Source organism: Stenotrophomonas sp. YJH_SMC_131, assembly GCF_059367975.1.
Window position 1 is genome coordinate 1 of sequence record NZ_JCAFRJ010000009.1, and the last position, 54,473, is coordinate 54,473.

The following is a 54,473-nucleotide window of genomic DNA, read 5'->3' on the forward strand; positions in this document are numbered from 1 at the left end:
CAGCATTCCCGACAACCGCCGTTGCGACCGCAATGCCCGCCGGATCGCGACCAGATGAACGTGGCATACCGCCCGCAGCACACCGGGGTCAGATCCCTTTCGCCACGCGAAAGGGATCTGACCCCACCAGCATTCCCGACAGCCGCCGTTGCGACTGCAATGCCCGCCGGATCGCCAGCAGATCCCCCGCCGGAATACCCGCCTCGATGAACTCCACATAGCGCCTGCACCGTTCATCCGCATCAGAACCCATCAGCTCAAATGCCGAATGCGGCTCGAGCAGCGCATTGGGCCTGCCACGCGCATTGGCACGATAGCTCGACCAGCGATAGTCACCGGGATGCGCCACCTTCCCCGCCCGAACCGGGTTGAGCTCGATGTAGCGCTGGCAGGCCAGCAGATAGCGATCCGTATCCACCACCGTGGAGTGGAAGCGCCCTTCCCATAACGTGCCGGTGCGGCCCTGCCGATCATTCACCCGACGTACGTAGGTCCGGTTCACGGCCTGCATCATCCGCGACAGCCCGCCGCAGAGATCAGGCGTTGCCAGAAGATGGACGTGATTGTCCATCAGCACATAGGCGTGGACCCGGCACTGCTGCTGACCTGCGTGATGACACAGCAGGCGCAGGTAGGCGACGCGGTCGCCATCCGCAAAGAACACGGGCTGGCGATTGTTGCCGCGCTGGACGACATGTTGCGGATATCCGGGCGCATCGATGCGCCGTGGCCCTGACCCCCTGCTCCTAATAGCAGGGGGTCAGGGCCCTTCGCTGCGCAAAGGGATCTGACCCCGAGCATCTGCCGATTCCGGGCCCGTGCCAGTCGGTCCATGGCCTGCCGTTGAGTCAGTAGATGCCGGGGTCAGATCCCTTTCGCGTTGCGAAAGGGATCTGACCCCACTCCCCCATTTGCGCCCGCCCACGCCCCACCTAGAATGGGGCCATGAGCACCCTGACCTTCCGCGCCGCCACGCCGGCCGACATCCCCGCCCTGATCGCCCTCGTCACCTCGGCCTACCGTGGCGACGCCAGCCGCGTTGGCTGGACCACCGAAGCCGACCTGCTGGATGGCGCCCGCATCGACGCCGAAGGCATCCAGGCCGACCTCGACCGCCCGCGCTCGACCATCCTGCTGGCCGAGCGCGAAGGCGTTCTTGTGGCCTGCGCCCACGTTGCCGACGTCGACGGCAACGGCTACTTCGGCATGTTCTCGGTCGATCCGGCCCAGCAGGGCGGCGGGGTCGGCAAGCAGCTGATGGACGCCGCCGAAGCGCACGCCGCACGCGAATGGAAGGTGCCGGTGATGCAGATGACGGTGATCGACGTACGCGACGAACTGATCGCCTTCTACGAGCGCCGCGGCTACCAGCGTACCGGCATCAAGAAGCCGTTCCCGTATGGCGACGAACGCTTCGGAATCCCCAAGCGCGACGACCTGCGCTTCGAGGTCCTGGAAAAGCCACTGGCCGGAGCCGCCGCGTGAGCGATACCTGGACCTTCGTGTGTGCCGGCAACGAGCTGCTGCCCGGTGAAATGAAGAGCGTGTTCGACGAAGTGACCGGCACGCCGATCGTGGTGTTCAACCTCGACGGCGAGCTGTACGCGCTGGAAGACCAGTGCACGCATGAGGAGTTCGAGCTGTCCTCGGGCGAGTTCAACACCGACGAAGGCAGCGTGGAATGCGTGCTGCACGGCGCGCGCTTCGACGTGCGCGATGGCCGCGCCCTGTGCGCCCCGGCCTATACGCCGGTACCCAAGTTCCCGGTGAAGCGCGAACACGACGCCGTCTGGACCCGCGACGACCGCGATTGACGCGGCGTTCGGCCGCCGGCGACTCCGCCCAGGGGGTGGAAGCCAGCGGAGCGCGCTGAGAGGCGTTCAGGGGCCTCCCCGGGCCTCCAGACCGCTCGTTCGCCCGCGCATATGCGAATCATTATCGTTGATGTTATCCTACGTAACATCTTCGTAACGACTCCGCCCCCTGCGCCATGGCTTTGCCCGCGCCCGCCGCCACGCTGTGCCAGCTTGCCCGCCATGGGTGGCCGTTGGCTGTGGCCCTGGTGCTGACGCTGCTGCTGGGCTGGTCGGCCCTGCACGAAGGGCGCGATGGACCCGCCACCTACGGCTGGCAGGCACACGCTGAAGATCTTCAGCAGGCCATGCCGATGCCGGCCCCGCCGGCGGACGAGTGCCCGCGCCATGCGGTGCCAGCACCGGAGCCGCCGCTGGATGGCGAGGGCACAACGCCCTGTACCGGACTGGCTCCCCCGCGCGCCGCCCTGGTCGCGCATGTTCCGCTGTGGCGCTCCGATGCCCTGCACTGGCAGCTGCACGATCCCGCACTGCGGTTGAACCCCGGCCACGCACCGCCCGCACCGCACGCCAGCTGAGGCGCCCTGCGGCCATTGCCGTGCGCCTGGAGTCGTCCGCTGCGTAGCCGAGCATCGGCTCGGCTCTGCAGAAAACGCCCTCTACATGCCGTCGCGCTGTCTGCGCTTCGGCCCTCGCCCCTTTCCGATCCCAGCCACTACCACCCAAGCCATGACCCACATCACGTCCCGCAAGCGCGCCCCGCGCGTTTCCCTGCTCGCCACCGCCACCCTGGCCGCCGGCTTCGCGCCGTTGGCCGCACAGGCGGCCGACAGCGCTGACGCAGCCTCCTCCCGCAAGGCCACCGACCTGGACAAGGTGCAGGTGCGCGGCAGCTGGTTCAATCCGTCGTCACCGAAGTTCACCGCCGAGCTGCTGGACACCCCGAAGTCGGTGTCGATCGTCTCGGAAAAGCTGATCGCCGAAACCGGTGCGACCAACCTGCAGGATGCGCTGCGCATGGTGCCGGGCATCACCTTCGGTGCCGGCGAAGGCGGCAATCCGACCGGTGATCGCCCCTTCATCCGTGGCTTCGATTCGCAGAGCAACGTCTTCGTCGATGGCCTGCGCGACGTCGGCTCGCAGACCCGCGAGATCTTCGACCTGGAGCAGGTGGAAGTAGTCAAGGGCCCGAGCTCGGCCTACGGCGGCCGTGATTCCGGCGGTGGCAGCCTGAACCTTGTGAGCAAGACGCCGAAGCTGAAGAACGAGACCAGCGCCAGCATGGGCATCGGCACCGACAGCTACGCGCGCGGCACCGTGGACGCCAACTACGTGCTGGGCGATGGCATCGCAGCGCGCCTGAACCTGATGAAGCACGAATCGGACATCGCTGGCCGTGACGCCGCCAATGTCAGCCGCTGGGGTATCGCGCCGTCGATCGCGTTCGGCCTGAACGGCCCGGCCCAGCTGATCGCCAGCCACTACCACATGCAGAGCGATGACCTGCCGGACGCGGGTGGCTTCCCGTATGGCAACCCGAACGGTGCGCCGGCCTCGAAGTGGGTCGACGGCCGCCCGATGGTGCCGGACCGCAACAACTACTACGGCCTGGTCGACCGTGACTTCCAGCGTACCCGCGCCGACATCAGCACCCTGGATGCCAGCTACGACTTCGGCGGCCACAAGCTGCGCAACATCGCGCGCCTGGGCAACACCAGCAACGACTACCTGTGGACCCAGCCGGACGACAGCCAGGGCAACCCGAACAACTACGGCACCCTGTGGCGCCGGACCAACAGCCGTGCCGTCGACGTCAAGAGCTTCGCCGACCAGCTGGGCCTGACCGGTGCCTTCCAGACCGGTGCGCTCAAGCACAGCTACAGCGCGGGCGTGGAATACAGCGACGAGAAGATGACCCGCGGCAGCTATCTGATGACCCCGGGCACCAGCAACCCGCTCACCGGCAACAGCAAGTGCCCGACCACCGGCGCGGCCACCGGCTACAACTGCACCGATTTCGCCAATCCGAACCCGCGCGATCCGTGGGCGGCCACCCATTCGGTGTACCGCAGCGACAAGGCACTGGACGTAGAGCAGCGCACCAGGACCACCTCGGCCTACGTGTTCGACACCATCGAGCTCAATGAGCAGTGGATGATCAACCTCGGCCTGCGCTACGACGACTTCCGCACCACCCTGACCACCCCGGTGGCCGGCAAGGCACCGACCCGCGTGCGCAACAGCAACGACTTCCTGAACTACCAGGCCGGCGTGGTGTTCAAGCCGGCCGCCAACGGCAGCATTTACCTGTCGTGGGGCACCTCCTCGACTCCGCCGGGCATGGACGGTGGTGATGGTTCGGACGGCCTGAGCGCCGCCGTGGCCGACCTCAAGCCGCAGGATACGAAGAACCTCGAGCTGGGCACCAAGTGGGACCTGTTCGACCAGCGCCTGAACCTCACCGCGGCGATCTTCCACACGGTGATGAACAACGCGCGCGTGACGGTCGACAACGGCACCAGCCAGAATGCCGGCAAGAAGGAAATCAACGGCTTCGAGCTGGGCTTCACCGGCCAGCTGACCGACGCCTGGAGCCTGTACGGCGGCTACACCTACCTGGACTCGGAACTGAAGGACAACGGCTTCGTCTGTGGTGCACCGGTCGGCCGCACCTGCCCGTCCAACGTCTACGTGCCCTCGCCGTACAACGGCAACGTATTCCCGAACACCGCCAAGCACAGCGCCAACCTGTGGACCACCTACCGCTTCCCCATCGGCCTGACCGTCGGTGCCGGTGCGTTCTACTCGGACAAGCAGTACGGTGACGTCGCCAACACCAAGTGGATCGCCAGCTACACCCGCTTCGACGCGATGGCCAGCTACGCGATCCAGGACAACATCAGCCTGCAGCTCAACGTGCAGAACCTGACCGACAAGACCTACTTCACCAAGGCCTATGCCTCGCACTACGCGAGCATCGCCCCGGGTCGCTCGACCACCCTGGCACTGAACGTGAAGTTCTGATGTAGCTTCGCTCCACCACGGCGGCAGGCTCTCCTGCCGCCGTTTTTGTTTCCGGCGATACTCACCCCATGGCAACCCGTACCCCCATCGACAGCGACGCCCTGGCCGAACTGCTGCAGCACGATCCGCAGGCCGCGTTCGCACGCGTGCGCGACGCTGCGCAGGCTGGGCAGGTCGATGCACAACTGCTGCTCGCGCAGATGCACATGGAAGGCAAAGGCACCGCGCAGGACGCCTCGGCGGCGCTGCTCTGGTACGAAACCGCCGCCAACAACGGCGCGCCGATGGCGATGAACATGCTCGGCCGCTGCCATGAGCTGGGCCACGGCACGGCGGTCAACCTGGCGCTGGCGGCGGTGTGGTACCGGCGCGCGGCCGACACCGGCCTGGACTGGGGCCTGTACAACCTGGCCAACCTGCTGGCCACCGGCCGCGGCATTGCGCAGGACCGCGCGCAGGCACTGGCCCTGTACACCCGTGCCGCGCACCTGGGCCACGCCAAATCGATGAACCTGCTGGCCCGCCACCTCGAAGACGGGCTGGATACCGCACCCGATCCGCAGGCGGCGCTGGCCTGGTACCAGCGCGCGGCCGAGGCCGGTGATTTCCGCGGCCAGGCCAACTACGCCTCGATCCTGCTGCAGGCCGGCCAGGTCGAGCAGGCCGTGCACTGGCTGCGGCTCGCACTGGCGCACGGCAGCCCGGCATTCATGGCGCACATCGTGCCGGAGCTGGCCGCGTCACCGCATCCACAGGTGCGCGCCCTGGTCGCACCGCCGTCCCTCTGAGGAGTCCCGCATGCTGCTGCACATCCCCGACATTCTCAGCGCCGACCAGGTCGCCGACTTCCGCCGCCGCCTCGACGCCGCCGACTGGACCGATGGCCGCGAAACCGTGGGGCATCTGGGCGCACAGGCCAAGCACAACCAGCAGCTGCCCGAGGCTTCGCCGCTGCGCCGCGAACTGGGCGAGATCATCCTCGTCGCGCTGGCCCGGCACCCGCTGTTCTTCAGTGCCGCGCTGCCGCTGAAGTACCTGCCACCACGCTTCAACCGCTACAGCGGTGGCGGCACCTATGGCTACCACGTCGATGGCGCGGTGATGAACCTGGCCAATGGCGAACAGCTGCGTTCGGACATCTCCTGCACCCTGTTCCTGTCGGCGCCGGACGAATACGAAGGCGGCGAGCTGATCATCAGCGATACCTACGGCGAGCACGAAGTGAAGCTGCCGGCCGGCGACCTGGTCGTGTATCCGTCCAGCAGCCTGCACCAGGTGCGGCCGGTCACCCGCGGCGCGCGCGTGGCCTCGTTCTTCTGGGTGCAGAGCATGATCCGCGACGATGTGCAGCGCCGCCTGCTGTGGGAAATGGATGGCGCGATCGAGCGCCTGCGGCAGACCGGCGGCGACGCCGAGGCGGTCCTGCAGCTGACCGGCGTGTACCACAACCTGTTGCGGCGCTGGAGCGAAGTCTGAGCCTTGCCGGGCCGGCCTGCGACATTTTCGCAATCATTCTCATTTGCAACAGCTAACAGCTCTCATTACAATCACGCCCCGTTGATGCCGGCCGCTGCCGGCAGCCCCAGGGAACCCCCGCTTGCTGCGCCCGCTTCGCCCTCGCCCACTCATCCATCGCAAGATGGGCACCGCCATGCGCGGCCAGCGTCCTGCGCTGGCCAGCCTGCTGGCGTGGGTGGCAATGCTGGCGTTGCTGCTGGGCACCCTGCCGCTGCTGCCACAGGCCCAGGCCGGAATGGCCGTGCAGATGCCACTGGAAGAACGTGGCGGCGAAACACCCCTGCAGGAAGAGGCGCCGGCCAAGCTGCGCCGCTGCGCCTCCGCTCCGGTGAAGGCGGCCGAGAAGGCACGCCCGCCGTTGCTGCTGGCCAGCCACTGGCTGCGCACTGAGCTCGACCTCGTACCCGCCATGCCGGCCATGCCCGGCGTGCGCCCGGACTGGCCGCTGGCCGCTCCGGACACGCCCTGGGCCGATGCGCCCGGGCGCCGTCAGCAACGCGGCCAGGCGCCGCCGCTCGCCTGATCCACGGCCCGACGTGACCGCCTGCGCGGTCGCGCCTGCACGCCGCTGCCTGCTTCATCCCTGCCGCCCCTGACCGGCCCTTCCGTGCCTGCCGCGCCCTTCGCGCACGGCACCGCGCCACCCTGCATCCTTCGAGGTAACTGCCATGGCCCAGCGCCATCGTGTCCGTTCGTCCCTGTCCCGTACCCTGCTGACCAGCGCCGTGCTGGCGGCTTTCGCCAGCCCCGCCTTCGCCCACGGTGACGCCGCAGGCGCGCCGCAGACGCTGGACAAGGTGGTGGTCACCGCCGCCGGCTTCGAGCAGAAGGTGATCGATGCCCCGGCCAGCATCAGCGTGGTCAGCCGCGAGGAACTGAGCAAGCGCCCGTACACCAGCCTGGTCGATGCGCTGCGCGACGTCGAAGGCATCGACGTCGGCCTGGAAGCGACCGACAAGAACGGCCGCGCCACCGTGTCGCTGCGCGGCCTGCCGTCCGAGTACACCCTGGTGCTGATCGACGGCCGCCGCCAGAGCAATGTCGGCCAGATCTATCCGAACAACTTCGGTGGCGGCCAGTTCGCCTACCTGCCCCCGCTGGACGCGATCGAACGCATCGAAGTCGTGCGCGGGCCGATGTCCACGCTGTACGGTTCGGACGCGATGGGCGGTGTCATCAACATCATCACCCGCCGCAACCAGGACAGCTGGCACGGTTCGGTCAGCCAGGGCTTCACCGTGCAGCAGGACGACCAGTTCGGCGATGCACGCACCACCGACCTCTACCTCAGCGGCCCTTTGCTGAAGGAGCGCCTCAGCCTGGCAGTACGCGGCAGCCACTACGACGCGAAGGCTTCCAACCCGGAATGGGATGCGTTGTCCCTGCCCGACGGCACCCTGTGGGAGCGCAGCATCGGCTTCGGCGGTGGTGGCAAGTCGGTGGCCAACACCAACTGGAACAGCGGCGTGCGGTTGGACGTCCGCATCAACGACGATCACGAACTGTGGCTGGACTACGACGTGTCGCGGCAGAAGTTCGACAACAGCGAAGGCCAGACCGGCACCCTCGACAGCCTGGCCAGCCTGTGGCGCGTCGGCAATGCCGTCATTCCCAACCCGAACGGCAGCGGTACCGTCACCCGTCGCGTGGTGCAGCCGCGCGTGGGCTACACCGCCTACCAGCGCTACGAACGCGACCAGTTGTCGCTGACCCATCAGGGCCGCTACAGCTTCGGTACCTGGCAGACCTCGCTGACCCACAGCAAGAGCAGCAACCTGGGCCGTTCGCTGCCGCTGACCCTGGAAGAGCGCGCCAACCTGCAGACGCTTTGGAATGACGTCTGCCGCCGCACCGGTGCTGCCAACAACTGTGCGGCCGGCCGCGGCAACGCCCTGGTTGCCCTCAACCCGAGCGAGATGGCGCGCCTGCAGGCGTTCCTGCCGCGCCCGCTGCGCACCATGGAACTGGAAGGCTACGTGCTCGACACGATGCTCGACCTGGACTTCGGCGCGCACACGCTGACCGTGGGCGGCCAGTACAACGACACTGACATGGTCGACGGTGTGTTCGGCATGGATGGCGCCGGCTACCGCAGCAACGTCAAGCAGATGCACCGCATGTGGGCGCTGTTCGCCGAGGACAACTGGGCGCTGACCGACACCCTCACCGCCACCTTCGGCCTGCGCTACGACGACCACAACGTATTCGGCAGCCATGTCAGTCCGCGTGGCTACCTGGTGTGGAATGCCAGCGATGCGTGGACCTTCAAGGGCGGCGTCAGCACCGGCTACAAGACCCCGCGTCCGGACCAGCTGTTCCCGGGCATCACCGGCTTCGGTGGCCAGGGCGTGCTGCCACTGGTCGGTTCGCCGAACCTCAAGCCGGAAACCAGCACCAACTACGAACTGGCCGCCTACTATGAAGGCCAGCGCTGGGGCTTCAACGTCACCGGCTTCTTCAACACGTTCGAAGACAAGATCGCCAGCGGCGGCACCTTTGCGAACTGCGAAGTAGCCCGCGCCGGCAGCGGCTACTGCGTGGACATCGGCCCGGGCTGGGCGGCACTGGGCTACAGCACGTTCACCCAGAGCGTGAACATCGACAAGGCCGAGACCCGCGGTGCCGAACTGGCCGCGCATGTCGACCTGCTCGACACCCTGCAGCTGCGCGGCAACTACACCTGGACCAAGAGCGAGCAGACCAGCGGCGCGCAGAAGGGCCTGCCGATCAGCGGCACGATGCCGGCCAGGCACATGGCCAATGCCAGCCTCAACTGGCAGGTCAACGAAGCGATCAGCCTGTCGCTGATCGGCGAAGGCCGCTACGACCGCTACCGCGACACGCTGCTGGACGCCAACGGCGCCAGCCACACCCGCTACTACCAGGACTACACCATCTTCCATCTCGGTGGCAGCTGGAAGGCCACGCCATGGCTGACGGTGAACGCACGGGTCAACAACCTGTTCGACAAGGACTTCGTTTCGCAGTCGTGCCTGCTGATCAGCCAGAGCGAGTTCAACTGCGTGGACGACTACGCGACCAAGGACCAGCGCCGCAGCTACTGGATCTCGTTGAACGCGAAGTTCTGATCGCCGCGCCCGGCCCCGGTGGGTGCCGACCTTGGTCGGCACCGCTTCATCCACGCGTGGCGTGGATCTACCGATCGGTAGTGCCGGCCGCTGGCCGGCAATCGCCCTCCAGCGATACAGAACGACACGCAATTGCGAGCTATTCTCATCAATGATGTAATGGGCAGTCCCCGTCCGCCTCGAACCGTGCCGTGAGCCGTCCTGCCTCTTCCACCGTGGCGCAGCAACAGAACCGTGGCTTCTGGCTGCGGACGCTGCACCAGTGGCACTGGATCAGCTCGGCGGTGAGCCTGATCGGCATGCTGCTGTTCGCGGTGACCGGCCTGACCCTCAACCACGCCGCGAAGATCGAAGCCAAACCCCAGGTGCAGAACCAGCATCTGGAACTGCCGGCCGATCTGCTCGGCCAGCTCGGCACGCGCGAAAACGGCAATGCACCGATTCCGCGCCCGGCCCGGCAATGGCTGGACACGCAGCTGGGCATCGCCATCGGCGGGCGCCCGGCAGAGTGGTCGGCCGAGGAGATCTACCTGTCGCTGCCGCGCCCCGGCGGCGACGCCTGGCTGAGCATCGATCGCGGGACCGGCGCGGTGGAGTACGAATCAACCTCGCGCGGCGCGGTGTCCTACCTCAACGACCTGCACAAGGGCCGCAACGCGGGCCCGGCGTGGAGCTGGTTCCTGGACCTGTTCGCCGTGGCCTGCCTGGTGTTCTGCATCACCGGCCTGTTCCTGCTGCACCTGCATGCACGCCAGCGGCGCATGACCTGGCCGCTGGTCGGCCTCGGCCTGATGATTCCGCTGCTGATCGCCCTGCTGCTGATCCACTGACTTTCCTTCGTTTCCGGAGCCGCCCCATGCGCGTCACCCTGACCATCGCCCTCAGCGGCCTGCTGGCCACCTCGCCGGCGTACGCCACCACCCTCGACATCAACGTCGAAGTGCCCAAGCTCAACGTGGCCGAGTACCACCGCCCGTACGTGGCGGTGTGGCTGGAAGGCGCCGACCAGAAGGTCGCGGCCAACCTGTCGGTCTGGTACCAGCAGACCAGCAACAGCGAAGGCCACGGCACCAAATGGCTGCCGGACCTGCGCCAGTGGTGGCGCAAGAGCGGCCGCACCCTGCAGGTGCCGGTGGACGGCGTGACCGGCCCGACCCGCCCGGCCGGCAAGCACGCGCTGTCGTTCAACGACAGGCAGCCGGCACTGAAGCAACTGGCCCCGGGCAACTACACCCTGGTGGTGGAAGCGGTGCGCGAAGTCGGTGGCCGCGAACTGCTGAAGATCCCCTTCACCTGGCCGGCCACCGCCGCGCAGAACGGCAAGGCGCAGGGCGCCACCGAACTGGGCCAGGTCACCCTCGCCGTCAAACCATAACCGCCTGAGCCGGGGTCGGATCCCTTCCGCAGGAAGGGCTCTGACCCCATCGCCCTATCCCTCGGGGTCAGAGCCCTTTCCGCTGGAAAGGGATCCGACCCCTTCCAACTGGAGTCTTCCGCATGAAGCGCACGCTCGTCCTCGCCGCCGCCCTGGCCGCTGCCCTTCCCTTCTCCGCCCTGGCCCACAAGGCCTGGCTGCTGCCCTCGCAGACCGTGATCGCCGGCAACGCGCCGTGGATCACCGTCGACGGTGCGGTCTCCAACGATCTGTTCTACTTCAACCACGTGCCGCTGCGCCTGGAATCGCTGGTGATCACCGCGCCGGACGGCAGCACCGTGCAGCCGCAGAACGCGTCGACCGGCAAGTACCGCAGCGTGTTCGACATCGAACTGAAGCAGCCGGGCACTTACCGCATCGCGTCGGTCAATGACGGCCTGTTCGCCACGTACGAGCAGAACGGCGAGCGCAAGCGCTGGCGCGGCAGCGTGGCTACCTTCGGTGAACTGCCGAAGGACGCGAAGAAGCTGGAAGTGAGCCAGTCGATCGGCCGCGTGGAGACCTTTGTCACCAACGGTGCGCCGAACGACACCGCGCTGAAGCCGACCAACCGTGGCATCGAGCTGGTCGCCGTCGGCCACCCGAATGACCTGTTCGCCGGCGAGGAAGCCACCTTCCGCGTGCTGGTCGATGGCAAGCCGACCGCCGGCCTGCAGTTCGAGATCGTGCGTGGCGCCACCCGCTACCGCAACGCGCAGGACGAGCTGAAGCTGACCAGCGATGCCAAGGGCGAGATCAAGGTGACCTGGCCGGAAGCCGGCATGTACTGGCTGGAGACCGGCACCGAGGACAACAAGACGTCGGTGAAGCAGGCCGCCAAGCGCCGCCTGAGCTACGTCGCCACGCTGGAAGTGCTGCCGCAGTAATGTGGACCGCGATGCCGGGCATTCCCCGGCATCGCCACCGCAACGCATCACCATGACCGATTCCCATCTCGACATCGCCCGCCTCGGTGGCACCACCATGGGCACCACCTGGAGCGTGTCGCTGGTCGCGTCGCGCCAGCGCGACCTGCACCCGCTGCACGCCGGCATCCAGGCGCGGTTGGACGACGTGGTCGCGCAGATGAGCACCTGGGAGCCCGGCTCGGATCTGAGCCGCTACAACCGCGCCGACACTGGCCAATGGTGCGTGCTGCCGGCGGAGACCCGCCACGTTGTGACCTGCGCACAGGCCATCGCTGCCGCCAGTGACGGCGCCTTCGATCCCACCATCGGTCCGCTGGTTGCACTGTGGGGCTTCGGTGCACATGCCGGTGAACGCCGCCAGCCCGACGCCGCTACCCTGCAGGCCACCCGTGAGCGTTGCGGTTGGCAGCGCCTGCAGTGGCAGGATGATGCGCTTTTGCAACCGGGCCGGCTGGAACTGGATCTCTCTGCGATCGCCAAGGGCTTCGGCGTCGACCACGTCGCCGCCTGGCTGCGTAGGCAAGGGATTGGGGCGGCGCTGATCGAAGTGGGTGGCGAACTGGCCGGCTACGGCAGAAAACCGGACGGCCAACCGTGGCGCGTGCTGGTGGAATCCGCACCGGAAGAGGATGTGCACACCGAAACCCCGCCACGGGTGCTGGCGCTGGACGGCAAGGCGGTGGCCACTTCGGGCGATCGCTGGCACCAGTACCAGGCCGATGGCGAGGCCTACAGCCACAGCCTCGACCCGCGTACGGGCAGGCCGGTGCAGCAGGTCGCCGCAGCGGTCACCGTCGTGGCCGACGACGCCATGCACGCCGATGCCTGGGCTACCGCACTGACCGTGCTGGGTCGCGAACAGGGCATGGCGCTGGCCGAGCGCGAAGGACTGGCCGCGCGCTACCTGCAACGCACCGCAGACGCCCCGCAGGAATTTCTCAGCAGCGCCTTCCAGCGCCTGCTCGACGGGCAGGACGCATGAGCACTCGGCCATCGCGTGCGTGGCTCGGCAACACACTTGTACTGATCGTACTGGCGCTGATCGCCTGGGCGCTGCTGCGCCTGCACCTCGGCGAAGCCTGGTGGCAGGGCGCACCGCCGGCACGGCAATCGCAGATCGCCATCATCGCCACCGCGCTGTACGCGCTGGCCTGCGCAGCCCTGTGGTGGCGCACTCGTCCGCGCGATGACGCGGCGTCCGCCGATACCGCACCGCTCCTGCTGGTCTGGTCCAGCCAGACCGGCTTTGCCCGCGAACTGGCCGGACGCAGTGCCGAGGCCCTGCGTGGTGCCGGCGTGCCGGTGCGTGTGCGCGGGCTGCATGAGGTCGACGCCGCATTGCTGGCCGACAGCCAGCGCGCGCTGTTCATTGCCAGCACCACCGGCGAAGGCGATCCGCCCGACCACGCCCTGCCGTTCCTGCGCGGGGTGATGGCCACGCCGCCTCCGTTGCAGCATCTGCAGTACGGCGTGCTCGCGCTGGGCGACCGCAGCTATGGCCACTTCTGCGGATTCGGCCACCAGCTGGACCAGTGGCTGCGCCAGCATGGCGCGCACCCGCTGTTCGATGCGATCGAGGTCGACAATGCCGATCCGGCGGCGCTGCGACATTGGCAGCAGTTGCTGGGACAACTTGGCGGAGGCGCCACTGAACTGCCCGACTGGAGCCCGGCCGAGTATCAGCCGTGGACGTTGCTGCAACGCCAGCATCTGAATCCGGGCAGCCCCGGCGGCCCGGTGTACTGGGTGCGCCTGCAGCCACCGCCTGGCGTCGATGTGCAGTGGCAGGCCGGCGACATCGCCGAGATCGGCCCGCAGCACCCACGCCACAGCGCGCGCGCCTGGCTCGATGCACAGGGCTTCAATGCAGACACCATGCTGGATGACGGGCAGGCGTTGCTGGCCCGTATCGAGCGCTCGCATCTGCCCTCGCTGGTTCCCCCGGGTGATCTGCCCGCACTGCTGGCAACCCTGCAACCGCTGCCGCATCGCGAGTACTCGATCGCCTCGGTGATGGCCGACGGCGCGGTGGAGCTGCTGGTGCGCCGCCAACTGCGCGCCGACGGTACACCCGGCATCGGCAGCGGCTGGCTGTGCGACCACGCGCCCATCGGCGAACCGGTGCAACTGCGGCTGCGCCGCAACGACAATTTCCATGGCGTGCCCGCCGATGTACCGCTGCTGCTGATCGGCAACGGCACCGGCATCGCCGGCCTGCGCGCGCACCTGCACGAACGTGCCCAGCGCGGCGCGCGCCGCACCTGGCTGCTGTTCGGCGAGCGCACCGCCGCGCACGACTTCCATTTCGGCGAAGAACTGCAGGCGATGCTGGCCAGCGGCACGCTGGCACGGCTGGATGCAGTGTTCAGCCGCGACGGCGGCGCGCATCGCTATGTGCAGGACCGGCTGCAGGCCGAAGCGGCGACGCTGCGGCAGTGGGTCGATGAAGGCGCGACGATCCTGGTCTGCGGCAGCCTGCAGGGCATGGCCCCGGGCGTGGATGCAGTGATCGAGCGGGTGCTGGGTACCGCAGGCAAGGAAGCGATGCTGCTGGCCGGTCGTTACCGCCGCGATGTGTATTGAACGAACCGTCGGGGTCGGTTCCCTTTCCGCAGGAAAGGGCTCTGACCCCAACCACAGCCGCACCATGACGGCGTGCCCAGGCATGGTGGCAACCGCACAGCAGTAGATCCACGCCATGCGTGGATGGCGCCCACCGGCGCCCAGGAATCATGCCCCCGCCGCGCTCACCCGTATCGCCAACAACTCGCCACCACCGCTGAGCGCATGCCGTTGCCTCTCGCCCGCCGCCAACCACGCGGTGTCTCCCGCCTGCAGCGCCGGCAGGCCACTATCGGCACCGAACTGCGCCTGTCCGGCCAGCAGATGCAGCGCCCACGCAACGCCCGGTTCGCAGAAGAAGAACATCGATCCCACCAGCGGCCGGTGCAGCAGTTCGGCCTGCAGCAGCTCGCGCTTCCACATCAGGTTGAAGTCGTGGGTGGTGCCATCGACCAGTTCACCGTGCAGCGCTTCTTCACCGGCAAAGCGCACCCGCCCGTGCGGCGGCAGCACCTGGGCCACGCGGCCATCCTCGAAACGCAGGCGCACGCCATTGCCCTGCAGCAGCACCAGTTCTCGCTCCACGCCGGGGAAGGTGGAGAACGCAGCGTCCTGCTCGATCTCGGCCACCGACAGGCGCAGCGCCCAGTCATCACCCTGTGCGGGCAGGCGCAGGATCTCGCGGGTCCAGCCAAGTCCATTCCGCCAGCGTTCGCGACGATAGTCCAGGCTGGAAATGACCTGGCTCGGAGTGTGCAACAGGGAGTCGACGTTCATCGGCGCATTGCATCACGCCACGCGCCATCATGCATCACCGCGTAGCGAGCGTGCCCTGGCCACCGCATCCGCCGGCCAGCAGCTGCGAGTGCTTCAGCCAATCCTGGTCAGGGTAGTAAGCAAACACCATCGTGCCGCCACGCAACGCATCGATCAGCGGCTTGGCCACCGAAAGGCGCACCGCCGGGCAACCCAGGCTGCGACCCAAGCGCCCCTGCAGCTGCGCGGTGGCCGGGTTCACGTACGGCGCACCGTGGATGACGATCGCGCGTTCGCGCGCACGGTCGTTGAAGCCCGGCTCCAGCCCGGCCAGGCGCAGCGAATATCCATTACCGCCCATGTAGGTCTCCTGCGCGGTGAACGCGCCGAGGCTGGACATGAAACTCCCATCGCGGTTGGAGAAGTGCTGGGTGCGGTTCTCGCCGCTGTTGCGGCCATGCGCCACCCATTCCTCGAACAGCAGGCGCTGGTGGGCCAGGTCGAACACCCACAGGCGCGGCTCGGTGGACGGCCGCGAATAATCGATCACGCTGAGACGATCACCGTTGATGCCCAGCTCCGGACGCTGCAACGCACAACGCATGGCGTGCGCCGCCAGCTGCAACACGTGGCGGTCAGCCTTGGGCGCACTGCGCGACAGCAAGGCAGCCAGATCATCAGCGCTGGTGGCAAGGGCGGGCGTCTGTGCCAGCGCCGGGGCGCTGGCCGAGGTCGCCAGCAGGCCGAACGCGGCCAGCCGGCACAGGCGGGATGCAGTCATGGGCACAACGAGGGGACTCAGTTGCCCTTAAGGGTGGACCCTGGCGGCTCGGATTCCAAGACCGGCTGCATTCCGGATTCAGCCGGGCTTGGGCGGACCGCCGGCAACGAGGTCACCAGCAGGGTCGTGCCCGGCACCAGCACCTGGTACAGCTGGCGGGCAAAATCGGCCGGCAGCGCCATTGGCAACGAGGGCGTGGCCAGCAGGTCCGGGGTGGCCTGGGCACGATCCTGGCCCAGCAGCGGATAGGCCGTCCACTGGTGCAGGCGCTGGTTCACGTCCAGCGGGCTGGGCGTATCGCTGTAGCCCTGCCCCATCACGAACAGCGTGGTGCCCTGGAATGCGGGCAGGGCGTCGGCCTTCAGCGGCGACTCGCCGATCATCACGCCATCGCGCAGCACGTACAGGCGCTGGTCATGCAGGCTGACCAGGATGCCGACCTGCCCGGCCGGGGCTGCGCTGTCGTCCCACCAGGCCTGCGCCGGGGCCCCGCCCTCGGTTTCCGGCAAAGCCTGGCCGCGCGCGTTGACCGGGGCCAGCACCGAAGGATAGGCCAGGGTCATCGGCGAACTCTTGGCGTCGGCCACCACCACCGTATCGCCGCGCTGGGTTTCGCTGAACAGCTTCTGCGCGAACGCCTGCGGCAGGCGCACGCAGCCGTGCGAGGCCGGGTGCCCGGGCAGGCTGCCGCCATGCAGGGCGATGCCGTCCCAGGTCAGCCGCTGCATGTAGGGCATCGGCGCGCTGTTGTAGAGGTTGGACTTATGGTCCTTGTCCTTCTGCAGGATGGTGAATACGCCGGTCGGCGTCTCGTGCCCGGCCTTGCCCGAGCTGATCGTGGTCAGGCCGATGGCGATGCCGTTGCGGTAAACGTAGGCACGCTGCTCATCGAGGCTGACCACCAGCACGATCGGGCCGGTCGGCGAGATTTCCGGATGCCACAGGTACTCGCCCGGTTTCAGGTCGGTCGGCCCGCGCACGTCGGCGGTGCTGGCTTCGGCCGCAGGCTTGACTGTCGGCGTCGGCGCAGCGGCATGGGCCAGCAGTGGCAGGGTCAGTGCCAGGGCGAGCATCAGGGTCGTGGGGCGGTGCACAAGCATCCAGCGGGGTCCTTTCCATGCGGAGCGGCCACCGTACACCATCGGCCCGTGGTGGCCACGGCAAAACCAGGCGCCGGAAATGAAATTGCCCGGCGACACAGCCATGTGTCGTACCGGGCAATCGTTACGTCCTTGTCGGCCTGCTGCCGCCCCCTCGCATCCTGCGCTGTGGGGGTAGCGTTGCATCCTGCACGCGGCCGCGTCTGTCCTGTTTGTATCTCAGCCCCTTCCACAGGTCTGTGATGCCACCATCCTGGTGATTGGTGCCGCGTCCTGCGGCGGTCGGTGGTCACGGCCTTCCTGTCCGTGACCGGTGAACCAGCCTCCTGCCGGTTCCGACGATTCCTGCTGTCAGCGCCTGGGTACGGTCCGCACCGGTACCGATCCGGGTACCGGATCCGCCGGCAACAACCTGTTGCCTACGGTGATCCGCTGTCGATTCCGTTCGACGATCGCTTTCCCTATTCCCTTCACCTGCGTCAGGTCCTCGACGCGATGAAACGGGCCGTGTCTGCGCCGGTGCTCGACGATCGCCTCGGCCTTGGCGGCTCCGACCATCGTCAATCCCTGCTGCAGCGCCTGGGCATCGGCGCGGTTGATGTCGATCGGTTCGGCGGCATGCGCCCCAGCGATCCCCACTACCAGCACCAGCGCCCTCAACACGACAAACCAAGGCACGACGTGTATCTCCCTGTGATTCTGGCCGCCCCGACCGGCAATCCCGTCGGCAGGAACAGTGTCCGTCACCACATGTGCACAGCCTATCGGTTTCCCGGATTTCCGTAAGCCAGCCAAATACCCGACGTGATGTAGGAAAAACCCTACCCGCGGCACAGGCGTAGAATGGCCGGATCAGCCCATGCAACCGGAGTTTCAGATGGACAGCGCCAAGCTCGGCCAATTCGTCAATGACAAGTGGGACAGCGAAATCGTCCCGCAGTTGGTCGACTACATCCGCATTCCCAACAAGTCGCCGATGTTCGACGCCAATTGGGTGCAGAACGGCTACATGGAACAGGCGGTCACCCTGATGGAGAACTGGGCCAAGGCCCAGCAGCTGCCCGGCCTGAAGGTTGAAGTGGTGCGCCTGGAAGGCCGTACCCCGCTGATCTTCCTGGAAATTCCGGCTACCGGCGCCGAAACCGGCGACGACACCATCCTGCTCTATGGCCACCTGGACAAGCAGCCGGAAATGACCGGCTGGGACGACGACCTCGGCCCGTGGACCCCGGTCCTGCGCGGCGACAAGCTGTATGGCCGCGGCGGTGCGGACGACGGCTACGCGATCTTCGGCTCGCTGGCTGCGGTACTGGCACTGCAGGCCCAGGGCCTGCCGCACGCCCGCTGCGTGGTGCTGATCGAAGCGTGTGAAGAGTCCGGCAGCTACGACCTGCCGGCCTACGTCGACCACCTGGCCGACCGCATCGGCAAGCCGTCGCTGGTGGTCTGCCTGGATTCGGGCTGCGCCAACTACGACCAGCTGTGGTGCACCACCTCGCTGCGCGGCCTGACCGGCGGCAATTTCACCGTGAAGGTGCTCAACGAAGGCGTGCATTCCGGCGATGCCTCCGGCGTGATCCCGTCCAGCTTCCGCCTGCTGCGCCAGATCCTTTCGCGCATCGAGGACCAGGACACCGGCCGCATCCTGATCGACGGCATGAACGTGGAGATCCCGGCCGAGCGCCTGGAACAGGCCAAGCGTGCCGCCGAAGTGGTGGATACCGAGATCTTCGAGAAGTTCCCGATGGTCGACGGCCTGCGCCCCATGAACGAGGACCTGACCGAGCTGGTGCTCAACCGCACCTGGCGCCCGGCGCTGTCGGTCACCGGCGTCGGTGGCATGCCGCCGCTGGAATCGGCCGGCAACGTGCTGCGTCCGCAGACCTCGGTGAAGCTGTCGCTGCGCCTGCCGCCGACCGCCGATGGCAAGACCTGCGGCGAGCTGCTGAAGGAAGCACTGCTGCGCGACCCGCCGAACGGCGCGCAGGTCACCCTGGACCTGGAAAAGGCCTCCACCGGCTGGAATGCCCCGGCGATGGCGCCGTGGCTGACCCAGGCCATCGACGACGCCAGCCAGGCCTTCTTCGGCAAGCCGGCGATGTACATGGGCGAAGGCGGCTCGATCCCGTTCATGGGCATGCTGGGCGAGAAGTTCCCGGGCGCGCAGTTCATGATCACCGGCGTGCTCGGCCCGCACTCCAATGCGCATGGCCCGAACGAGTTCCTGCACATCCCGATGGGCAAGAAGGTCACCGCCTGCGTGTCCAAGGTGATCAGCGAGCACTACGCCGCCAGCCTGCGCGGCGAGACCAGCGGCTCGCCGGTGGCTGCCGACAGCGGCACCCGCCACGGCGACCACGGCTGCTGCTGATCCGGCACTCGTGACGGACGCAGCCTGGCCTTGCTAGGCTGCGTCCACACTCAAGCGGAATCCGCGCGCATGAATGGTCTGTTCGGCAGCAGCAGCTGGCTGTACATCCTGCTGGTCGGCTTCTTCGTCGGCCTGCTCGGGCGTTTCTTCATGCCCGGCAACAACCGCATGGGCTGCCTGCTGACCATCGTGCTGGGCATCCTTGGTGCCCTGCTGGCCGGTTGGTTCGGCCAGTACATGGGCTGGTACGCCCCCGGCGAACCGGCCGGTTTCCTCGGCGCGGTGGTGGGCGCGGTGGCCGTGCTGGCCGTCCTGCGCCTGTTCAGCGGTCGCCGCTGACGCCGCTCCCCCTTCCCTTCCTGTTGCCGACGTTGGCGCGCCCGGCGCGCCCGGATATGCCCGCATGACCGAACCCGCCTCCGATCCCCAGCGCAGCGCGCAGCGCCTGCAGTGGGCCCGTACCCAGCTCGATGATGCCAACGCGGTGGTCGAACGCGCTTCGGTTGACGCCGGCATGCGCAGCTACTGGCGCACCACCAGCACGCGCGGCAGCCACATCGTGATGGACGCCCCGCCGGGGCTGGAAGATCCGCGGCCGTGGCTGCGCATGCGCGGCCTGCTGCACGACAACGGTCTGCGCGTGCCCATGCTGCTCGCGCAGGACCTGGATGCCGGCTTCCTGCTGCTGGAAGATCTCGGCGGCCCGACCCTGGCCAGGATCCTCGACGAGCGCAACGCTGACGAATGGTTCGGTCGTTCGATCGAGCAGCTGCTGCGCCTGCAGGCGATCCCGGTGCCGGCCGACTTCGGCCAGTTCGGCGAAGCACTGCTGCAGCGCGATGCCGGCCTGTTCGACGAATGGTTCCTGCAGCGCCACCTGAACCTTGAACTGGACTGCGGCGAGATCGAAGGCCTGCAGCTGGTGCATCGCCGCCTGATGGACAACGCGCTGGGCCAGGCCCAGCTGATGACCCACCGCGACTACATGCCACGCAACCTGATGCCGGTCGACGACGGCCCCGCGGTCCTGGATTTCCAGGACCTGGTGCGCGGCCCGATCGCCTACGATGCGGTGAGCCTGTTCAAGGACGCCTTCCTGAGCTGGCCACTGCAACGCGTGGACGAATGGCTGGCGCAGTATCACGAGCGCGCCCGCGACGCCGGCCTGCCGGTGCCCGACCGCGCCACCTTCCTGCGCGATGCCGACTGGATGGGCATCCAGCGCCACGTGAAGATCCTGGGCCTGTTCTGCCGGCTGCGTTACCGCGACAACAAGGGCCATTACCTCGACGACGCACCGCGCTTCATCACCTATCTGGATGAAGTGCTGCCGCGCTACCGCGAGCTGGCACCGCTGCAGCAGCTGCTGGACGACCGCATCAAGCCGGCGCTGGCCGAGCTGGGTGCACCGATGCGCGTGGCCCGATGAAGGCACTGGTCTTTGCCGCCGGCCTCGGCGAGCGCATGCGCCCTTTGACCCTGCACACGCCCAAGCCGCTGCTGGAAGTGGCTGGCAAGCCGTTGATCGTCTGGCACCTGGAACGCCTGGCCGCACTCGGCGTGCGCGAGGTGGTGGTCAACACCGCATGGTTGGCCGAACAGTTCCCGGCGACGCTTGGCGATGGCAGCCAGTGGGGCCAGCGCCTGCATTTCCTGTACGAAGGGCAGACCCCGCTGGAAACCGGCGGCGGCATCCTCAACGCCCTGCCGGTGCTGGGCGATGCCCCGTTCCTGGTAGTGAACGGCGACATCTGGACCGATTTCGATTTCGCCACGCTGCCGCGCGAGCCGCAGGGCCAGGCGCACCTGGTGCTGGTCGACAATCCGGTTCAGCACCCGAATGGTGACTACCGCCTGGATGCACAGGGGTTCCTGCACCACGATCGCGAAGGACCATGCCTGACCTATGCCGGCATCGGCGTGTACCGTCCTTCGATCGTGGCCGACTGGCGCGCGGTGATCGGCGATGCGCCGGGCAGCGAGCGGCTGCCACCGAAGTTCTCGGTGGTGCCGCTGCAGAAGCACTTCATGGCGCAGGGGTTGATGACCGGGCAGCACCATCGCGGGCGCTGGACCGACGTCGGCACCGTGGATCGCCTGCGCGCGCTGGATGCGGAGTTGGCGGCGAACGGCTGAGCCCCTCGTGGCTGGACGTTTTGAGAGCAGTAGCCTTGCTTGGCCGGGCGGGGTGGATTCGCGGGGGACGCCGTGAACCCGTCCCTGGGGGCTTGGCCGCGGCATCCATGCCGCGGACACCCCCGCGAACCCACCCCGCCCGGCCTCAGACAGTTTCCGTGCGCGTCGAGCCACGGAAGAAAGAAAGAAGAGCAAAAGCGGGTTGCTTCGCTGCGCTTGCTCCGGTGACGACCAACGGTCGTCACCCACCACAAGCAAGACACGTGTCGACCAAGGTCGACATCCACCAACAGCAGTGCAGAACGCCGTCCAGACAGATCGCGGGAATCTGTCGAAGGCGGGGTGGCTCAGGTTGCGGGGGCGTGAGCGCCATGGATGGCGCGATCGAGGCTACAGGGACGTACTTGCGCCGTCCCCCGCAACCTGAGCCACCCCGCCTCCCTCAGGAAGCCACTTCTGCCGTTGGCATTGACGTTGCCGGCCAGCGGCCGGCACTACCGCGGGTGCAGGGCGCAGCCCTGCCGAACAACATCCCTCAGTAACGAGGCCGGCCTTCTTCCAGCACCTGGCGCAGGAACGGCACGGTGATCCGCCGCTTCGCCGCCAGCGATTCGCGGTCCAGCCAGTCCAGCAGGGTGATCAATCCACCCAGCTCACGGCCGGTGTGCGACAGCAGCCACTCGATGGCCGCTTCGTCGATGGCCAGGCCGCGTCGCAGTGCACGCTCGCGCAGCACGGCCGCCCGCCCTTCCTCATCCAGCGGCTGCAGCAGCACGCGCACGCACTGACCCAGCCGCGAGCGCAGGTCCGGCAGCACCAGGCCCAGTTCGCCCGGCGCCTTCTGTGCCGTGTACAGCACGGTCACGCCCGCAGCGCGCGCACGGTTGTGGAAATCGAACAGCGCGATCTCATCCTCGCGGTTGCCGGCAACCTCGTCCAGGCCGTCCAGCGCCACCAGTTCGCGCGCTTCCAGCCCATCAAGCGCCGCACGGACACGGCCGGCGGCGCTGGCCAGCGGCACGTACGTCGGCAACCGTCCGGCCTGCTCGGCGCTGGAGCACATCGCCAGCGCCTGGTGGGTCTTGCCGGTTCCCGCCGCACCTTCCAGGTAGACCCAGTCGTGGCTGGCGCCAACCGCGATCGCGCGCAGCTGCGCCAGCGCGCCATCCGGCGCGCCGATGAAGGTCTCCAGGCGCTGGTCCCGCGGGTAATGCAGGGCCAGCGGCAGTTGCGGCACACCCATCACTTCAGGTCGGGGCCCTTGTCGTCCGGAACGATGATATGGGGCGCGTCGACCACGCCATCAAGCACGATCGCCGGCTTCTCGCCCACGTACAGTTCGCTCTGCCGATAGCGCTGGTGGGCATAGCGCAGCAGCACGTTGGTCACCGCCGCTACCGGCAGCGCCAGCAGCATGCCGAGGAAGCCGAACAGCTGGCCGCCGGCCATCACCGCGAAGATCACCGCCACCGGGTGCAGGCCGATCTTGTCGCCGACGATGCGCGGGGTCAGCACGTAGCTTTCCAGCAGCTGGCCCACGGTGAACACCACGCCGACCAGGATCAGCAGCTTCAGGTCGAAGCCCTGCGCCTGCACCAGCGCGGCGATCACCGCCATCAGCACGCCGGTGGTCGCGCCCAGGTACGGGATGAAGCTGATCAGGCCGGCAATCAGGCCGATCAGCAGGCCCAGCTTGAGGCCGACCAGCGACAGGCCACCGGCGTAGATCACGCCCAGCGCCAGCATCACCAGGAACTGGCCACGGATGAACGCACCCAGCACCTCGTTGGATTCACGCGCCAGCGCGCTGATGGTGCCGATCTGGTTGCGCGGAATCACCGAGGCCACCCGCTCGACCAGCTTGTCCCAGTCGCGCAGGAAGTAGAACGCCAGGATCGGCAGCAGCAGGATGTTGACCACCCAGGTCACCATCGCAAAGCCCGAACGCGAGACGTAGCCCATGAACGTGGTGGCGAAGCCGCCGGCCTGCTGCCAATGGCTGCGCACCCATTCGATCAGGCGGTCCGGATCCAGCCACTGCATCACTTCCAGGCCGGTCTTGTGCTCGAACCAGGGGATGCCGGTCTGCATCAGCCACGCCTGCGCCTGCGGCGCGGCCGCGATCAGGGTGGTGATCTGGCGCTCGATCATCGGCACCAGCACCAGCAGCAGTGCCACGATCACCAGCACCATCGCTGCGAACACCAGCACCACGCCGGTCATGCGCGAGCGGCCGGTGGCCTCGATGCGGTCCACCAGGGGGTCACCCAGCCAGGCCAGCGCCAGTGCCAGCACGAACGGGGTCAGGATCGGCGCCAGCAGCCACACCACCCAGCCGATCAGGCCGGCGAACAGGATGTACTTCAGCCGACGCAGGAACTGCGCGATTTCAGCTTCCGGGCTCAGGATCATCGCAGGCGGTACTCGTTGCTGACCGGCGCGGCCACCGGGGCACCGGTGGTGTCATCGATCGGGGTCGGCAGGGCCGGCAGCGGCGCGCTTGGCACCAGCACGCCGTTGTCGCCAAGCATGCGGTTGAAGCCGGCCAGGCCGGTGGTCATCTCCACGCTCAGCTCCAGTTGGCCGGCCGAGGCGTGCAGCGGGGTGACGTTGCGCACCACCGGCACCTCGCGCAGGCCAGCGGCCAGCCGCAGGTAGTCATCGGCGCTGTTGATGCCGGTCACCACCAGGCGGTAGGTGCCGGCCTGGCCGACGGCCACGCCGGCCTTGGCATAGCGCTTGACCAGCGCATCGGCGGCACCGTCGGCACCGGCGGCCATCGCGCGCATGGCGTTGGCGTCCTTGCTGGTCCACTTGTTCAGTTCGCGGCCGTTGTCGACGAACACCCAGTCCGCCTGCCAGCCACCGTTGGCGCGGTACAGCTTGCCGATCAGCTGCATCGGCGGCGAGTAGCGCGAGGAGGCACGGGCCACGGCCGCGCTGTCCTGGCGCCAGATGGCACCGGCCAGGGCCTGTTCGGCAGCACCGCCGCTGGGCAGGCCCAGCTTGTAACCCCGCTCGATGGCGCGGTTCAGCAGCGGGCGGGCGGCATTGGCCTGCTGCACGCTGACCAGGCGCGGGCCACTGCCGTCGTCGACGGCCAGCCACAGCACCGGCTTCGGTCGCGGCTGCGGCCACAGCGGCAGGCCCAGCGCCGAGACCAGCGAATCGACGTCATCCTCGCGGAAGCGGGCCACCAGCAGGGTCCGGAAGCTCGGTGCGCCGCTGGCACCCACGCTCTGGTCCTGCTTGTAGTCGTAGCTGGCCACGTAGTCCTTGGCATTGCGCAGCGCCTGCACCACGCCGGGGCGTGACATCACGTTGCGGTCGCCGGACAGCTTGCCCAGCACCACGCTCAGGGCACGGGCCAGGGCACCGTTGCGATCGGCCTCGGCCTGGCTGTTGACGGGCACTTCGGCCTCGTAGGCCCCCGAAGCGGTGGCGACATCTCCCTCGGTGCGCAGGCCGCTCTGGGCCATCGTGGCCACCGGCAGGCTCAGTGCAAGGAGCAGGGTCAGAATCAGGCTGCGGCGCATCAGGACATCCATTGGCTCGACGAATCCGGGGGAATTGTTGCCCGAATACGGCCTTTGCGCCAATGCGGCCTGTTAAAATCGCTCATTCAACCCCTGCCAGCGCCGACGCCCGTGACCAACACCCCGTCTTCCGCCCCTTCCCCCCTCACCTACCGTGACGCGGGTGTCGACATCGACGCCGGCAACGCGCTGGTCGAGCGGATCAAGCCCCTGGTCAAGCGCAGCTTCCGCCCGGAAGTGATGGGCGGCCTGGGCGGCTTCGGCGCCCTGTTCGACCTGTCCAACAAGTACCGCGAGCCGGTGCTGGTGTCGGGTACCGATGGCGTGGGCACCAAGCTGAAGCTGGCCCACCAGCTGAACCGCCACGATACGATCGGCATCGACCTGGTCGCCATGTGCGTGAACGACGTGCTGGTGCAGGGTGCCGAGCCGCTGTTCTTCCTGGACTACTTCGCCACCGGCAAGCTGGACATCGACACCGCCGCAGCGGTCGTGGGCGGCATCGCCAACGGCTGCACCGAGGCCGGCTGCGCGCTGATCGGCGGCGAAACCGCTGAAATGCCCGACATGTATGCCCCGGGCGAGTACGACCTGGCCGGCTTCACGGTCGCCGCGGTCGAGAAGAGCGAGCTGAAGGACGGCGCCAGCGTGGCCGCCGGCGACGTGCTGATCGGCATCGCCTCGTCCGGCCCGCACTCCAACGGCTACTCGCTGGTGCGCCGCATCTACGACCGCGCCGGCCGCCCGGCCGACCTGGAGCTGGAGGGCGGCGTGAAGCTGGTCGACGCGCTGATGGCACCGACCCGCCTGTACGTGAAGCCGATCCTGGCACTGCTGAAGTCGCACGGCGAGGCCATCCACGGCATGGCCCACATCACCGGTGGCGGCCTGACCGAGAACATCATCCGCGTGGTGCCCGACGGCCTCGGCCTGGACATCCAGGCCTCGTCCTGGACCCTGCCGCCGGTGTTCCAGTGGCTGCAGAAGGAAGGCGCCGTGGCCGATAGCGAGATGTGGCGCACCTTCAACTGCGGCATCGGCTTCGTGCTGATCGTGGCAGCCGACCAGGTCGCCGCCGTGTCCGAGGCGGTCAAGGCGCAGGGCCTGGACCACTGGACCATCGGCCAGGTGGTCACTGCTGAAGGCGCCGAGCGCGTCCACATCGGCTGAACCCGGCCCCGAGGAGCCCGCATGGACGCAATGCCCCCGCTGCCCCCTACCCCCGTGCCGCCGCCAACGACGGCGGTACCGGCGTTCAGCCCCCAGGACGCCGACCACCTGCGCATGCTGTCAATCGCGCACTACGTGGTCGGCGGCCTGATCGCGCTGTTCTCGCTGATCTTCATCGTCCACATCGTGCTCGGCGTCACCGCGCTCACCGGCAACCTGCCGATGAACTCCGGCGGCCAGCCCTCGTCGCCGGCCGAACAGCGCGTGTTCGGCTGGATGTTCGTCGTGATCGGCTGTGTCATCGTGTTCGGTGGCGTCACCCTGGGCGCGTTCGTGGCCTACGCCGGCCGTTGCCTGGCCCGCCGCCGCCGCTACCTGCTGTGCCTGATCGTGGCCGGGCTGGCCTGTCTGTTCACGCCGATCGGTACCGTGCTGGGAGTACTCAGCCTGATCACGCTGCTGCGTCCGCAGGTCAAGGCCGCGTTCGACACAGCGGGCACGGCGGCATGACGAGCCCGGGCGCACCGCCGCCGCTGCCGCAGCAGACCCTGGCGCACCTTCAGCTGGGCAGCCACCTGCAGACGCTGAAGGTGCTGTTCTACGCGCTGGCGGTTTTCCACTGGATAGCCGCGCTGGCCTTCCTCGGTTTCATCGGCCTGGTTGCCAGCTCGCGCGGGCTGGACGATGGCGCGGTACTGGCCACCGTGTACGGCGTCGTTTCAGCGCTGGCTGCCGCGCTGGGCTTCGTGCAGCTGCACACCGCGCGCCTGCTGTCGCGCCGCACCGGGCTGGCCTGGTGCCAGCGCGCGGCCTGGCTGGCGGTGCTGGCCGGCCCGCTGGGCATGGCCCTGACCGCCTATGCCTGGGTGTTCCTGTCCAAGCCTGACATGGCCGCCCTGTTCGACCGCGGCGACCATCTCCGCGTCTGAACTTGCCGGTAGACGCCCCGCCCTTTCCTGATCGACTTCCCATGTCCGCGCCTGCCCTCCCCACGACCGCTTCGCCCAGCGCCTTCCGTGTCTCGCGCCCCAAGAAGCTGGCCTTCGCTGCCGTGCTGGCGGTATTCGCGGTCAGCTGGATCCAGCCGCTGTGGCCCACCGAGCAGGCGCTGCACAGCACGCTGACCGTGATCGGCCTGGGCGCCCTGCTGTGGGTCGACCGCCGGGGTGGCTGGCTGGGCAACGGTGCCTTCATCGCGATCTGCGGCTTCATCGCGCTGCACTGTGTGGCCGCCCGCTGGCTGTACTCGAACGTTCCCTACGACGCGTGGACGCAGGCGCTGATCGGCTGGTCGCCGAATGCGGCGTTCGGCTGGCAGCGCAATCATTTCGACCGCCTCATCCACTTCCTGTTCGGCGTCTGTTTCACGCCGGCACTGCTGCAGCTGGCACGTCACGCCTGGCCGGCGCTGCGCCGCGGCCAGGCCTTCGCCCTGGTGGTGATGACGGTGATGTGCGCCAGCCTGGTCTACGAGTGGTTCGAATGGGCCATCGCGCTCGCCCTGTCGCCGGACGCCGCCGAGGCCTACAACGGGCAGCAGGGCGACATGTGGGACGCCCATGCCGACATGCTGATGGCCACCGTGGGCAGCCTGCTGACCTGGCCGCTGATCCGCCGGAGTACCCCGCAATGACCGCGCCCACCCGCATTGCCGTGCTTGCCTCCGGCCGCGGCAGCAACCTGCAGGCCATCCTCGATGCCATCGCTGCGGGACGCCTGCGCGCCGAGGTCGTCGGCGTATTTTCCGACCGCCCGGCCGCCGCCGCGCTGCAGCGGGTCAGCGCCAACCTGCGCTGGGCGCATGCGCCGAAGGAATTCGACGACCGCGCCGCCTACGAGCAGGCACTGGGCGACGCACTGGCCGCGGTCGCACCGGACTGGATCGTCTGCGCCGGCTACATGCGCATACTCGGCGCCGCCTTCGTGCAGCGCTTCAATGGCCGCCTGGTCAACATCCACCCGTCACTGCTGCCGCTGCACAAGGGGCTGGACACGCATGCGCGGGCACTGGATGCAGGCGATGCCGAGCACGGTGCCAGCGTGCACCTGGTCGTACCCGAGCTGGACGCCGGCGCCGTGCTGGCCCAGGTGCGGGTACCGGTGCTGCCCGGCGATGACGCCGACACGCTGGCCGCGCGTGTGCTGGCGGTGGAGCATCCCCTGCTGATCGCCACGCTGCAGCTGCTGTGCGCCGGCCGCCTGACTGAACGGGAGGGCCAGCCGCAACTGGACGGTCACCCCCTGTTTAGCCCGCTGGCCCTAGATTCCGCCGGGAACCTGAACCGGTAACGCCCACGCACACGCCCCGCTGACTGCGGGGCTGGCATCCTGCCCACCTCCTGCGGCTCCTCTCTTCCATGAAGACCACGACCCTGCTGTCCACTTCGCTGCTGCTGTCGCTTGTCGTGCTCCCCGGCGTGGGTTGGGGCCAGGCGCAGGCGCCTGCCTCGCCGGCTCCGGCGCCGGTGCCAGCGGTGCAACCGCCGGCCGAAGCGGCGGCCCCGGCCCTGCCGGCCTTGGCGTGGGAACCGCCGCCGCTGCAGCCGTTCAGCGCCACCTACCAGGCCTTCTACAAAGGCAAGGAGGCCGGCGACGCCAGCATGCAGGTCACCCATACCGGCGGCAACCAGTGGCGGGTCGACATGCAGGTGGTCGGCCGCCGCGGCTTTGCCAGCGTGCTGGGCCTGAACATCGAGCAGAGCACGGTGTTCGAGGAGCGCGCCGGCGCCTATGCACCGCTGAGCCAGAGCACGGTGCGCAAGGGCCTGTTCCTGGGCAAGAAGGCGGTCGGCACGTACAACTGGCAGGCCGGTACCGCGCAGTGGACCGGCGACGTCGAGAAGAAGCGTGCGCAGCCGATTCCGCTGCAGCCGGGCGACCAGAGCGCCCTGCTGATCAACCTGGCGATCATGCGGGATGCCCGTCCGGGTGCCACCATGCACTACCGCTACGTGGACATGGGCAAGGTCCGCCAGCACGACTACCAGGCCGCGCCGCAGACCGAGAACGTCGAGGTCGGCGACCTGTCCTACAACGCGCTGCGGGTCTACCGGACCAACGGCGGCAACAACGAAACCATCCTCTGGATCGCCAACGGTGTCCCCACCCCGGTGCGCATCCTGCAACGCGAAGACGGCGAAGACCGCGTCGATCTGCGCCTGATCGAATACCAAGGAGTCTGAGCATGAGCACCCTGACCCGCCCCCTCACCTGGATCGCTGCAGCCGCGCTGTCGGTGGCCAGCCTGCCGGCCATGGCCCTGCAGCCGTTCAAGGCCGATTACCTGGCCAGCTACATGGGCATGCAGGCCAATGGCAGCATGACGCTGAGCAGCGAGGGTGCCAACAAGTGGCGCTACACGCTGCAGGTGAAGAACCAGCTGGCCGACCTGAGCCAGAGCACCGTGTTCGAAGAAGTGCGCGGCCAGCTGCGCCCGCTCAGCAGCCAGGACCGTTCGGCGCTGCTGGTGAAGAAGCGCAACGTGCAGGCCAACTACAACTGGACCAGCAACCAGGCCACCTGGACCGGCGACATCAAGCCGGACCGCGCTGGACCTATCGCACTGAAATCCGGTGACATGGACGCGCTGCTGATCAACCTGGCGATCGCCCGTGACCTCGCCGCCGGCAAGCCGCTGACCTATCGCATGGTCGACGAAGGCCGCATCAAGAACATGACCTACCGCGTGATCGGCAAGGAGTCGATCACCGTGGGCGGCAAGAGCTACGAAGCGACCAAGGTCTCGCGTGCCGACGGCAACAAGGAGCTGATCGCCTGGATCGTGCCGGAGTTCCCGGTGCCGGCGCGCATGCTGCAGCGGGAGAACGACCGCGATGCCCTGGACCTGACCATCAAGGCGATGAACTGAGTGCCGGGGTCGGATCCCATTCCCTCGGGGATGGGCTCCGACCCCAGGCCCCGCGAAAAGAAAACGCCCGCTTTCGCGGGCGTTTTTCTTACTTCTTTTCTTCGGCCGCCGCCGGCTTGAACTCGGTACGGCAGTCCACGCGGATCTGCTCGCCGGTGCTGCGCCAGACGAAGGTGCGGCAATGGCGGTTGCCGTCCTGGCTGTCATTCACCGCAACCGCATAGAACGACTCGATGATCTCGTCGCGCGAGACCGTGCCATCGCCATTCCAGTCCATGTCCTTCTGCTCGATGCCCTGGGTGATGGCGATGTTGGCGTACCAGGCGTAGCCCAGCCACGCCAGCACGATCAGCACCAGCGCCAGCAGCGCCTTGCGACGCGGGCTGAACTTGCCGCGCAGGATCATGGCACGCGCCGGATGGTGGCACCGAGCGAAGACAGCTTCTCTTCGATGTTCTCGTAGCCACGGTCAAGGTGGTAGATGCGGTCGATGGTGGTCTCGCCGCTGGCCATCAGGCCGGCCAGGATCAGCGAGGCCGAGGCACGCAGGTCGGTGGCCATCACCGGTGCGCCACTCAGGTGCTCGCTGCCCCGCACGATGGCGGTGTGGCCTTCGACCTGGATGTCCGCGCCCAGGCGCAGCAACTCGTTGACGTGCATGAAACGGTTTTCGAAGATCGTTTCGTTGATCACGCCGACGCCGTCGGCCACGCAGTTGAGCGCCATGAACTGCGCCTGCATGTCGGTCGGGAACGCCGGGTACGGTGCGGTGGTCAGGTTGACCGCCTTCGGCCGCTTGCCCTGCATGTCCAGGGTGATGGTGTCGTCGGTGGTCTCGATCTTCGCACCGGCTTCGACCAGCTTGGACAGCACCGCGTCCATGGTGTTCGGGCGCGCACGGTTGACCGTGACCTTGCCGCCGGTCATCGCCGCAGCCACCAGGAAGGTGCCGGTCTCGATGCGGTCGGGCAGCACTTCATGGCGGCCGCCGGACAGGCGCTCGACGCCTTCGATGACCAGGCGGGCAGTGCCCAGGCCTTCGATCTTCGCGCCCAGCGCGATCAGGCAATGCGCCAGATCGGTCACTTCCGGTTCCATCGCACAGTTGTCGAGGATGGTGGTGCCTTCGGCCAGCACCGCGCCCATCAGCACGTTCTCGGTGCCGGTAACGCTGACCATGTCGAAGGTGAAATGGCCGCCCTTCAGGCGCTTGGCCGTGGCCTTGATGAAGCCGTTCTCGACCACGATCTCGGCGCCCAGCGCCTGCAGGCCCTTGATGTGCTGGTCGACCGGACGCGAGCCGATCGCGCAGCCGCCGGGCAGCGACACTTCCGCCGCGCCGAAGCGGGCCAGCAGCGGGCCCAGCACCAGGATCGAGGCGCGCATGGTCTTGACCAGCTCGTACGGGGCGACATGCTGGTTGACCGGACGCGGGTCGACCACGATCGCACTGCCGCGCGACAGCGTGCCCTGGTCGATGGTGACCTTGGCACCCAGTTCACCCAGCAGCTTCACCGTGGTGACCACATCGTGCAGGTGCGGCACGTTGGTGATCTCCACCGGCGCATCGGCCAGCAGGGTCGCGCAGAGAATGGGGAGGACGGCGTTCTTGGCGCCGGAGATGCTCACTTCACCGTGCAGCGCAGCGCCGCCGGTCACAACGATCTTGGCCATGTATTCGGGATCTTCTGCGGTTCAGCCGGCTTCGGCCGGGGTCACGGTTTTCAGCGCCAGCGCGTGGATCGCGCCGCCCATCAGGTCGCCCAGGGTGGCATAGACCATCCGGTGGCGGGCCAGCGGCATCTTGCCGGCAAAGGCCTCGCAGACCACGGTCGCTTCGAAATGCACGCCATCGTCGCCCTGCACGTCGGCGCGGGCGCCGGGCAGGCCGGTTTCGATCAGGTTGCGGATGGTGTCGGCGTCCAACGGGCTTTCCTAATAAAATGTGCCTCCATTCTACTTCCGCTGCGTGGCGTCCGCATGGCCGAATCCCTGTTGCCCCCCCGTTCCGTCGACCCTGCCGGCCTGGTCGCCAGCGGCCGCCGCGTCTTCGAGATCGAGCGGCAGGCGCTGGATGCCGTGGCCGACCGCCTCGGCGAGGCCTTCCAGCAGGCTTGCCAGGCGATCCTGGCCAGCCGCGGCCGGGTGGTCGCCACCGGCATGGGCAAGTCCGGGCACATCGCCCGCAAGATCGCCGCTACGCTGGCCTCCACCGGCACTCCCGCGTTCTACGTGCATCCGGGCGAAGCCGGCCATGGTGACCTGGGCATGATCACCGAGGCCGACGTGGTGCTGGCCCTGTCCTATTCGGGCGAATCGGACGAAGTGCTGATGCTGCTGCCGGTGCTCAAGCGCCAGGGCAACGTGCTGATCTCCATGACCGGCCGCCCGCAGTCCAGCCTGGCCACCGCCGCCGATATCCACCTGGACGTCAGCGTGCCGGCCGAGGCCTGCCCGCTGGCGCTGGCGCCGACCTCCAGCACCACCGCCTCGCTGGCGATGGGCGATGCGCTGGCCGTGGCCCTGCTCGACGCACGCGGCTTCACCGCCGACGATTTCGCCCGCTCGCACCCGGCCGGCAGCCTCGGCCGCCGCCTGCTGCTGCATATCACCGACGTCATGCACACCGGGGAGGACCTGCCCAGCGTGGGGGCCGACGCCAGCCTCAGCGAGGCGCTGGTCGAAATGAGCCGCAAGCGGCTGGGCATGACCGCCGTGGTCGATGCCGACGGTGTGCTGATCGGCCTGTTCACCGACGGTGACCTGCGCCGGGCGCTGGACAGCGCGCTGGACGTGCGCACCGCGAAGATCGCCGATGTGATGACCCGCAACCCACGTACCATCGGCGCCGACCAGCTGGCGGTGGAGGCTGCCCGGCTGATGGAGACCCACAAGATCACGGGCCTGATCGTGGTTGACGACCAGGGCCGGGCGGTCGGTGCCCTGAACATTCATGACCTGTTGCGGGCCCGGGTGGTTTAACCGACAGTCCGTAGACCCCATTCAGTCTGTACCGTCCCAACCCGAATCCACCGAGCCTGCCACCCTGATGCCCTGGTCCCCCCTGCCCGCCTTCCCCGCCCACCTGCATGCCGCCGCGGCCCGCGTCCGCCTGGCCTGCTTCGACGTGGACGGCACCCTCACCGACGGTCGGCTGTACTACGACAAGGACGGCAACGAGAGCAAGGCGTACTTCGTGCAGGATGGCCTGGGCCTGAAACTGCTGCAGCAGCACGGCATCCACCCCGTGCTGATCACCGCGCGCAACAGCCAGTCCGCGCTCAGGCGCGGCGCCGACCTCGGCATCGATACCCAGATCGCCGTGGGCGACAAGCTGGCCAGCGTGCAGGCGCTGTGTGCGCAGCACGGCATCGGTCTGGAGCAGGTGGCCTTCATGGGCGACGACCTGCCGGACCTGGCACCGCTGGGCGCGGTCGGCCTGGCGGTGGCGCCGGCCAACGCCCACCCGTGGATCGCCGAGCGCGTGCATTGGCAGACCCGCGCCGACGGCGGACGTGGTGCAGCCCGTGAGCTGTGTGACATCCTGCTGGCCGCGCAGGGTCATGTGGACGCGGTCCTGGCGAGGTTCGGCGCATGAACCTGCCGAGCCTGAACTGGCGCACCCTGCTCGGCATCGGCCTGCTGCTGGCGGCCCTGCTCAGCAGCTGGGCGGCCCTGCGCAACCGCGACAAGGGTCCGGCCACTGCCGGTCAGGATGTCGGCGTGGACTACGTCCTGCACGACTTCCAGGTCGTCGCCCTGGATGAGCACGGCAAGGAATCGACCACCCTGCGCGCACCGTTGCTGGAGCGCCAGCGTGGCGACCAGACCATCAACATCGCCACGCCGCTGTTCGAGATGCCGGACAAGGATGGCAAGCACTGGACCCTGCGTGCCGAGACGGGCTGGCTCAGCGCCAAGGGCGACCAGATGAAGCTGCGCGGCAATGTCGCCGGCGACAGCCCGGCCGATCCGGGCGTGGTGCCGACCACCTTCCGCACCGACCACCTGGACGTGTTCCCGAAGGAGAACCGTGCCCGCACCGATGCGCTGGTCACCATGACCCGCCCCGGCATTGAACAGTCCGGCGTTGGCTTCGAGGTGGATTCGAAGAACAACACGTATCATTTCCTCAGCCAGTCCAAGGGCCGTTACACGCCCCGACGCTGATTCCGCCGCCCTCCTGCGACGTCCCCGGACAGGCGCAAGGCAGGCAGCCCACCCATCCGCCCCCGGTTTCCCGGGCGGCCCCACCGGTAGAACGGACCCCGATGAAGATTCCCTTTGCAGCCGTACTCGCGCTCGGTCTCCTTGTTCCCAGCGCTGCCTTTGCCAAGTCCACCGACCGCAACGAGAACATGAACATCGACTCCGGCGCGCAGTCGGGCGTGCTCACCGGCGATGGCAAGACCGTGCTCTCGCAGGGCGTGACCGTCACCCAGGGCTCGCTGGACATCCGCTCGTCCGAAGCCGAGATCTACCTGAAGGACGGCGAGGCCGTGCGTGCGGTGTTCACCGGCAAGCAGGCCACGATGAAGCAGCAGCTCGACGATGGCACCTGGATGGACGCGGTGGCTGATCGCATCGACTACGACATCAAGACCGAGATCATCACCCTGACCGGCAACTACAAGGTCACCAGCGCGCGCGGCACCAATGCCGGCCAGCGCATGGTCTACAACACCCGTAGCGGCGAAATGAATTCCGGTGGCGATGGCAGCCGCGTGCGCACCGTCATTCCGCCGAAGAACAAGAACGCGGCGGCACAGCCGGCGGCCACGCCCAAGGCGGCGGCGCCGGCCAGCACGTCGGCCAAGCCGGCCGGGAGCAAGAAGTAATGCTCGTCGCCAAGGGCCTGCGCAAGCGCTACAAGCAGCGCGAAGTCGTCAAGGACTTCGGGCTGACCCTCGACGCCGGTGAAGTGGTGGGCCTGCTCGGCCCCAACGGTGCCGGCAAGACCACCTGCTTCTACATGATCGTCGGCCTGGTCGCCGCCGATGCCGGCAGCATCGTGCTCGACGGCAAGGACATCACCAGCGATCCGATGTACACCCGTGCCAAGCAGGGCGTGGGCTACCTGCCGCAGGAGCCGTCGGTGTTCCGCAAGCTGACGGTGGCCGACAACCTCCGCCTGGTACTGGAGCTTCGCGAAGACCTGGATTCGGCCGGCCGCGAACGCGAATTGAACAGCCTGCTCGACGAGCTGCAGCTGGGCCATGTGGCCGACCAGCTCGGCGCCAGCCTGTCCGGTGGCGAACGTCGTCGCTGCGAGATCGCCCGCGCACTTGCCGCGCAGCCGCGCCTGATCCTGCTCGACGAACCGTTTGCCGGTGTCGACCCGATCTCGGTGGGTGAAATCCAGCGCATCGTCACCCATCTCAAGCAGCGTGGCATCGGCGTGCTGATCACCGACCACAACGTGCGCGAGACCTTGGGAATCTGCGACCGCGCGTATATCCTCGCCGAGGGCACCGTGCTGGCCCAGGGCTCGCCGGAGGCGATCCTGGACAACGCCGACGTACGTCGCGTCTACCTTGGGGATTCCTTCAAGCTGTGACCGCAGGCGCCGGGTCCCTTTCCTTCCGTTCGGCACAGGCATGAAGACTCGGCTGCAGACATCGTTGGGACAACAGCTGGTGCTCACGCCCCAGCTGCAGCAGGCGATCAAGCTGCTGCAGATGTCCACGACCGAGCTGGAGCTTGAAATCGCCCAGGCCGTGGAGAGCAATCCGCTGCTGGACTGGGCCGACAGCAACGACAGCAGTGCCGCCAATGAGGCCAGCGACAGCACCGATGCCGACGCGCCCGCCGAACGCACCGACAACGGCGACGACTGGGCGCCGGCCGAACTCGACTGGAGTGCCGCCGGCAGTGGTGGCAGCTTCGACGATGACGATGACACCGGCAGTGCCGCCGAGCGCGTGGCGGAAACCGAAACGCTGGCCGACCACCTGCTGTGGCAGCTGCACCTGTCGCATCTTTCCACGCATGACCGCAGCATCGGCGCTGCACTGATCGATGCGCTGGACGACGATGGTTACCTGCGCGAACCGCTGGCCACCATCGCCGAAACCCTGCTGCCGGCGGTCCATGCCGGTGAGGATGAAATCCTCGCGGTGCTGCATCGCATCCAGCGTTTCGACCCGGTCGGCGTTGCCGCGCGCACGCTCGGCGAGTGCCTGCAGCTGCAGCTGGACGTGTTGCCTGCCGACACGCCGGGGCTGGCGCTGGCGCGACAGATTGCCGCAGGCCCGCTGGAACGGCTGCCGCGCAGTGGCGTCTCCGGGCTGGCGCATGAACTGAAACAGCCGCTGGACGAGGTCGAGACGGCGGTCGCGCTGCTGCGCTCGCTGGACCCGCGTCCGGGCACGCAGATCGCGCCGCTGTCGCAGGACACCTATGTGGTGCCCGACGTGGTGGTGTGGCGGCAGAACGGCATCTGGCGCGCAGCGCTGGCGGCCCATGCCGGGCCGAAGGTGGTGATCCACCGTGGCTACGAACAGCTGATCCGCCGCTGTGGCGAGGCCGACGCCGGCTACCTGCGCGGCCAGCTGCAGGAGGCGCGCTGGCTGCTGAAGGGCCTGCAGCAGCGCGGCGAAACCCTGCTGCGGGTGGTGCGCAGCCTGATCCTGCAACAGGCCGGCTTCCTCGAATTCGGCGAGCAGGCGCTGCGCCCGCTGACCCTGCGCGAGATCGCCGCCGAGCTGGGCCTGCACGAATCCACGGTGTCGCGCGCGATCGCCCGCAAGCACGTGCGCACGCCGCGCGGCACCCTGCCGCTGCGCGCCTTCTTCGCCTCGGGCATCGATACCGAAGGCGGTGGCGAGGCGTCCAGCACGGCCATCCAGGCGATGATCCGCCGCCTGATCGACGACGAGAACCCGCGCAAGCCGCTTTCTGACGCCAAGCTGGCTGACCTGCTCAAATCGTCGGGAATTCCAGTAGCGCGACGCACCGTGGCGAAGTATCGTGAAGCCATGAACATTTCCGCCTCGCACGAAAGGGTCAGAATCGCTTGACGCGCCGCCGCGCCCGGCGGAGAGGTTCATTGGCACATCCGAACACAGGAGAAACCCGATGCGCATCGAAACGTTTGGCAAAGACGTCGAAGTCACCCCGGCCCTGCAGTCCTATGTAGAGGAGAAGCTGGCCCGGATCGGAAAACACTTCGACCAGCACTGCGAAGCGCGGGTGACCCTCAAGCTGCAGAAGACCGAACACCACGTCGACGCCAGCCTCAACATTCCGGGGCAGACCCTGCACGCCGAGGCGGGCGGCCAGACCATGTATGCCGCGATCGACCTGCTTGCGGACAAGCTTGACCGCCTGGTCATCAAGCACAAGGAGAAAAAACAGCAGCACGCACCGCTGCCGGTGGGCGACAATGGTGGCTGATCGCCACCGTTCCCCGCAGACATGCCCCTGACTGACCTCCTGGCGGCCGTGCAGACCCAGCTCTGCACGGCCACCGACCGTGACAGCGTCCTGCAGGCCGCCGCCGGGTTGCTGGCCTGCCGCCAGGCCAACGCCGAACAGATCTATCTGAACCTGTGCCAGCGCGAAGCCCTGGGCAGCACCGCGATCGGCCACGGCATCGCCATCCCCCACGGCCGCGCGCCGACCCTGGACCGCCCCCGTGGCGCCCTGCTGCGACTGGCGACCCCGGTCGATTTCGGCGGCGACGAACCGGTGGACCTGGTGTTCGCGATGGCCGTCCCCGCCCACTACACCCACCAGCACCTGATGCTGCTGTCCGAGCTGGCCGAGCTGTTTTCCGCACCGGACATCCGCCAGGCCCTGCGCGAAGCCGGCGATGCCCGGGCGCTGCGCGAGGCGCTGGACATGACCCCACCTGCGAGTGCCGCATGAATACCAGCATCACCGCCCGTGAACTGTTCGAACAGCAGCGCGAGCGGCTGGGGCTGCGCTGGGCCGCTGGCAAATCCGGTGAGAAACGCGAGCTGGAGGCCGGCAACACGGTCTCGCGGCGTCCGTCGCTGGCCGGCTACCTCAATGCGATCTATCCCAACAAGGTGCAGATCCTGGGCACCGAGGAACTGTCCTGGCTGGACGCGCTGGAACCCCGCCAGCGTTGGGAGACCATCGAGAAGATCATGCAGTCGCATCCGCTGGCGCTGGTGCTGACCCGCAACCAGGCGTGCCCGGAAGACCTGCGCGCGGCCGCCGATGAATCCGGTACACCACTGTGGCTGTCGCCCAAGCGCGGCCACGAACTGCTCAACCACCTGTCCTACCACCTGGCGCGCACGCTGGCGCCGCGGGTGATCCTGCATGGCGTGTTCATGGAGATCTATTCCATCGGCGTGCTGATCACCGGTGAGGCCGGGTCGGGCAAGAGCGAGCTGGCGCTGGAGCTGCTAAGCCGCGGCCATCGCCTGGTGGCCGACGATGCGCCCGAATTCACCCAGATCGCCCCGGACGTGCTCGACGGCACCTGCCCCGAACTGCTGCAGGACCTGCTGGAAGTGCGCGGCCTGGGCGTGCTGAATGTGCGCGAGATGTTCGGCGACACGGCTGTAAAGAAGAACAAGTACCTTCGGCTGATCGTCCACCTGACCAAGCCGATGACCGAACCCACCCCGCATGGCTACGAGCGCCTGACCGGCGACTCGGGCACCCGCCATGTGCTGGACCTCGACGTTCCGCTGATCACCCTGCCGGTGATGCCCGGCCGCAACCTGGCCGTGCTGACCGAAGCCGCCACCCGCCTGCACATCCTGCGCACCAAGGGCATTGATCCGGCAGCGATGTTCATCGCCCGCCACAGCAATCTGCTGGAACGGCGAACACCCTGATTCCCCTGCCCCTCGAAGAGCCTGTCCATGAGCACCGCCACCCCCTCCGCCCCGACCCTGATCATCGTCAGCGGCCTGTCCGGCTCGGGTAAATCCGTCGCCCTGAAGACCTTCGAGGATCAGGACTACTACTGCTCGGACAACCTGCCGATCCACCTGCTGCCGGACTTCGTGCGCAGCCTGCTGGCCAACCACGATGGTAGCGCGCCGCGCCGGCTGGCGGTGGGCATCGACGTGCGCGGCCAGGCCGACCTGAGCCAGCTGGGCGACTGGCGGCAGCTGGCCACCGACGCCGGCGTGGAAGTGAAGGTGCTGTTCTTCGAGGCCAGCGACGAAACGGTGCTCAAGCGCTATGCCGACACCCGCCGCCGCCATCCGCTGAGCCAGCTGGGCCTGTCATTGCCCGAGGCGATCGCCCGCGAGCGCGAGCTGACCGCGCCATTGCGCCGCGAGGCCGATGCGGTGATCGATACCAGCAACCTCAACGTGCACCAACTGCGGCGGCGGATCATCACCGAGTTCGCGATGGACCATGCCACCGGCCTGTCGCTGCTGTTCGAATCATTCGCCTACAAGCGCGGTGTACCCGCCGAGGCGGACTTCGTGTTCGATGCGCGGGTGCTGCCCAATCCACACTGGGACCCGGACCTGCGTGCGCTCAGCGGCCGCGAACCGGGTGTACGCGACTACCTGGAAGCGCAACCGGACGTGCAGCGCTACCTGGCCCAGCTGATGGATTTCCTCGATACCTGGCTGCCGAAACTGGGTGATGGCACCCGCAGCTACGTGACCGTGGCGTTCGGCTGCACCGGCGGCAAGCACCGCTCGGTGTTCCTGGCCGAGCGCATGGCCCGGCATGCCCGCGAGATGGGCTGGCAGGACGTGGCGACGTACCACCGCGAACAGGATTGAGGGTGGCCGGCCGGGCTGCGCCCGACACCCGTCGGTAGTGCCGGCCGCTGACCGGCAACAGCAACAGCAACAGCAACAGCAAAAGCGGCATTCCGTGGGATGGCGGGGCGGTGTGGGTAGGCAGGACACGCCGTGAACCCCCCTCCGGGGTCCGGCCCAGCCGCTGGCGGCTGGGCGTTCGGGCGCTTGCGAAGCAGTGCTTCGCAAGCAAAGCGCCCTCACCCATGGGGGCTCGATGGCGCCAACGGTCCTGCCTACCCACACCGCCCCGCCTCTGACAGATTCCGTGCGCTGTTGGTAGGTGTCGACCTTGGTCGACACGATGGATCCACACCATGCCTGGATGAATCGCTGCCAGGCATCGAAAAACGCATGGGGTCGGATCCCTTTTCCAGGGGAAAAGGGCTCTGACCCCGATAACGCTGAATACGGGACACAGTGCCCCTCATCTGCTGCTATCGCCGATTCACCTTGACCTGTTAACGTGCAGTAATGACCTGTGGCATTCTCCTCGTAACACATCCCGGGGTCGGGACCGCCCTGCTTGACGTGGCGACCCGGCTCCTGCGGCAATTGCCGCTGAAAACCGAAGCTTTCGAAGTACCGTTCGACGCAGACATGGACGCCCTGCTCCCGCTCGCCTCGGCCGCCCTGCGGCGGGTCGACAGTGGTGAGGGCGTGCTGATCCTGACCGACCTGTACGGCGCCAGCCCCGCCAACCTTGCAGGGCAGCTGGCCCGGCTGGGGACCCCGGTTCGCCGGGTGTCGGCGCTGAGCCTGCCGATGTTGCTGCGGGTGATGAATTATCCGGAACAGGGACTGGATCAACTGCCCGCCACAGCCGCGGCGGGTACCCGTAATGGAGCGATAGTCGACGATGCTTGAACGAGAACTCACCGTCAGCAACCGCCTGGGCCTGCATGCCCGGGCCACCGCCAAGCTGGTGCAGACCCTGGCGCCGTTCCGCTGCAACGTGACCATGGCCGCCAAGGGCCGTGAGATCAACGCCAAGAGCATCATGGGCGTGATGCTGCTGGCCGCCGGCCAGGGCACTCCGGTCACCGTGCGCATCAACGGCGAAGATGAAGCCGCCGCGATGGAGGCGGTGGTCGGCCTGTTCGAACGCCGCTTCGACGAGGACAGCTGAGCGTGCCACGCGCACGCGCCGGCCAGCTCCCTTCCGGCCAACGGCCGGTACAGCTGTTGGCCGGCCATGGCGCGGCGCGCGGAACGGCGATGGGCCGGGCGCGCGTGCGGCTGCCGCATGCACTGGAAGTGGCCGAGCAACGCGTGGCCGCCCACCAGGTCGAGGCCGAACTGGCCCGCCTGCACCGTGCGCTGGATGCCGCGCGTACGGAAATGCACGAACTGCGTCAGCGCCTGCATGGCGCACTGAACCAGGAAGTGGGCGAGTTCCTCGACCTGCACGCGTTGCTGCTGGACGACCCCGAGCTGCTGTATGGCCTGGACGAACTGATCCGCAGCGGCCCGTACAGTGCCGGCTACGCGCTGCGCCTGCAGCGTGACCGCCTGGCCAAGGTCTTCGATGGCATGGACGATGCCTACCTGAAGAGCCGCATGGACGATCTCGACCATGTGATCGGCCGCATCCACGCCTTCCTGCAACCCGAACGCCCGCCGGTGATGAAGGGCCTGGCCGGCGAGATCCTGGTCTGCGACAACATCGCCCCATCCGAACTGGCGCAGCTGCAGGCGCAGGGCGTGGTCGGCATCGTCACCGCCGCCGGCAGCGCGCTGTCGCACAGCGCGATCCTGGCGCGCAGCCTGCACCTGCCCCTGATCGTCAATGTGCCGCAACTGCTCAGCCGCGTCGCCGACGGCGACGTGCTGATCATCGACGGTGCCGACGGCAGCATCACCGTCAACCCGCTGGCCGACAACCTGCGTGACTACCGCGCACGCCTGAAGGAACACGCGCGCGAGCAGCGCGAGCTTGGCCGCCTGCGCAGCAAGCCCAGCCGTACCCGCGACCAGGTCGACATTGCCCTCCTGGCCAATGCCGAATCGCTGGAGGACGTCACCCAGGCGCATGCGCTGGGCGCGCAGGGGCTGGGCCTGTACCGCACCGAATTCCTGTTCCTGCAGCGCAACGAGCTGCCGGACGAAGAAGAACAGTTCCAGACCTACCGTGATGCCGCACTGGGCATGAGCGGCCGGCCGGTGACCATCCGCACGCTCGACCTGGGTGCGGACAAGGCCGATCGTACCGGTCTGACCCTGAGCAACGAAGAGAACCCGGCACTGGGCCTGCGCGGCGTGCGCCTGTCGCTGGCACGGCCCAAGGTGGCCGACACCCAGCTGCGCGCGATCCTGCGCGCCTCGGCCTACGGCAAGCTGCGCGTGCTGGTGCCGATGATCAGCACCCGCGAGGAACTGCTGGCGGTGCGCCGGCGCATGCTCAAGCTGAGCGAACAGCTGCGCAGCGAAGGCCATATGGTGTCCGAGCACGTGCCGCTGGGCGCGATGATCGAAGTCCCGGCGGCGGCATTGGCGCTGGAGAGTTTCATCGATCTGGTCGATTTCCTGTCGATCGGCACCAACGACCTGGTGCAGTACCTGCTGGCCGCCGACCGCAACAACGAGGCGCTGGGTGAGTTGTATTCACCGTTGCACCCGGCGGTGCTGCGGCTGTTGCAGATGGTGATCGAGACCGGCGCACGCCACCGCATTCCGGTGGCGGTCTGCGGCGAGATGGCCGGTGATGCGCGGATGACCCCGTTGCTGCTGGCGCTGGGCCTGAGCGAGTTCAGCCTGCATCCCGGTACGTTGCTGGAGGTGCGCCGTGCCATCCGCGAAGCCGATCTGGGTGCGCTGCGCGCCCGTGCCCCGAAGCTGCTGGCCGCGCGCGACCGCCGCGCCATCGAACGCTGGCTGGCGCTGGTGGCCGATACGCCCTGACACCACCCGCTCGCCGGGCATGCACGCCTGGGGTCAGATCCCTTTTCCGCGGGAAAAGGGATCTGGCCCCGTCTCGTTGAAGGCCAAGAGGTTGCCGGCCAGCGGCCGGCACTACCGCCACCCGGCGGCTATGCGCTGAAACATCCCCTTGCGATAATGACGCGCTGAACACCCCTGTTGCCGCATCCTTGCCGGGATCGCGGCTTTTCTTATCCCGCGGGAGCTGCGATGGCTGAAGCTGTACGCCACGACAAGACTGCGCGCCAACTGCGGATGTTGTCCGATGCACTGGACAGCGGCCGGCTGGGCCCGGTACGTCGGCTGGTCAACACCCTGGCCCCGGCCGAGATCGGCAACCTGCTTGAATCGCTGCCGCCGGGCAAGCGCGAGGTGGTGTGGGGCCTGGTTGATCCGGAAGATGACGGCGAGGTGCTGGTCCACGTCGGCGAAGACGTGCGCGAGAGCCTGCTCGCGGACATGGACCCGGACGAGATCATCGCCGCGGTCGAAGACCTGGACATCGACGACCTGGCCGACCTGGTCGAAGACCTGCCCGATACGGTCATCGACGAGGTCCTCAAGTCGATGGACCGCGAGAACCGCGAGCGTCTGGAGCAGGTGCTGTCCTATCCCGAGGACAGCGCCGGCCGCCTGATGAACCCGGACGTGGTGACCGTGCGCGCCGACGTCAATGTCGACGTGGTGCTGCGCTACCTGCGCCTGCGCGGCGAACTGCCGGACCATACCGATCACCTGTTCGTGGTCAGCCGGCGCCATCAGTACCTCGGCCGGGTGTCGCTGGCGGCACTGGTGACCCACGAGGACACCACCCCGATCAACCGCCTGATCGACGACGAGCAGCCGGCCATTGACGTCGGCGAGAGCGACCAGGAGGTCGCCCGCCAGTTCTCCGACCATGACTGGATCTCCGCGCCGGTGGTGGACGACAACAACATCCTGATCGGCCGCATCACCATCGATGACGTGGTCGACATCATCCGTGGCCAGGCCGAGCACCAGGCACTGGGCGCCGCCGGCCTGGACGAGGACGAAGACCTGTTCAGCCCGGTCTGGCGCGCCATGCGCCGGCGCTTGATGTGGCTGTCGGTGAACCTGTGCACCGCCTTCCTGGCCTCCAGCGTGGTCGGCCACTTCGAAGGCACCATCGACAAGCTGGTGGCGCTGGCCGTGCTGATGCCGATCGTGGCGGGCCTGGGCGGCAATGCCGGTACCCAGGTGCTGGCGCTGATGGTGCGCGGCCTGGCACTGGGCCAGGTAGGCGCGTCCAACGCGCGCACGCTGCTGTGGAAGGAGGTGCGGGTCGCCTTGTTGAACGGCGTGATGCTGGGTTCCGTGCTGGGGCTGATCGTGCTGGCCTGGTTCCACTCGCCCGGGCTGTCGGCGGTGATCGCCATCGCGCTGACCTGCAACCTGCTGTTCGCCGCCCTGGCCGGCGTGCTGGTGCCACTGACCCTGAAACGCTTCGGCTTCGACCCGGCGCTGGCCAGCGGCATCTTCCTGACCGCCGTGACCGACTCGATGGGCTTCTTCACCTTCCTCGGCCTTGCCACGCTGGTGCTGCTGCACTGAACCCTGCAGGGTCCGATCCCAACTGGAACACCCATGGCAACAACGATCGAAAACTATTTCCAGCCCGGCTGGCGCGACCAGCAGCACACCTGCCCGGCCTGCGAATGGAAGGGCAGCTCGCGTGCCATGGAGATGGAGCTGGACGAGGACGCCACCGAGTACGCCTGCCCGGTCTGCGAGAACCCGCTGCTGGTGGTGCTGCATCCGGACATCGCGCAGGTGCAGGCGGCCGCCGCCGAGGGCAATGCCGAAGCGCAGGAGCAGCTGGACATCATTGCCAGTTTCCCGCGACCGGAGTGACGCGCCGCACGATGCCGCGTTGACCTGCGGCGGGCTAGGATGCAGCTGACCCTGCCGCCCCTGGAAATCCCATGGTCCGATCGATGTCGCGCTGGCTGCTGCTGCTGGCCTTTCTGATGATGAGCGGTTGCACTTCGCTGCCGGACAGCGCGCGCGGCCGCTTCGAGGGCCGCGCAGTGAAGGTGGACGGCGAGACCGCCTACTACCAGGTGTTCATTCCGGCCGGCGTTCAGGCCACCGCTCCCACCAGACTCCCGGTCATCCTGTTCCTGCACGGCTCCGGCGAGCGTGGCGGCGACGGTGTCAAGCAGACCCATGCGGGGCTGGGGCCGCACCTGCGCAGGCACGCGGCCGACTTCCCCGCATTGGCCGTATTCCCCCAGGTGCCGGGCCACCAGGAATGGAGCGGGCGCAACAACCGCGTTGCGCTGGCCGCCCTGGACGCCACCATCGCCGAGTTCGGTGCCGATCCCTCACGGCAGTACCTGACCGGGATGTCGATGGGCGGCTATGGGAGCTGGAACATCGCGCTGGATGACCCCGGGCGCTTCGCCGCGATCGTGCCCGTGTGCGGCGCGGTGCTGGCGCCACGCGCGGTGCGCCCGACCCTGTTCGTCGAGCAGGTCGCCCAGGAAACCGATCCGTATGCGGCCATCGCCCAGCGCCTGAGAGGCACGCCGATCTGGATCTTCCACGGTGCGCTGGATGATGTAGTGCCACCGGACGACGATCGCAGACTGCACGCCGCATTCCGGAGCGCCGCTGCACGCGACGTGCGCTACACCGAGTACCCGGACGGCAACCACAACGCCTGGGACGCCACCTACGCCGACCCGGCGATGTGGGCATGGCTGTTCGCGCAGAAGCGCTGAGCCGCAGCTTCAGTAGTTGCCAACCTTGGTTGGCATTGACTGCCCTGGCAGTTGCCAACCTTGGTTGGCACTGGCCTACCTGAAACCAACCCATTCCCCGATGTTCACTGGAAGCAGGCCCGTCCATGCTTGCTCCATGCAGAACACACGTCTCCTGCTCGGTCGTCGCTCCAGCATCGGCCTCAGCTATATCCTCACCGCCGTCGTCCATGACCGCGCGCCGCTCTTCACCAACGCCGCAGCGGCCGCCTTGGCAGTCCGCGAATTCCAGCGACTGGATCAGGAAGGCTTCACCCGCTCGATTGCGTACGTGGTCATGCCCGACCACATCCACTGGCTGGTCGAACTACGTGCGGGAACGCTGGAAACCGTCATGAAGCGTTTCAAGTCGCGCACAGCCCAGCAGGCAAACCGGTTGCTGGGGCGAGTCGGGCGCTTCTGGCAGGCCTGCTATCACGATCATGCGATCCGCTCTGACGAATCGTTGCACCGGCGTGCGATGTACCTGATGGGAAATCCGATCAGGGCCGGACTGGCGACGCGGCTTGGGCAATATCCCCATGCATGGTGCGAATGGGAGCTTGGGGCTTCGTGTGATCCGCTCGACAACTTGGGCGCGGATGGATAGTGCCAACCAAGGTTGGCATCTACCAGAGCGGTGCGCGGACAAGCCGCGCGGCAAGTGTGTCAACCAAGGTTGACACCTACCAGAGCGGGTGGTCAGCCCAGCAGGGTTTCCAGCACGGCCATGCGCACGGCGACGCCGTTGGCGACCTGGCGCAGCACCCACGACTGCGGGCCGTCGGCCACGTCGTCGGTCACTTCCACGCCGCGGTTGATCGGGCCCGGGTGCAGCACCGCGGCATCCTTGCCGGCGCGCGCCAGGCGCTCGCGGGTCAGGCCGTACTGGGCGTGGTACTGCTCCAGCGACGGCACCAGGCCTTCTTCCATGCGCTCGCGCTGCAGGCGCAGCATCATCAGCGCGTCGATGCCTTCCAGCATCGCGTCGAAATCATCGCCGACCACGCAGCCCTTCAGGGTCTCATCGTCCGGCAGCAGCGACTGCGGGCCGCACACGCGGATCTCACCCACGCCCAGCGTGCGCAGCGCATGCAGGTCGGTGCGGGCCACGCGCGAGTGCTTCACGTCGCCGACGATCACCACTTTCATCTTCGAGAAATCCGGGCCCTTGGCCTGGCGCAGGGTCAGCATGTCCAGCAGGCCCTGGGTCGGGTGCGCGCTGCGGCCGTCACCGGCGTTGATCAGTGCGGTGCCCTCGCCCGCCGCTTCTGCCAGTGCGGCTACCGCGCCATCCTCCGGGTGGCGCACCACGAAGCCGCGCACGCCCATCGCTTCCAGGTTGCGCAGCGTATCGCAGGCGGTTTCGCCCTTGCGGGTGGACGAGGTCGAGGCATCGAAGTTGAGCACATCGGCGCCCAGGCGCTGCGCGGCCAGCTGGAATGAGCTGCGGGTGCGCGTGGACGGCTCGAAGAACAGCGTGCACACCGCCGAACCGGCCAGCACGTGGCGCTTGTTGCCGACGCGGCCGACTGCGGCATCGCGGATCTGACCTGCCCGGTCAAGCAGCTGCAGCAGGGTCCCGCGCGGCAGGCCCTCCAGGGTCAGCAGGTGGCGCAGGCGTCCGGAGGCATCGATTTGCTGGGCGGTCATGGCGGTGTCGGGCAGTCAGGGAATGGGGGTGGCGTCGTCGGGGGACGACAGCCAGCGGTCGATGATCACCGCCGCGGCCACGGCATCGAGCGCGGCCGCATCACGGCGGCGCTTGCGCCCTTCGGCGCGCTCGACGGCGAAGCGGCGGGCGGCCTCGACCGAGCTGGAACGCTCGTCGATCATCACCACCGGCAGCTTGAAACGTTCCCGCAGCTGGCGGGCGAAGCCCTGTGCGCGCTTGCGGTTGGGTTGGTCCTGGCCGTCCAGGGTCAGCGGGTCGCCGACCACCAGGCCGTCGGGCTTCCATTCCTTGAGCAGGCGTTCGATCGCGGTCCAGTCCGGGCCATTGCCGTGCACATCGACCACCGCCACCGCGCGCGCATGCGCAGCGAAGGCACTGCCGATGGCCACGCCGATCCGCCGCGAGCCGACGTCGAAACCCAGAACGGTGCCGTCACGGCGGATCGCCGGGGCAGCAGGAGCCGGTACGGGCGTGGCCGGCTCAGACATGGCCGCTGTAGTCGGTCAGCCGGAACAGGTCCACGCCGATGCGCGAGGCCGCACCCTGCCAGCGCTGCTCCAGCGGCAGCTGGAACACCAGCTCGGCATCGGCCGGCACGGTCAGCCAGCTGTTCTCGGACAGCTCGCTTTCCAGCTGCCCTGCGCCCCAACCGGCACAGCCGAGGGTGACCACGGCATTGGCCGGGCCTTCGCCACGCGCCATCGCTTCAAGGATGTCGCGCGAAGTGGTCAGGTACAGGCCGTCACCCACGATCAGGCTGGAATCCCACGCGCGCGCGTCGTCATGGATGACGAAGCCGCGCTCGGGATGCACCGGGCCGCCGTTGAGCACCATGCGCGCCTGCAGGTCGCCGTCACCGGTGGTGATGTCCATCTGGGCAAGCACTTCACCCAGCGTGTACTCGGAAGGCTGGTTGACCAGCACGCCCATCGCCCCGTTCTCGTCGTGCTGGCAGATCAGCGCGACGCTGCGGGCAAAGGTCGCGTCGAGCAGCGACGGCAGCGCGACGAGGAGGTGATCGGCGAGGGAGGTCGGCGTTACAGGCATGGTCCCATTCTACCTGCTGGGGGCGGGATGGTCGCGCAATGGCGGCGAACCGCGATGGGCTAGGATGGTGCTTTGCCATGGAAGGTCATCGATGCAGTCTTCATCGCCCCTGACCCTGCCGGCACGCAGCGCCATCGTCCTGATTGCCCTGCTGCAGGGTCTGATGCTGTATGCCGCGCAGGAACTGTCCGATGCGTGGCCGTTCCGCGATATCGGCTGGCGCTACTGCTGGTACGCCTGGGTGCTGGCCATTCCCAGCGCGGTGGCGCTGAGCCTGGTCGAGCTGGGCCAGCGCCGCCTGTGGCTGCAGGCCGTGCTCGGCTCGGCGGTGGTGCTGGCGCTGGCCGCTTGGATCGGCTGGAACCTCACTGGCGAGACCGCGCTGGAGTCGAGCGCGCTGCAGTTTCCACTGACCCTGGGCATGGCCGTGGCGGTGTTCGTGGTGCTGCCCTGGTGGCAGTTCCAGCTGCAGCACGGGCATTGGCGCGCCAGCTACCCCGAGCTGTTCGAGCGCGCCTGGCAGAACGGTTTGACCCTCGCCCTGGCGGCACTGTTCACCGGGCTGACCTGGCTGCTGCTGTGGCTGTGGGCGGCGCTGTTCCAGCTGCTGGAGGTCACCGTCTTCCGCGACCTGTTCCGCCAGGATGCCTTCATTGCGCTGGCTACCGGCAGCCTGGCCGGGTTCGGCGTGCTGATCGGGCGCACCCAGCACCGCGCGATCCAGATCACCCGCCAGGTGCTGTTCGCGATCTGCCGCGGACTGCTGCCGCTGCTCTCGTTCATCGCCGTATTGTTCGTGCTGAGCCTGCCGCTTACCGGGCTGGAACCGCTGTGGAAGACCCGCTCGGCCGCCAGCCTGCTGCTGGTGCTGTCGCTGTTGCTGGTGACGTTCACCAATGCGGTCTACCAGCAGGGGGACGACACCGCGCCCTACCCCGTCGTGCTGCGCCGTCTGGTTGAAGCCAGCCTGCTGGCGCTGCCGGTCTACGCCGCACTGGCGCTGTACGCACTGGGGCTGCGCGTGGTGCAGTACGGCTGGACCGTGGACCGGTTCTGGGCGGTACTCGTCGCAGTGGCCGTGGCCGGCTATGCCGTGGGCTACGCGCTGGCGGTGCTGCGCCGGCAGCGCCGCTGGTTGCAGATGCTGGAGCCGGTCAACCGCTGGATGTGCTGGGCGGTGCTGGCACTGGCATTGCTGGGCAACTCGCCGCTGCTGGACCCGGTGCGGCTGACCCTGTCCAGCCAGCTGGCGCGCCTGCGTGCGGACCCGCCCGCGATCACCAGCAGTGACGTCAACGTGCTGCGCTTCGATCTTGGCCACCGCGGTGTGCGGGCGCTGCGCGAACTGCAGCGTGATCCAGCCATCACCGCCGATGCCAACGCGCCACAGGTGATCGCTGCCGCGCTGGCACGTACCTCGCGCTGGGATGACGGCCAGCGCCTCGACAAGGGGCCGCAGGACGTCGTCGCCCTGCAGCGCGCGCTGAAGCTGGCCAAGGGATCCAGCTCGCCACCGGACGACTGGTGGCAGGCACTGGCCACGCGCGCGATCGATGGCGAATCCTGCGCCCAGAGCGAGCGCGACTGTCTGATCGTGCATCGCGACCTCGACGGCGATGGTACCGGCGAAGTGCTGCTGTGCGAGCTGTACACCATCCGTGGGCCGGACTGCGTGCTGTACGCACGTGGCAGGGACACCCACTGGCGCCGGGCCGGTTCGCTGTTCGGCACCGCCAGCGGCCAGGCCGAGGCGATCAACCAGGCGCTGCGTGATGGCAAACTCACTCTTGAACCGCCGCGCTGGCCGATGCTGTCCATTGGTGGGCGCCCCGCAGTGGCCATCGATCCCGAACCCGAATCCAGCGAGTCTTCCCCATGAGCGGCTACTGCCTCATCGCCCCGGGCCATCCGGTGCACGACTACTACCACGCCAACGAGTACGGCTTCCCGCAGCGTGACGAGGGCGAACTGTTCGAGCGGCTGGTGCTGGAAATCAACCAGGCCGGGCTGAGCTGGGAGACGATCCTGAAAAAGCGCGAGGGCTTCCGCGCGGCCTATGACGGCTTCGATGTCGACCGCGTGGCGGCCTATGCCGAGCAGGACATCGAGCGCCTGCTATCGGACGCGGGCATCATCCGCAACCGGCTGAAGGTACTGGCCGCCATCCACAACGCGCAGGTGATCCAGCGGCTGCGGGCCAGTCATGGCAGCTTCGCGGCGTGGCTGGATGCGCATCATCCGCGCAGCAAGGCCGACTGGGTGAAGCTGTTCAAGAAGACCTTCCGCTTCACCGGTGGCGAGATCACCGGCGAGTTCCTGATGAGCCTGGGCTACCTGCCCGGCGCGCACGCCGAGGATTGCCCGGTGCATGCGCGGCTGCTGAAGCTGTCGCCGCCGTGGTTGCAGGCCGCCGTCCGCTGAGGGATCTCCGCGCGTGGATGCCGGTAGTGCCGGCCGCTGGCCGGCAACCCCGTTGAACGGTCACACGCCCATGTAACGGCCGGGGCGGTGGTTGAACATCAGCACCAGGCTGAGCACCACCGCGCCGATGGCCGAGTACAGCACCTTCGATGGCGACAGCACGAAGAACGCGGCTACCATCAGGCAGGCGTCGTAGGACATCTGCACCTTGCCGGCGCTCCAGCCTCGGGTGCGCTGCAGGTATACCGCCAGGATGCCGATGCCGCCAAGGCTGGCGCGGTGTCGGATGAAGAACAGGATGCCGAGGCCGGACAAGGCACCACCGACGATCGCCGAATACAGCGGGTTGATGTGCGAGAAGTCGATCCAGCGCGGCAGCAGGTCGGTCAGCACGCCACAGGCGGTGACCGCAGCGAAGGTCTTCAGGGTGAATTCCCAGCCCATGCGCCGCAGCGCCACCCAGTAGAACGGCAGGTTGACCAGCACGAACACCAGGCCGAAGTTCCAGCCCATCGCGTAGTGCAGCAGGAAGGCCATCCCCGCCATGCCGCCGATCATCAGCCCGCCCTTGGCGAAGATGGCCAAGCCCAGCGAGGCCACCATCGTGGCCAGCACCATGCCCTGCACGTCCTCGGCGATCGAGTGACGCAGCGCTTTTTCGTCGGCGGTGGTGCCAGCACTGTCGGGCGGCGGGGTCAGCGGACCGGCGGTGACCAGGTGGCCGTCAGCGTCGTCGCACGGCGCGGGGCCATGGGAAGGAAGGGACATGCGGTGGGGGAACAGCAGGTGGGGAGCGGTATTAGACACGATCTGCATGACAGTTGCAGATGAAATCGTTCAGCTGAATGCGCCTCGCACTGCCCCCGGCTCGGCGCTGCTCAGCCCTTGCCGGCCAGATGGTGAGCCACCAGTGCGTTGGCATGGCCATGGCCCAAGCCATGTTCACTCTTCAGGAAGCTGACCAGTTCCATGTGTTTCAGGCCCTTCTTCCCGGCCAGCAACCCGAACCAGTGCGCCACCGGCTGCCCGTAGGTCTTCTCGATGGAGGGGAAATACGAGGCCAGGCCTTTCGGCTTGGTGTCAGTGCTCATGTGCAGCTCCCGTTGAAGTCATTCATTCGACGAACCACAGACGCAGAAATCGACACACCCAAACGTCCGACCCCGCCTCGCCCGACAGGCCGCAGCCAACTGTCGAAGGCGGGGTGGGTCCGGTTGAGGGGGTGTGAGCGGCATGGATGCCGCGACCAAGCCCCCATGGATGGGTTTACGGCGTCCCCCTCAACCGGGCCCACCCCGCCATCTCACGGATAGCCAGTTTTTGAAGTTGACGTGGCCGTTGACGTTGCTTCGGCAGGTGCCGGGCGCAGCCCGGCCGTATCATTCCAGCATGCCCCGCGAAAACCTCAACGACCTGCAGGCCTTCGTCCACGTTGCCCGCGAGGGCAGCTTCACCCGGGCCGCCGCCCAGCTGGGCGTGTCCCAGTCCGCGCTCAGCCATGCCATGCGCGGCCTGGAACAGCGCCTGGGCGTGCGCCTGCTGACCCGTACCACCCGCAGCGTATCGACCACCGAAGCCGGTGCCCGCCTGCTCGACACCCTGGGCCCACGCCTGGCCGAGATCGAGGACGGGCTGGCCGCACTGGCCGAGTACCGCGAACGCCCGGCCGGCACCATCCGCATCAATGCCACCGGCCATGCCGCCGAGTACATCGCCTGGCCGCGGCTGGCACCGCTGCTGCAACAGTATCCGGATTTGAAGGTAGAACTGGCTGCCGACTACGGGCTGGCCGACATCGTGGCCGAACGCTACGACATCGGCATCCGCCTCGGCGAGCGCCTGGCGCGCGACATGGTCGCGGTGCCGATCAGCCCGCCGCTGCGCATGCGCGTGGTCGGTGCACCCAGCTACTTCCGCCAGCACGTGGTGCCGCAGCATCCGGACGACCTGGCCAAGCACAACTGCGTGACCCTGCGCCTGCCTACGCATGGGGGACTGATGCCGTGGGATTTCGGCCAGGATGGCAACGAACTGAGTGTGCGCGTTGGCGGGCAATGGACGTTCAACACCATGGGCATGACCCGCGCCGCTGCGCTGGCCGGCAGCGGACTGGCCTGGCTGCCGGAAGACCAGGTGCAGCCGATGCTGGACGATGGCCGCCTGCAGTCGGTGCTGGACGACTGGTGCCCGCACTTCGATGGCTACTACGCGTACTACCCGTCGCGCCGCCACATCACCGTGGCGATGCGCACGGTGCTTGATGCGCTGCGCGGGCCGCTGGGGTGAGGGTCGAGGCGTGCGGACCAACGGTCCGCACCCACCACCAACGGTCCGCACCCAGCTGGTGATCAGCCCTTGGCCTGCGCAGCACGCTGCGCGTTGTAGCGCTCGCCGACGATCGACACTTCGTCCAGCGCCTGTGCGATGCGTTGCAGCTCCTCCGGTGCCAGCTGCAGGTCGGCCGCGCCCAGGTTTTCTTCCAGGCGATGGATCTTGGTGGTGCCTGGGATCGGCACGATCCACGGCGCCTGTGCCAGCAGCCAGGCCAGCGCCACCTGCGCCGGCGTCGCGCCCCGTGCTGCGGCAATCGTACTGATGCGATCCACCAGCGCCTGGTTGGCGCGGCGCGCCTCCACTTCGAAACGCGGAACGCTGTTGCGGAAATCGTTGGCATCGAAGGTGGTGTCGGCGTTGATCGTGCCGGTGAGGAAGCCGCGGCCAAGCGGGCTGAATGGCACGAAGCCGATGCCCAGCTCCTGCAGCGTCGGCAACAACTCGCGCTCCGGTTCGCGCCACCACAGCGAGTACTCACTCTGCACGGCGGCAACCGGCTGCACCGCATGCGCGCGACGCACGGTGGCAGCGCTCGCCTCGGACAGTCCGAAGTGGCCGACCTTGCCTTCGGCGATCAGGTCGCGCACGGTGCCAGCCACATCCTCGATCGGCACGTTCGGGTCGACGCGGTGCTGGTAGAACAGGTCGATATGGTCGGTGCGCAGGCGCTTGAGGCTGGCTTCGGCAACGGCACGGATATTCTCGGGGCGGCTGTCCAGGCCGTCATCGGTGCGCGCGCCCTTGAATCCGAACTTGGTGGCAATCACCAGCCTGTCGCGGTAGGGCGCCAAGGCCTGGCCGAGCAGGTCTTCGTTGGTGTACGGGCCGTACACTTCGGCGGTATCGAAGAAGGTCACGCCGCGCTCGACGGCAGCGTGCAGCAGGGCGATGCCCTGGCTCGGTTCGACCGGCTGGCCGTAGGCATGGGTCAGGCCCATGCAACCCAGGCCCAGGGCGGAAACCTTCAGGCCGCTGCGGCCGAGTTCACGTGTCTGCATCGTCGTACTCCAGAGGGGGAGTGCTGACGATACGCCTGCAGCGGCGATGGATTGAGCCGGTTGGACGGCAGTCGGTCATGACTGGAATTCATCAATCCGGCCATGACCGATGCCGGCCGGGTCAACGGATTTCGGAGATCTCCACCCCATCCAGCCCCTGCGACAGGGTGCGCGCGTCGCCGCCCTGGCTGAGCTTGATGCGCAGGCGCACCTCGTTCTGCGAATCGGCGTAGCGCAGCGCGTCCTCGTAGCTGATCTCGCCGGCCTGGTAGAGCTCGAACAGGCTCTGGTCGAAGGTCTTCATGCCCAGCTGGACCGAGTCCTTCATCACTTCCTTCAGCTTGTGGATCTCGCCGTCGCGGATGTAGTCCTGCACCAGCGGCGTGCCCAGCAGGATCTCCATCGCCACCTTGCGCGAGCGGCCATCGGGCGACGGCACCAGCTGCTGCGCGACCACGCCCTTGAGGTTCAGCGACAGGTCCATCAACAGCTGGTTGCGGCGG

General features: G+C 67.8%; 62 protein-coding genes (1 of these 62 running past the window's edge). 44 read left to right on the top strand and 18 right to left on the bottom strand.

What is annotated here, in order from left to right; all coding sequences use genetic code 11:
- Positions 1-88: 88 nt before the first annotated feature.
- Positions 89-664, bottom strand: a complete 576-nt coding sequence (locus AC5P56_RS17030; RefSeq protein WP_495231828.1) for a transposase — start codon at positions 662-664, stop codon at positions 89-91.
- Between the two features lie 281 nt (positions 665-945).
- Between AC5P56_RS17030 and AC5P56_RS17035 the strand changes: the two genes are divergently transcribed.
- The 13 genes from AC5P56_RS17035 to AC5P56_RS17095 all read left to right on the top strand — a co-directional run bounded on the left by AC5P56_RS17035 (position 946) and on the right by AC5P56_RS17095 (position 14,371).
- Complete coding sequence (locus AC5P56_RS17035; protein ID WP_069117492.1) at positions 946-1,485, top strand: GNAT family N-acetyltransferase; 540 nt, start codon at positions 946-948, stop codon at positions 1,483-1,485.
- Positions 1,482-1,814 (top strand): non-heme iron oxygenase ferredoxin subunit, encoded by a 333-nt coding sequence (locus tag AC5P56_RS17040; protein ID WP_014646265.1) that lies wholly within the window; start codon positions 1,482-1,484, stop codon positions 1,812-1,814. Before AC5P56_RS17035 ends, AC5P56_RS17040 begins: the two co-directional genes overlap by 4 nt.
- A gap of 176 nt (positions 1,815-1,990) precedes the next feature.
- On the top strand, positions 1,991-2,392 hold the full coding sequence (locus AC5P56_RS17045) for a hypothetical protein (RefSeq protein ID WP_288495019.1): 402 nt from the start codon (positions 1,991-1,993) through the stop codon (positions 2,390-2,392).
- Positions 2,393-2,543: 151 nt separating this feature from the next.
- Entirely contained in the window at positions 2,544-4,838 is a 2,295-nt protein-coding gene (locus AC5P56_RS17050) for a TonB-dependent receptor (protein WP_046429352.1), read from the top strand.
- 68 nt (positions 4,839-4,906) lie between these two features.
- On the top strand, positions 4,907-5,626 hold the full coding sequence (locus AC5P56_RS17055; RefSeq protein WP_014646262.1) for a tetratricopeptide repeat protein: 720 nt from the start codon (positions 4,907-4,909) through the stop codon (positions 5,624-5,626).
- Positions 5,627-5,636: 10 nt separating this feature from the next.
- On the top strand, positions 5,637-6,314 hold the full coding sequence (locus AC5P56_RS17060) for a Fe2+-dependent dioxygenase (RefSeq protein ID WP_032957365.1): 678 nt from the start codon (positions 5,637-5,639) through the stop codon (positions 6,312-6,314).
- A 163-nt stretch (positions 6,315-6,477) separates the two neighbouring features.
- Positions 6,478-6,879, top strand: coding sequence for a hypothetical protein (locus tag AC5P56_RS17065; protein ID WP_075077025.1), 402 nt, complete (start codon positions 6,478-6,480; stop codon positions 6,877-6,879).
- Between the two features lie 145 nt (positions 6,880-7,024).
- Positions 7,025-9,445 (top strand): TonB-dependent receptor domain-containing protein, encoded by a 2,421-nt coding sequence (locus AC5P56_RS17070; protein WP_288495012.1) that lies wholly within the window; start codon positions 7,025-7,027, stop codon positions 9,443-9,445.
- A gap of 191 nt (positions 9,446-9,636) precedes the next feature.
- Entirely contained in the window at positions 9,637-10,275 is a 639-nt protein-coding gene (locus tag AC5P56_RS17075; RefSeq protein WP_288495009.1) for a PepSY-associated TM helix domain-containing protein, read from the top strand.
- 26 nt (positions 10,276-10,301) lie between these two features.
- The gene (locus AC5P56_RS17080) at positions 10,302-10,820 is read left to right on the top strand and encodes a DUF2271 domain-containing protein (protein ID WP_005408420.1); all 519 of its coding nucleotides are present in this window, start codon (positions 10,302-10,304) and stop codon (positions 10,818-10,820) included.
- A gap of 122 nt (positions 10,821-10,942) precedes the next feature.
- Positions 10,943-11,746, top strand: a complete 804-nt coding sequence (locus tag AC5P56_RS17085) for a DUF4198 domain-containing protein (RefSeq protein ID WP_134808582.1) — start codon at positions 10,943-10,945, stop codon at positions 11,744-11,746.
- Between the two features lie 52 nt (positions 11,747-11,798).
- Complete coding sequence (locus AC5P56_RS17090) at positions 11,799-12,770, top strand: FAD:protein FMN transferase (RefSeq protein ID WP_134808583.1); 972 nt, start codon at positions 11,799-11,801, stop codon at positions 12,768-12,770.
- On the top strand, positions 12,767-14,371 hold the full coding sequence (locus tag AC5P56_RS17095) for a sulfite reductase subunit alpha (protein WP_049441067.1): 1,605 nt from the start codon (positions 12,767-12,769) through the stop codon (positions 14,369-14,371). The genes AC5P56_RS17090 and AC5P56_RS17095 overlap by 4 nt, the downstream gene beginning before the upstream one ends.
- 147 nt (positions 14,372-14,518) lie before the next feature.
- On the opposite strand, the gene AC5P56_RS17100 is transcribed toward AC5P56_RS17095, so the two are convergent.
- From AC5P56_RS17100 to AC5P56_RS17115, 4 genes are all read right to left on the bottom strand, one after another.
- Positions 14,519-15,127, bottom strand: a complete 609-nt coding sequence (locus AC5P56_RS17100) for a HutD/Ves family protein (RefSeq protein WP_049441065.1) — start codon at positions 15,125-15,127, stop codon at positions 14,519-14,521.
- Between the two features lie 34 nt (positions 15,128-15,161).
- A complete protein-coding gene (locus AC5P56_RS17105; RefSeq protein ID WP_032957373.1) occupies positions 15,162-15,887 on the bottom strand; it encodes a murein L,D-transpeptidase catalytic domain family protein in 726 nt (241 codons plus the stop codon).
- A gap of 17 nt (positions 15,888-15,904) precedes the next feature.
- Positions 15,905-16,987: a L,D-transpeptidase gene (locus tag AC5P56_RS17110; RefSeq protein ID WP_111205815.1), complete on the bottom strand. Its 1,083-nt coding sequence runs from the start codon at positions 16,985-16,987 to the stop codon at positions 15,905-15,907.
- A gap of 351 nt (positions 16,988-17,338) precedes the next feature.
- Positions 17,339-17,665: a ComEA family DNA-binding protein gene (locus AC5P56_RS17115; protein WP_014036262.1), complete on the bottom strand. Its 327-nt coding sequence runs from the start codon at positions 17,663-17,665 to the stop codon at positions 17,339-17,341.
- A 199-nt stretch (positions 17,666-17,864) separates the two neighbouring features.
- On the opposite strand from AC5P56_RS17115, the gene AC5P56_RS17120 reads away from it, so the two are divergent.
- The 4 genes from AC5P56_RS17120 to murU all read left to right on the top strand — a co-directional run bounded on the left by AC5P56_RS17120 (position 17,865) and on the right by murU (position 21,494).
- On the top strand, positions 17,865-19,358 hold the full coding sequence (locus tag AC5P56_RS17120) for a M20 family metallopeptidase (protein WP_032957377.1): 1,494 nt from the start codon (positions 17,865-17,867) through the stop codon (positions 19,356-19,358).
- Positions 19,359-19,427: 69 nt separating this feature from the next.
- The gene (locus tag AC5P56_RS17125; protein ID WP_005415577.1) at positions 19,428-19,697 is read left to right on the top strand and encodes a GlsB/YeaQ/YmgE family stress response membrane protein; all 270 of its coding nucleotides are present in this window, start codon (positions 19,428-19,430) and stop codon (positions 19,695-19,697) included.
- A 64-nt stretch (positions 19,698-19,761) separates the two neighbouring features.
- Positions 19,762-20,787, top strand: a complete 1,026-nt coding sequence (locus tag AC5P56_RS17130) for an aminoglycoside phosphotransferase family protein (protein ID WP_049441062.1) — start codon at positions 19,762-19,764, stop codon at positions 20,785-20,787.
- Entirely contained in the window at positions 20,784-21,494 is a 711-nt protein-coding gene (gene murU / locus AC5P56_RS17135; protein ID WP_288495001.1) for an N-acetylmuramate alpha-1-phosphate uridylyltransferase MurU, read from the top strand. The genes AC5P56_RS17130 and murU overlap by 4 nt, the downstream gene beginning before the upstream one ends.
- Before the next feature lie 535 nt (positions 21,495-22,029).
- On the opposite strand, the gene hda is transcribed toward murU, so the two are convergent.
- From hda to AC5P56_RS17150, 3 genes are read right to left on the bottom strand one after another with little or no spacing between them, the layout of a single operon-like run.
- On the bottom strand, positions 22,030-22,737 hold the full coding sequence (gene hda, locus AC5P56_RS17140; RefSeq protein WP_014646247.1) for a DnaA regulatory inactivator Hda: 708 nt from the start codon (positions 22,735-22,737) through the stop codon (positions 22,030-22,032).
- Positions 22,737-23,906, bottom strand: a complete 1,170-nt coding sequence (locus AC5P56_RS17145) for an AI-2E family transporter (protein WP_014646246.1) — start codon at positions 23,904-23,906, stop codon at positions 22,737-22,739. The genes hda and AC5P56_RS17145 overlap by 1 nt, the downstream gene beginning before the upstream one ends.
- Positions 23,903-25,042, bottom strand: coding sequence for a DUF2066 domain-containing protein (locus tag AC5P56_RS17150; RefSeq protein WP_032957235.1), 1,140 nt, complete (start codon positions 25,040-25,042; stop codon positions 23,903-23,905). Before AC5P56_RS17150 ends, AC5P56_RS17145 begins: the two co-directional genes overlap by 4 nt.
- Before the next feature lie 99 nt (positions 25,043-25,141).
- Between AC5P56_RS17150 and purM the strand changes: the two genes are divergently transcribed.
- The 7 genes from purM (at position 25,142) to AC5P56_RS17185 (ending at position 30,068) form a co-directional block, all read left to right on the top strand.
- Positions 25,142-26,200: a phosphoribosylformylglycinamidine cyclo-ligase gene (gene purM, locus AC5P56_RS17155; protein WP_014646244.1), complete on the top strand. Its 1,059-nt coding sequence runs from the start codon at positions 25,142-25,144 to the stop codon at positions 26,198-26,200.
- A 21-nt stretch (positions 26,201-26,221) separates the two neighbouring features.
- Positions 26,222-26,710 (top strand): hypothetical protein, encoded by a 489-nt coding sequence (locus AC5P56_RS17160; RefSeq protein ID WP_032957615.1) that lies wholly within the window; start codon positions 26,222-26,224, stop codon positions 26,708-26,710.
- Positions 26,707-27,129 carry a hypothetical protein gene (locus AC5P56_RS17165; protein WP_134808579.1) on the top strand — a complete coding sequence of 141 codons (423 nt, stop codon included), beginning with the start codon at positions 26,707-26,709 and terminating at the stop codon, positions 27,127-27,129. Before AC5P56_RS17160 ends, AC5P56_RS17165 begins: the two co-directional genes overlap by 4 nt.
- A 41-nt stretch (positions 27,130-27,170) precedes the next feature.
- Entirely contained in the window at positions 27,171-27,833 is a 663-nt protein-coding gene (locus AC5P56_RS17170) for a DUF2238 domain-containing protein (RefSeq protein ID WP_288494993.1), read from the top strand.
- Positions 27,830-28,489: a phosphoribosylglycinamide formyltransferase gene (gene purN, locus AC5P56_RS17175; protein WP_049441056.1), complete on the top strand. Its 660-nt coding sequence runs from the start codon at positions 27,830-27,832 to the stop codon at positions 28,487-28,489. Before AC5P56_RS17170 ends, purN begins: the two co-directional genes overlap by 4 nt.
- 68 nt (positions 28,490-28,557) lie before the next feature.
- Positions 28,558-29,382: a DUF3108 domain-containing protein gene (locus AC5P56_RS17180; RefSeq protein WP_046429311.1), complete on the top strand. Its 825-nt coding sequence runs from the start codon at positions 28,558-28,560 to the stop codon at positions 29,380-29,382.
- A gap of 2 nt (positions 29,383-29,384) precedes the next feature.
- Positions 29,385-30,068 carry a DUF3108 domain-containing protein gene (locus AC5P56_RS17185; protein ID WP_014036249.1) on the top strand — a complete coding sequence of 228 codons (684 nt, stop codon included), beginning with the start codon at positions 29,385-29,387 and terminating at the stop codon, positions 30,066-30,068.
- An 88-nt stretch (positions 30,069-30,156) separates the two neighbouring features.
- On the opposite strand, the gene AC5P56_RS17190 is transcribed toward AC5P56_RS17185, so the two are convergent.
- From AC5P56_RS17190 to AC5P56_RS17200, 3 genes are read right to left on the bottom strand one after another with little or no spacing between them, the layout of a single operon-like run.
- On the bottom strand, positions 30,157-30,474 hold the full coding sequence (locus tag AC5P56_RS17190; protein ID WP_032957609.1) for a hypothetical protein: 318 nt from the start codon (positions 30,472-30,474) through the stop codon (positions 30,157-30,159).
- Entirely contained in the window at positions 30,471-31,742 is a 1,272-nt protein-coding gene (murA, locus tag AC5P56_RS17195) for a UDP-N-acetylglucosamine 1-carboxyvinyltransferase (RefSeq protein ID WP_014646237.1), read from the bottom strand. Before murA ends, AC5P56_RS17190 begins: the two co-directional genes overlap by 4 nt.
- 21 nt (positions 31,743-31,763) lie before the next feature.
- On the bottom strand, positions 31,764-31,994 hold the full coding sequence (locus AC5P56_RS17200) for a BolA family protein (protein ID WP_005408396.1): 231 nt from the start codon (positions 31,992-31,994) through the stop codon (positions 31,764-31,766).
- Between the two features lie 54 nt (positions 31,995-32,048).
- Here AC5P56_RS17200 and AC5P56_RS17205 point away from each other — a divergent pair, with 54 nt between their 5' ends.
- From AC5P56_RS17205 to AC5P56_RS17285, 17 genes are all read left to right on the top strand, one after another.
- Positions 32,049-33,050 carry a KpsF/GutQ family sugar-phosphate isomerase gene (locus AC5P56_RS17205; RefSeq protein WP_014646236.1) on the top strand — a complete coding sequence of 334 codons (1,002 nt, stop codon included), beginning with the start codon at positions 32,049-32,051 and terminating at the stop codon, positions 33,048-33,050.
- 67 nt (positions 33,051-33,117) lie between these two features.
- Positions 33,118-33,666, top strand: coding sequence for a KdsC family phosphatase (locus AC5P56_RS17210; protein ID WP_014036245.1), 549 nt, complete (start codon positions 33,118-33,120; stop codon positions 33,664-33,666).
- On the top strand, positions 33,663-34,238 hold the full coding sequence (gene lptC, locus AC5P56_RS17215; protein ID WP_262093209.1) for an LPS export ABC transporter periplasmic protein LptC: 576 nt from the start codon (positions 33,663-33,665) through the stop codon (positions 34,236-34,238). Before AC5P56_RS17210 ends, lptC begins: the two co-directional genes overlap by 4 nt.
- Positions 34,239-34,339: 101 nt before the next feature.
- On the top strand, positions 34,340-34,906 hold the full coding sequence (lptA, locus tag AC5P56_RS17220; protein ID WP_032959333.1) for a lipopolysaccharide transport periplasmic protein LptA: 567 nt from the start codon (positions 34,340-34,342) through the stop codon (positions 34,904-34,906).
- On the top strand, positions 34,906-35,625 hold the full coding sequence (lptB, locus tag AC5P56_RS17225; RefSeq protein ID WP_005415558.1) for an LPS export ABC transporter ATP-binding protein: 720 nt from the start codon (positions 34,906-34,908) through the stop codon (positions 35,623-35,625). Before lptA ends, lptB begins: the two co-directional genes overlap by 1 nt.
- 40 nt (positions 35,626-35,665) lie before the next feature.
- A complete protein-coding gene (locus tag AC5P56_RS17230) occupies positions 35,666-37,087 on the top strand; it encodes an RNA polymerase factor sigma-54 (RefSeq protein WP_014646233.1) in 1,422 nt (473 codons plus the stop codon).
- 58 nt (positions 37,088-37,145) lie between these two features.
- Positions 37,146-37,463: a ribosome hibernation-promoting factor, HPF/YfiA family gene (gene hpf, locus AC5P56_RS17235; RefSeq protein ID WP_005415556.1), complete on the top strand. Its 318-nt coding sequence runs from the start codon at positions 37,146-37,148 to the stop codon at positions 37,461-37,463.
- Between the two features lie 21 nt (positions 37,464-37,484).
- Positions 37,485-37,937, top strand: a complete 453-nt coding sequence (locus tag AC5P56_RS17240; protein ID WP_032130191.1) for a PTS sugar transporter subunit IIA — start codon at positions 37,485-37,487, stop codon at positions 37,935-37,937.
- On the top strand, positions 37,934-38,884 hold the full coding sequence (gene hprK, locus AC5P56_RS17245) for an HPr(Ser) kinase/phosphatase (protein ID WP_005408388.1): 951 nt from the start codon (positions 37,934-37,936) through the stop codon (positions 38,882-38,884). Before AC5P56_RS17240 ends, hprK begins: the two co-directional genes overlap by 4 nt.
- Positions 38,885-38,911: 27 nt before the next feature.
- On the top strand, positions 38,912-39,796 hold the full coding sequence (rapZ, locus tag AC5P56_RS17250; protein WP_014646231.1) for an RNase adapter RapZ: 885 nt from the start codon (positions 38,912-38,914) through the stop codon (positions 39,794-39,796).
- 492 nt (positions 39,797-40,288) lie between these two features.
- Positions 40,289-40,681: a PTS sugar transporter subunit IIA gene (locus AC5P56_RS17255; RefSeq protein WP_032958481.1), complete on the top strand. Its 393-nt coding sequence runs from the start codon at positions 40,289-40,291 to the stop codon at positions 40,679-40,681.
- On the top strand, positions 40,674-40,943 hold the full coding sequence (locus AC5P56_RS17260) for an HPr family phosphocarrier protein (protein WP_005408385.1): 270 nt from the start codon (positions 40,674-40,676) through the stop codon (positions 40,941-40,943). The genes AC5P56_RS17255 and AC5P56_RS17260 overlap by 8 nt, the downstream gene beginning before the upstream one ends.
- A gap of 2 nt (positions 40,944-40,945) precedes the next feature.
- The gene (gene ptsP, locus AC5P56_RS17265; protein ID WP_288494983.1) at positions 40,946-42,715 is read left to right on the top strand and encodes a phosphoenolpyruvate--protein phosphotransferase; all 1,770 of its coding nucleotides are present in this window, start codon (positions 40,946-40,948) and stop codon (positions 42,713-42,715) included.
- Positions 42,716-42,943: 228 nt separating this feature from the next.
- Positions 42,944-44,305, top strand: a complete 1,362-nt coding sequence (gene mgtE / locus AC5P56_RS17270; protein WP_008266103.1) for a magnesium transporter — start codon at positions 42,944-42,946, stop codon at positions 44,303-44,305.
- A 33-nt stretch (positions 44,306-44,338) separates the two neighbouring features.
- Positions 44,339-44,605, top strand: coding sequence for a hypothetical protein (locus AC5P56_RS17275; protein ID WP_032958486.1), 267 nt, complete (start codon positions 44,339-44,341; stop codon positions 44,603-44,605).
- Positions 44,606-44,676: 71 nt separating this feature from the next.
- Positions 44,677-45,477 (top strand): carboxylesterase family protein, encoded by an 801-nt coding sequence (locus AC5P56_RS17280; protein ID WP_262094732.1) that lies wholly within the window; start codon positions 44,677-44,679, stop codon positions 45,475-45,477.
- Positions 45,478-45,613: 136 nt separating this feature from the next.
- Entirely contained in the window at positions 45,614-46,105 is a 492-nt protein-coding gene (locus AC5P56_RS17285; RefSeq protein WP_014646227.1) for an REP-associated tyrosine transposase, read from the top strand.
- A gap of 92 nt (positions 46,106-46,197) precedes the next feature.
- Here the strand turns inward: AC5P56_RS17285 and AC5P56_RS17290 are convergent, their stop codons facing one another.
- Genes AC5P56_RS17290 through AC5P56_RS17300 form a run of 3 tightly spaced genes read right to left on the bottom strand, consistent with a single transcriptional unit; the run spans position 46,198 to position 48,217 of the window.
- Positions 46,198-47,148 (bottom strand): aspartate carbamoyltransferase catalytic subunit, encoded by a 951-nt coding sequence (locus AC5P56_RS17290; protein ID WP_134808572.1) that lies wholly within the window; start codon positions 47,146-47,148, stop codon positions 46,198-46,200.
- Between the two features lie 15 nt (positions 47,149-47,163).
- On the bottom strand, positions 47,164-47,658 hold the full coding sequence (ruvX, locus tag AC5P56_RS17295; RefSeq protein WP_049440988.1) for a Holliday junction resolvase RuvX: 495 nt from the start codon (positions 47,656-47,658) through the stop codon (positions 47,164-47,166).
- On the bottom strand, positions 47,651-48,217 hold the full coding sequence (locus tag AC5P56_RS17300; RefSeq protein WP_014646224.1) for a YqgE/AlgH family protein: 567 nt from the start codon (positions 48,215-48,217) through the stop codon (positions 47,651-47,653). The genes ruvX and AC5P56_RS17300 overlap by 8 nt, the downstream gene beginning before the upstream one ends.
- A 91-nt stretch (positions 48,218-48,308) precedes the next feature.
- Between AC5P56_RS17300 and AC5P56_RS17305 the strand changes: the two genes are divergently transcribed.
- Both AC5P56_RS17305 and AC5P56_RS17310 read left to right on the top strand, forming a co-directional pair.
- Entirely contained in the window at positions 48,309-50,096 is a 1,788-nt protein-coding gene (locus AC5P56_RS17305; RefSeq protein WP_164077237.1) for a DUF4153 domain-containing protein, read from the top strand.
- Positions 50,093-50,638, top strand: a complete 546-nt coding sequence (locus tag AC5P56_RS17310; RefSeq protein WP_134808574.1) for a DNA-3-methyladenine glycosylase I — start codon at positions 50,093-50,095, stop codon at positions 50,636-50,638. Before AC5P56_RS17305 ends, AC5P56_RS17310 begins: the two co-directional genes overlap by 4 nt.
- A gap of 60 nt (positions 50,639-50,698) precedes the next feature.
- On the opposite strand, the gene AC5P56_RS17315 is transcribed toward AC5P56_RS17310, so the two are convergent.
- Both AC5P56_RS17315 and AC5P56_RS17320 read right to left on the bottom strand, forming a co-directional pair.
- The gene (locus tag AC5P56_RS17315) at positions 50,699-51,406 is read right to left on the bottom strand and encodes a YitT family protein (RefSeq protein WP_014036228.1); all 708 of its coding nucleotides are present in this window, start codon (positions 51,404-51,406) and stop codon (positions 50,699-50,701) included.
- Positions 51,407-51,516: 110 nt separating this feature from the next.
- Complete coding sequence (locus AC5P56_RS17320) at positions 51,517-51,729, bottom strand: DUF4287 domain-containing protein (RefSeq protein ID WP_495231829.1); 213 nt, start codon at positions 51,727-51,729, stop codon at positions 51,517-51,519.
- Positions 51,730-52,027: 298 nt separating this feature from the next.
- Between AC5P56_RS17320 and AC5P56_RS17325 the strand changes: the two genes are divergently transcribed.
- Positions 52,028-52,924, top strand: coding sequence for a LysR family transcriptional regulator (locus tag AC5P56_RS17325; RefSeq protein ID WP_134808575.1), 897 nt, complete (start codon positions 52,028-52,030; stop codon positions 52,922-52,924).
- A 62-nt stretch (positions 52,925-52,986) separates the two neighbouring features.
- Here the strand turns inward: AC5P56_RS17325 and AC5P56_RS17330 are convergent, their stop codons facing one another.
- The gene (locus tag AC5P56_RS17330; protein ID WP_227864277.1) at positions 52,987-53,970 is read right to left on the bottom strand and encodes an aldo/keto reductase; all 984 of its coding nucleotides are present in this window, start codon (positions 53,968-53,970) and stop codon (positions 52,987-52,989) included.
- A 121-nt stretch (positions 53,971-54,091) separates the two neighbouring features.
- Positions 54,092-54,473, bottom strand: the 3' portion of a protein-coding gene (locus tag AC5P56_RS17335) for a PilT/PilU family type 4a pilus ATPase (RefSeq protein WP_049411044.1). The gene runs 713 nt beyond the window's last position; only the last 382 of its 1,095 coding nucleotides appear in the window; the start codon falls outside the window, past its right edge — the gene reads right to left on this strand; it ends in the stop codon at positions 54,092-54,094.

Excerpts from the sequence above, each read along its gene's own strand:
- AC5P56_RS17185 (WP_014036249.1), top strand. The coding sequence starts at position 29,385 with ATGAGCACCCTGACCCGCCCCCTCACCTGGATCGCTGCAGCCGCGCTG.
- AC5P56_RS17255 (WP_032958481.1), top strand. The coding sequence starts at position 40,289 with ATGACCTGTGGCATTCTCCTCGTAACACATCCCGGGGTCGGGACCGCC.
- mgtE (WP_008266103.1), top strand. The coding sequence starts at position 42,944 with ATGGCTGAAGCTGTACGCCACGACAAGACTGCGCGCCAACTGCGGATG.
- hprK (WP_005408388.1), top strand. The coding sequence starts at position 37,934 with ATGAATACCAGCATCACCGCCCGTGAACTGTTCGAACAGCAGCGCGAG.
- AC5P56_RS17045 (WP_288495019.1), top strand. The coding sequence starts at position 1,991 with ATGGCTTTGCCCGCGCCCGCCGCCACGCTGTGCCAGCTTGCCCGCCAT.
- AC5P56_RS17240 (WP_032130191.1), top strand. The coding sequence starts at position 37,485 with ATGCCCCTGACTGACCTCCTGGCGGCCGTGCAGACCCAGCTCTGCACG.
- AC5P56_RS17120 (WP_032957377.1), top strand. The coding sequence starts at position 17,865 with ATGGACAGCGCCAAGCTCGGCCAATTCGTCAATGACAAGTGGGACAGC.
- murA (WP_014646237.1), bottom strand. The coding sequence starts at position 31,742 with ATGGCCAAGATCGTTGTGACCGGCGGCGCTGCGCTGCACGGTGAAGTG.
- AC5P56_RS17050 (WP_046429352.1), top strand. The coding sequence starts at position 2,544 with ATGACCCACATCACGTCCCGCAAGCGCGCCCCGCGCGTTTCCCTGCTC.
- AC5P56_RS17305 (WP_164077237.1), top strand. The coding sequence starts at position 48,309 with ATGCAGTCTTCATCGCCCCTGACCCTGCCGGCACGCAGCGCCATCGTC.
- AC5P56_RS17280 (WP_262094732.1), top strand. The coding sequence starts at position 44,677 with ATGGTCCGATCGATGTCGCGCTGGCTGCTGCTGCTGGCCTTTCTGATG.
- AC5P56_RS17300 (WP_014646224.1), bottom strand. The coding sequence starts at position 48,217 with ATGCCTGTAACGCCGACCTCCCTCGCCGATCACCTCCTCGTCGCGCTG.
- ruvX (WP_049440988.1), bottom strand. The coding sequence starts at position 47,658 with ATGTCTGAGCCGGCCACGCCCGTACCGGCTCCTGCTGCCCCGGCGATC.
- AC5P56_RS17315 (WP_014036228.1), bottom strand. The coding sequence starts at position 51,406 with ATGTCCCTTCCTTCCCATGGCCCCGCGCCGTGCGACGACGCTGACGGC.
- AC5P56_RS17320 (WP_495231829.1), bottom strand. The coding sequence starts at position 51,729 with ATGAGCACTGACACCAAGCCGAAAGGCCTGGCCTCGTATTTCCCCTCC.
- AC5P56_RS17210 (WP_014036245.1), top strand. The coding sequence starts at position 33,118 with ATGCCCTGGTCCCCCCTGCCCGCCTTCCCCGCCCACCTGCATGCCGCC.
- AC5P56_RS17205 (WP_014646236.1), top strand. The coding sequence starts at position 32,049 with ATGGCCGAATCCCTGTTGCCCCCCCGTTCCGTCGACCCTGCCGGCCTG.
- AC5P56_RS17100 (WP_049441065.1), bottom strand. The coding sequence starts at position 15,127 with ATGAACGTCGACTCCCTGTTGCACACTCCGAGCCAGGTCATTTCCAGC.
- AC5P56_RS17310 (WP_134808574.1), top strand. The coding sequence starts at position 50,093 with ATGAGCGGCTACTGCCTCATCGCCCCGGGCCATCCGGTGCACGACTAC.
- AC5P56_RS17085 (WP_134808582.1), top strand. The coding sequence starts at position 10,943 with ATGAAGCGCACGCTCGTCCTCGCCGCCGCCCTGGCCGCTGCCCTTCCC.
- AC5P56_RS17190 (WP_032957609.1), bottom strand. The coding sequence starts at position 30,474 with ATGATCCTGCGCGGCAAGTTCAGCCCGCGTCGCAAGGCGCTGCTGGCG.
- AC5P56_RS17285 (WP_014646227.1), top strand. The coding sequence starts at position 45,614 with ATGCAGAACACACGTCTCCTGCTCGGTCGTCGCTCCAGCATCGGCCTC.
- AC5P56_RS17060 (WP_032957365.1), top strand. The coding sequence starts at position 5,637 with ATGCTGCTGCACATCCCCGACATTCTCAGCGCCGACCAGGTCGCCGAC.
- AC5P56_RS17095 (WP_049441067.1), top strand. The coding sequence starts at position 12,767 with ATGAGCACTCGGCCATCGCGTGCGTGGCTCGGCAACACACTTGTACTG.
- hpf (WP_005415556.1), top strand. The coding sequence starts at position 37,146 with ATGCGCATCGAAACGTTTGGCAAAGACGTCGAAGTCACCCCGGCCCTG.
- AC5P56_RS17260 (WP_005408385.1), top strand. The coding sequence starts at position 40,674 with ATGCTTGAACGAGAACTCACCGTCAGCAACCGCCTGGGCCTGCATGCC.
- AC5P56_RS17105 (WP_032957373.1), bottom strand. The coding sequence starts at position 15,887 with ATGACTGCATCCCGCCTGTGCCGGCTGGCCGCGTTCGGCCTGCTGGCG.
- AC5P56_RS17290 (WP_134808572.1), bottom strand. The coding sequence starts at position 47,148 with ATGACCGCCCAGCAAATCGATGCCTCCGGACGCCTGCGCCACCTGCTG.
- AC5P56_RS17090 (WP_134808583.1), top strand. The coding sequence starts at position 11,799 with ATGACCGATTCCCATCTCGACATCGCCCGCCTCGGTGGCACCACCATG.
- AC5P56_RS17165 (WP_134808579.1), top strand. The coding sequence starts at position 26,707 with ATGACGAGCCCGGGCGCACCGCCGCCGCTGCCGCAGCAGACCCTGGCG.
- AC5P56_RS17160 (WP_032957615.1), top strand. The coding sequence starts at position 26,222 with ATGGACGCAATGCCCCCGCTGCCCCCTACCCCCGTGCCGCCGCCAACG.
- lptC (WP_262093209.1), top strand. The coding sequence starts at position 33,663 with ATGAACCTGCCGAGCCTGAACTGGCGCACCCTGCTCGGCATCGGCCTG.
- AC5P56_RS17080 (WP_005408420.1), top strand. The coding sequence starts at position 10,302 with ATGCGCGTCACCCTGACCATCGCCCTCAGCGGCCTGCTGGCCACCTCG.
- AC5P56_RS17145 (WP_014646246.1), bottom strand. The coding sequence starts at position 23,906 with ATGATCCTGAGCCCGGAAGCTGAAATCGCGCAGTTCCTGCGTCGGCTG.
- AC5P56_RS17130 (WP_049441062.1), top strand. The coding sequence starts at position 19,762 with ATGACCGAACCCGCCTCCGATCCCCAGCGCAGCGCGCAGCGCCTGCAG.
- AC5P56_RS17110 (WP_111205815.1), bottom strand. The coding sequence starts at position 16,987 with ATGCTTGTGCACCGCCCCACGACCCTGATGCTCGCCCTGGCACTGACC.
- rapZ (WP_014646231.1), top strand. The coding sequence starts at position 38,912 with ATGAGCACCGCCACCCCCTCCGCCCCGACCCTGATCATCGTCAGCGGC.
- AC5P56_RS17330 (WP_227864277.1), bottom strand. The coding sequence starts at position 53,970 with ATGCAGACACGTGAACTCGGCCGCAGCGGCCTGAAGGTTTCCGCCCTG.
- lptA (WP_032959333.1), top strand. The coding sequence starts at position 34,340 with ATGAAGATTCCCTTTGCAGCCGTACTCGCGCTCGGTCTCCTTGTTCCC.
- AC5P56_RS17230 (WP_014646233.1), top strand. The coding sequence starts at position 35,666 with ATGAAGACTCGGCTGCAGACATCGTTGGGACAACAGCTGGTGCTCACG.
- AC5P56_RS17035 (WP_069117492.1), top strand. The coding sequence starts at position 946 with ATGAGCACCCTGACCTTCCGCGCCGCCACGCCGGCCGACATCCCCGCC.
- AC5P56_RS17170 (WP_288494993.1), top strand. The coding sequence starts at position 27,171 with ATGTCCGCGCCTGCCCTCCCCACGACCGCTTCGCCCAGCGCCTTCCGT.
- purN (WP_049441056.1), top strand. The coding sequence starts at position 27,830 with ATGACCGCGCCCACCCGCATTGCCGTGCTTGCCTCCGGCCGCGGCAGC.
- hda (WP_014646247.1), bottom strand. The coding sequence starts at position 22,737 with ATGGGTGTGCCGCAACTGCCGCTGGCCCTGCATTACCCGCGGGACCAG.
- AC5P56_RS17180 (WP_046429311.1), top strand. The coding sequence starts at position 28,558 with ATGAAGACCACGACCCTGCTGTCCACTTCGCTGCTGCTGTCGCTTGTC.
- AC5P56_RS17065 (WP_075077025.1), top strand. The coding sequence starts at position 6,478 with ATGGGCACCGCCATGCGCGGCCAGCGTCCTGCGCTGGCCAGCCTGCTG.
- murU (WP_288495001.1), top strand. The coding sequence starts at position 20,784 with ATGAAGGCACTGGTCTTTGCCGCCGGCCTCGGCGAGCGCATGCGCCCT.
- AC5P56_RS17325 (WP_134808575.1), top strand. The coding sequence starts at position 52,028 with ATGCCCCGCGAAAACCTCAACGACCTGCAGGCCTTCGTCCACGTTGCC.
- AC5P56_RS17125 (WP_005415577.1), top strand. The coding sequence starts at position 19,428 with ATGAATGGTCTGTTCGGCAGCAGCAGCTGGCTGTACATCCTGCTGGTC.
- AC5P56_RS17055 (WP_014646262.1), top strand. The coding sequence starts at position 4,907 with ATGGCAACCCGTACCCCCATCGACAGCGACGCCCTGGCCGAACTGCTG.
- AC5P56_RS17070 (WP_288495012.1), top strand. The coding sequence starts at position 7,025 with ATGGCCCAGCGCCATCGTGTCCGTTCGTCCCTGTCCCGTACCCTGCTG.
- AC5P56_RS17150 (WP_032957235.1), bottom strand. The coding sequence starts at position 25,042 with ATGGATGTCCTGATGCGCCGCAGCCTGATTCTGACCCTGCTCCTTGCA.
- lptB (WP_005415558.1), top strand. The coding sequence starts at position 34,906 with ATGCTCGTCGCCAAGGGCCTGCGCAAGCGCTACAAGCAGCGCGAAGTC.
- AC5P56_RS17275 (WP_032958486.1), top strand. The coding sequence starts at position 44,339 with ATGGCAACAACGATCGAAAACTATTTCCAGCCCGGCTGGCGCGACCAG.